A 54,802-nucleotide genomic window follows, 5' to 3' on the forward strand; every position below is an offset into this window, starting at 1 on the left:
CGCCATCTCCAGTACGTCGAGCTTGCCCACCGCCATCATGCCGCGGATCACCTGACCGCCGCCCTCGACCCAGACGCGCCGCGCGCCTTTGCCTTCGAGTTCGGCGGCAAGGGCCGCGAAGTCGGCCGGCCGCGCCTCGACGCCCTGCGGCGGATCGACGAGCGGCCGGCTGGTCACCACGAAGGTGGGTTTATCGGGATGCGGCCAGTCGCCGAAGCCGCGCACGGTCTCGTAGGTCGCACGCCCCATCACGACGGCGTCGACCTCCGCCAGGAACGCGTCGATGCCGAACTCCTGCGGAGGATAATCCATCAGCCAGTCAAAAGAACCGTCGGGCCGCGCGATCTTACCGTCGAGCGACACCGCGATGTGGCAATGCCAGGTCGTTCTCGTCATCAGAACCTCTCTGCTGGGAGCGCGGCCGGAATGTCCGCTTCGCGGTGACGTCAGGACGAGCGGCGGCGGCGTTGAATCAGCCATTCGACGCCGAGGCTGCCGGCGACGGCCAGCCCGGTGAGCCAGATGGCCGAGGGCTGCGTCGACCAGAGGCTGACCGCGAACGCCACGAGCACCACGGCCATCAGCGCCGCACCGACGACGATCGGGAGGCGCGATCCCCCCGCTTCGCCATGCAGCCGCCAGTGCGCCGCGAAGACGCCGAGATAGCAGATCAGGATCGTCGCACCCGCGACCTGGGCGATGGCGCCGAGATCGAGAAGGTTGACCATCACCAGAACGGCACCGGCCGACCACACCAGCCCGCGCGTGCCCTGCCCCCAGGCGACCCGCTCGAACACGGGGGGAAGCTGCCCTTTGCCGGCGAGGCCGCGCGAGACTTCGAGGGCACAGAAGAAGCTCGCATTGATCGAGGAGGCAGTCGCGAACAGCGCACCGATCGACACGACGACGAAGCCGACCTGACCGAGGACGGGCTTGGCGGCCTGCGCCACGGCCGTGGTCGTGAAGCGCGCCAGCTCGTCGGGCGAGATGTTGCCCATCACGACGACCGACAGGCCGATATAGAGGACGATCACGACACCGATCGCGAGGAAGATGGCGCGCGGAATGGTCTTTGCGGGATCGGCGACGTGGCCCGAGGCGTTGGTCATCATGCCGTAGCCGCCATAGGCGAAGAAGGTAAGGCCGACGCTCGCGAGCAATATGCCCGGACCGACGGTCGGCCCCTGCGCCAACATCGCGGGATCGAGGCTCGACCCACCGGCCACCAGCAGCGCCGTCAGGATGACCAGCTTGATCCCGACCAGCAGCTCCTCGACGCGCCCGACCATGCCGGATCCCGCCATGTTGACGATGAAGAGGACGATCACGATAGCCGACGCGAAGATGTTGGCCACATAGGCGGCCGAAACGTCGCCCAGCAGCAGGCGGTCGGCATAGGCGCCGAAAGTCTTGGCGACCATCGCGATATTGACGATCTGCGTCACCAGATAGAGGACCGACAGGCCACCCGCCACGGTCTTCGACGGAAAGGCCCGGTCGAAATAGTCCATGATGCCGCCCGAACTCGGGAAGCGGGCGGCGAGCCGGGCATAGGAGTAGCCCGACAGCAGCGCGATGACGCCGCCGACGGCGAAGGAGAGATAGACGTCGCTGCCTGTCATCAGCGCGGCCTGGCCCAGCAGCGCGAAGATGCCGGCGCCGACCATGGATCCGATGCCGAGCGACGAGACACTCCACATGCTCATCCGCCCATGCCCCTGCCTGGACGGATCGATCGTATCGGTCATGGACAGGCTCTCCCCCTCGAACACGCTACGGGCACGTCAGAACAGCACCGTGAGCCGCAGCGAGAAGACCGCCGCCATCTGCTGCGTCGGCGCCAGCGCCGGCTGGAAATAAAGCTGGACGTCGGGCGTGATCAACAGGTGTTTCACCGACCACGACCAGTACAGCTCGACCATCGTCTCGCTGGGCCGCACCGGCGCGCCTGCATAGAGCCTTTGGTTCGTGGCGTTCCAGGCGATGCCGAGGCCGATCTGGTCTTGCGGCGCACGGCCCAGCGGATTGTTGTAGACGGCGCCGCCCGAGATCGACGACTGGATGTACCAACTCGAGTTCCATGCGGTGTTGGCACGTACGAACAGGCCCCATTTCTCGTCGAGCGTCTGGGAGGCGTTGAACGACAGACCCGAACTCGCCTGCGGCTGCATCGGGACGCTCGGCAGATTGTAGTAGAGCAGCGAATAGGTGCCCTTGCCGAGCCTGCCGAGATTGGGCGACACGGCACCGTAGAGGAACCAGGAATACTGGCCCTGGAACGCCGTATTGAACTGGATGTAGTTGGAAACCGCGACGTTGTTGGCGTCCTGGAAGCCCGCGATCAAGGTCAGCTCCTTGGTCGGATTGACCTGGACATAGGCACCGAGGCTGCCCTGCGAATAGTTCTGGCTGCCGTTCTGCGCCAGCGAGTAGCCAAGGAAATTGACCTGCTCGTTGCCGGAGTAGGCATTGGTGTCGAAGTTCGAGAAAGGAAACTGACCCAGAGTGAGCGACACGAAGTGGCCGGGGAAGTCGTGCGTGTAGCTCACCTGCGCGAAGGTGAGCTGGTTGACCGGATAGTCGTTGACCGGACTGTTGAGGAATAGCCTGTTCTGCAGGCTCTGGCCGGTCTGGCCCGACCAGTACTGGGCCGCGAAATAGGCGAACTGGAAGGAGCCGGCGCCGATCCCGGGATCGTCGAACATCTTCCAGTTCAAGGCCGGCGAGAACTGGGCCTGCACCGCTCCATAGCCGCTGCCGGGCGCTCCCCACTGGCTGACGACCGACGACGTCATCGAATAGAAGATGCCGGTCGAGTCCTGGATCTCCTTCTTCGCCAGCGCATAGCGCCGGGCGGCATCGTCGAACTCCTGGTCGAGAAAGTACTGCTCACGCACTTCGGCCGAGCGCATCCGGTTGTGGACCTTGCCGACATGGCGCACGCCGTCGGCGTCAGCCGTTTGCTGCGCAGCCGCCTCCGCGAGGGGAAGGATCAGGGCCGCCAGCCCGCCTATCCACGCCGTCGAACGCATCGGTTCCTGCCGGCCCGCGTCACGGCTTCAGTGCCTTGTCGAGGAACGACTTCACGTCGACCACGAACTGCTTCCAGGCAGGCTCGTAGGCACCGTAATGCGCCCCGCAGCAACCGCCGGGCTTGCTGCGATTGCCAACCCCGCTGAGATAGCGCACCGGCAGGCCGAGCGCATCGAAACTGTGATGGGCACCTTCGTAAATCTTCGTTTCGACGAGATCACGGCCGCGCACGACACGGTCCATCACGGCACGGCATTGCGCGACCGGCGTCCAGTCGTCGAGTGCGCCCATGGCGAGCAGGATCGGTTGACTGACCGCGAGGCGCGGCCCCAGCGCATCCGCCAGCGCGCAATCGGGATAGAGCAGCACTACCGCCCGCGCCGCCGATGGCGCGGTGCTTTCCGGCGTGGCCGAAAGGGCACGCAGCATCGCGACGCCACCGCCGTAGGAATAACCCATGTAGGCGAGCCGCCGCGGATCGATGCCCGGCTGCTTCGCCAACCACGCAAGGGTTGCATCGATGTCCGCCGCCCGCACCTCGGCCGCGGCGGGCGTCGGCCAGTTGCGGCCGCACACGTCCTTGAGGCCGCGCGCCGAGAAACTGTCGACCACGAGCGCGGCGTAGCCCCACGATGCAAGGAGCCCCGCCATGCGCGCGGTGTTCTGGCCCGGCCCGCCGCAGCCGTGGAACAGCGCAACCGCGGGCACCGGCGCCGTGACGTTGGCAGGACGGAAGAATTGCGCCGCGAGCTGAAGCGTGCGACCGCCCTGCTCCACCGGAACGCGGACGTTCTGCTGGGCCGAAGCAGGCATTGCATACAAGACGGCGAGCAGAACGAGGATGGAGGTCGTCCATGCTGGCGCTGCGGCTCGGGCTTGCCCGCGTCTGTTCGGCCACCGAAGATGCATCGGCCGGAACGTAAACCATGCAAGAGCAGAGACAACAGGTGGATTGCCCGTGAACGAGACGATCTACACCATCTCAACCTGGGTCATCCCGGCGATCCTTGCCATCACGCTGCACGAAGCAGCGCACGGATTCGTGGCCCTGCGCTTCGGCGACCGCACCGCCTGGCAGCAGGGCCGCGTGACCCTCAATCCCTTCAAGCACATCGACCCGTTCGGCACGATCATCCTCCCGGGCCTGCTGATCTTCCTGCGCGCGCCCTTCCTGTTCGGCTACGCCAAGCCCGTGCCGGTGAATTTCCGGGCGCTGAACAATCCCAAGCGCGACATGGTCTGGGTCGCCGCCGCCGGGCCCGCCACGAACGTCCTGATGGCCGTGGCCGCGGGCCTGCTGGCGCACCTCGCCGTTCTCCTGCCGCAACCCGCGGCGACGTGGTCGATCCTCAACATTGAGAACGCGATCCTGATCAACGTCCTGCTCGCCGTCTTCAACATGGTGCCGCTGCCGCCGCTGGACGGCGGCAGGGTCGCGGTCGGCCTGCTGCCCAACAGCCTGGCTTTGCCGCTCGCCCGGCTGGAACCCTACGGCATGCCGATCCTGCTCGGCCTGATCTTCCTGCTGCCGCTGATCGGCCGGCAGTTCGGGGTCGACCTCAACGTCATCGGCTGGATCCTCGGCGAGCCGGTCAACTGGCTGGTCAACCTCGTGATCCGCGTCACCGGCAACGGCTGACCCCAAAAGAAAAGTGTCGCCGCCGGGAATAAACGGCCTCTCCCCGGCGTCTCTCCCCTGCAGACCAACTGCTGCATGGGAGTCACACAATGCTGAAGTCGATCCTTTCCGCCGCCGCCGCTCTGGCGGTCCTCGCCGCCGGCAGCGCGTTCGCCGCCGAGCCCGCCTCCGCCACCCCGCCCGCCATGAAGAACGGCATGCTGGTCAGCGCAAGCGGGATGACGCTCTACACGTTCGACAAGGACGCCACGCCGGGCAAGTCGGTGTGCAACGGCCCGTGCGCCACCAACTGGCCGCCGGCCCTCGTCGCCGACGGCGCCAAGGCGTCGGGCGACTGGAGCATCATCACGCGCGACGACGGGCTGAAGCAGTGGGCCTACAAGGGCAAGCCGCTCTACGCCTTCGCCAAGGACACCAAGGCCGGCGACACGACGGGCGACGGCTTCCTGAACGGCGCCTGGCACATCGCCAAGTAACGCGACGCGTACGGACCGAAGGATACGGTGCCGGCCAAGGTTCGGCCGGCACCGGCCTTCCTGTAGAGTAGCCCGATGGCCGATGCGGAAGCCCTGCTCGAACCGCTGATCCCCGCGTTGCGCCGCTATGCCTATGCGCTGCTGCGCGACCACGATGCGGCCGACGACCTGGTCCAGGACACGCTGGAGCGCGCGCTGTTGCGCTGGGCGCTGCGGCGGCGCGACGGCGACCTCCGCGCCTGGCTCTTCACCATCCAGCGCAACCTCTACGTCTCCGCGCTGCGCCAGGGCCAGCGGCGCGGCGCGTCTGTCGAGCTCGACGACGCGACGATGCCGGCGACCGGCGCGCAGCAGGAAAGCGGCCTCGAGGTACAGGACATCCTGTCGGCGCTCGACCGACTTCCGGAGGAGCAGAAGTCGATGCTGCTGCTGGTCGGGGTCGAGGATCTTTCATACGACGATGCAGCGAAGGTCATGGGCGTGCCGATCGGCACCGTGATGTCGCGGCTGGCGCGCGGCCGCCAGAAGCTGCGCGCACTGCTGGAGACGGGGCGGACGACGCTCCTGCGGAGAGTGAAATGACGGGCAGGGACACGCCACGAAGCAATTTCCCCATCGGCGAGAACGAGCTGCAGGCTTTCATCGACGAGCGGCTGGACGACGAGCGGCGCGCGGTCGTGGACGCGCACCTCGCCCACCATCCCGAGTTGGCCGAGCGCGTCGCGCAGGAGCGCCGCCAGCGCGCGATGCTGCGCAGCCGACTCGACGCCAAGTTCGCCGAACCCATTCCCGCCCGCCTCCGAATCGCCAACCTGCAGGCCGCACGCCGCACCTTTCGGCTGCGCAGTTGGGGCAGCGCCGCCGCGGCCATCGCCCTTTTCGTGACCGGCGCGACCGCGGGCTGGTTCGCCAACGAAATTGCGCCGATGCCTCGGCCGGTGGCACCGACGGCCAGCGTCGCGCAGGGTGCGAAGGCGGCCTATCGGACCTTCGTGGTCGAAGTCGCCCATCCCGTCGAGGTGGGCGCGCAACAGGAAGCGCACCTGCTGCAGTGGCTCTCCAAGCGGCTGGGCCGCAAGCTCGCGGCCCCCGACCTCTCCCGATTCGGCTACAGGCTGATGGGCGGGCGCCTGCTTCCGGGCGGCGACGGTGCGGCGGCGCAGCTCATGTACGACGATGCGAGCGGCAAGCGTCTCACCATCTATGTGCGTGCGACGGAGGGAACCGAGACGGCCTTTCGCTTCCAGAAGGAAGGCGAAGCCTCGACCTTCGCCTGGATCGACCAGGGCTTCGGCTTCGCGGTGACGGCACCGGCCAGCCGCGAGGAGCTGCTGCCGATCGCCGAAGCGGTCTATCGCGGCTTCGAGGGCAAGAGCTGACCGCTACTTCGTCGGGTCGGTCATGTCCTCGAATTCCTTGAGGTGACGCGGCGCCCATTTGTGGTCGCGCGCCTTCACGATCCACTTGTCGAGCGTGGGCCAGCGCCGCCGGGCGGAGGTCACCCATTTGCGGCCGGTCTCGAATTCCGTCGCCAGCAGATAGAGGGCGATCACGAAGAAGATCCAGCCCTGCAGGATCGGGATGAAACCGCCGACCACCGACATGGCCAGACAGGCCATGATCGCGAGCGCCATCAGCGGCTGGCGCATGGCGGTCCTAGAGGTGGATCGGCTTGTCCCACGCGGCGAGCGCGGCTTCCTTCAGCGCCTCGTTGACCGTGGGATGGGCGTGGCAGACGCGGCCGATATCCTCGGCCGAGGCGGAGAACTCCATCGCCATGGCGGCTTCGCCGATCATGGTACCGGCCTCGGCGCCGAAGATGTGGACACCCAGCACCTTGTCGCTCGCTTTGTCGGCCAGAACCTTCACGAAACCCTCCGTGGCGCCATTCGCGCGGCTGCGCGGGTCGGCGGTGAACGGATACTTGCCGACCTTGTACGCAACGCCGGCCGACTTCAGTTGTTCCTCGGTCTTGCCGACCCAGGCCACTTCGGGCTGGGTGTAGATGATCGAGGGTACGAGATCCCAGTTCACGTGACCCTTCTGGCCCGCGAGGGTCTCGACGCAGGCCACACCGTCCTCGCTCGCCTTGTGCGCGAGCATGGGACCGTCGATCACGTCGCCGATGGCATAGATGCCGGGCACCGAGGTCTGGAAGTGGCCGTCGACGGCGATGCGGCCGCGCTCGGTCATCTTCACGCCGAGCTTGTCCAGGCCGATGCCCTGCACGAACGGACGGCGGCCGATCGAAACCAGCACGACGTCCGCTTCCAGCGTCTCGGCCGCGCCGCCCTTGGCGGGCTCGACCGTCAGCGTCACGCCGGCGCCGGTCGTCTCAGCCTTGGTGACCTTGGCGCCGAGCTTGAACTTCAGCCCCTGCTTGGTGAGCGCGCGCTGGAAGAACTTGGTGACCTCGTCGTCCACGCCTGGCGTGATGCGGTCGAGGAACTCGACCACCATCACCTCGGCGCCGAGGCGGCGCCACACCGAACCCAGCTCGAGGCCGATGATGCCGGCACCGACCACGACGAGGCGCTTCGGCACTTCCGAAAGCTCGAGCGCCCCGGTCGAGGAGACGATCTTCTTCTCGTCGATTGTCACGCCCGGCAGCGGCATCACTTCCGAGCCTGTGGCGATCAGGATGTTCTTCGCGGCCAGCGTGTCCTTCACCGCACCATCGTCGCCCACGACCGCGACGGAGCCCGGCGCCTCGATGCGGCCCGCGCCGGTATAGGAGACGATCTTGTTCTTCTTGAACAGGAAGGCGATACCCTTGGTCGTGGCCTCGACGACCTCGCCCTTGCGCTTCATGAGTTGCGCGAAATCGAGCTTCGGCGCCGCCACGACGATACCGTGCACGCCAAGATCGTGGCCCGCTTCCTCGAACAGATGCGAGGACTGCAGCAGCGCCTTCGAGGGGATGCAGCCGACGTTGAGGCAGGTGCCCCCGAGCGTCGCACGCTTCTCGACGACGGCGACCTTGAGGCCGAGCTGCGAGGCGCGGATCGCGGCGACGTAACCACCGGGTCCGGCGCCGATCACGACGAGATCAAAGGATTCGTTTGCCATTGGCGCACCGTGCTCATTACGAAATCGGTGTCATCCCGAGCGCAGCGAGGGACCTTTAAACAGCGCCGCGAAAAAGGTCCCTCGCTGCGCTCGGGATGACACGGTTGTTGAAACTCAAACGCCGAGCAAGAGACGCTCGGGATCCTCGATGCAGTCCTTGACCTTGACCAGGAACAGCACCGCCTCGCGGCCGTCGATGATGCGATGGTCGTAGGACAGGGCGAGATACATCATCGGACGCGCCTTGATCTCGCCGCCGACCACCATGGGCCGCTGCTGGATCTTGTGCATGCCGAGGATGCCCGACTGGGGCGGGTTCAGGATCGGCGTCGACATCAGCGAGCCGTAAACGCCGCCGTTGGAGATGGTGAAGGTGCCGCCGGTAAGGTCGGCGATCGACAGCTTGCCGTCGCGCGCCTTGCGGCCGAGATCTCCGATGCCCTTCTCGACGCCCGCAAAGTCGAGCGCATCGGCGTCGCGCAGTACCGGCACGACCAGCCCCTGCGGCGTGCCCACGGCGACACCGATGTCGTAGTAGTTCTTGTAGACGAGCTCGTCGCCCTCGATCTCGGCATTGACCGCCGGCAGCTCCTTGAGCCCCGCGATGCAGGCCTTCACGAAGAAGGACATGAAGCCCAGTCGCGCGCCGTGCTTCTTCTCGAAATCGTCCTTCAGCCGGTCGCGCAGCGCCATCACGTTGGTCATGTCCACCTCGTTGAAGGTGGTGAGCATGGCCGCGGTGTTCTGCGCTTCCTTGAGGCGGTTGGCGATGGTGCGGCGCAGCCGCGTCATCTTCACCCGCTCCTCGCGGTCGGCCTTGAGGCGCGGACCGGTGGGCGCGGCGGGCCTGGCGGCCGGCGCCGCGGCGGCCGGGATCGACGAGATCGCCGCCAGCACGTCTTCCTTGGTCGCGCGGCCGTCCTTGCCCGTCGGCTGGATGGAAGCGGCGGAAACGCCCTTCTCCTCGGCGAGCTTGCGGGCGGCGGGACCTGAGGCGGCGAGATTGGCGCCGGCAGGCGCCGCAGCAGCAGGTGGCGGCGCGGGAGCAGCCTTGGGCACGGCCGGAGCGGCCACCGGCTTCGGCGCAGCGGCACCGGCAGCCCCCGCCTCGATGTGACAGAGCACGCCGCCCACCTGGACGGAGGCGCCCTCTTCCACGGCGAGTTCGGCGATGGTGCCGGCGACGCTGGCATTCACCTCGACGGTGACCTTGTCCGTCTCGAGTTCGCACAAGGGCTGGTCGACGGCGACCGCATCGCCCGCCTTCACCAGCCACTTCGCAACGGTCGCCTCGGTGACCGATTCGCCCAGAGCCGGAACCTTGATCTCGACGGCCATGACTACACTTCCTCTTCTCTACCCGCGCTCAACCGACAGTGAGGGCGCGGTCGACCAGATCGGCCTGTTCCTTGAGATGGTTGCGCGCCGACCCGGTGGCGGGCGACGCGGCTTCGGGACGGCCGACATAGAGCGGCCGCCTCGCCTTCGCCTCGATGTTGGCCAGCGCGCGCTCGATGCGGCGGTCCACGAAGTGCCAGGCGCCCATGTTCTCGGGCTCTTCCTGGCACCACACGATGTCGGCGTTCGGATACTGTGCAAGCCGCACCCCGAGCCGCGTGAACGGGAACGGGTAGAGCTGCTCGATACGCATGATGGCGATGTCGTCGATCTTGCGCTTGCGGCGCTCGGCGACGAGGTCGAAGTAGACCTTGCCCGAGCACAGGATGACACGGCGCACCTTGGCACCGTCGACGAGCTGGTCGGTCTCGACGAGGATGCGGCGGAACGAGCTGCCCGGACCGAAGTCGGCCAGGGTCGAGACGCAATCCTTGTGACGCAGCAGCGACTTCGGCGTCATCACCACCAGCGGCTTGCGGAAGGTGCGGCGCATCTGCCGGCGCAGCGCATGGAAGTAGTTGGCCGGCGTGGTCGGATTGATGACCTGCCAGTTGTCCTCAGCGGAGAGCTGCAGATAGCGCTCGAGGCGCGCGGAGCTGTGCTCCGGCCCCTGGCCTTCGTAGCCGTGCGGCAGCAGCATCACTAGGCCCGACATGCGCAGCCACTTGCTCTCGCCCGAGCAGATGAACTGGTCGATGATCACCTGCGCGCCGTTGGCGAAGTCGCCGAACTGGGCTTCCCAGAGGACCAGCGCGTTGGGCTCGGCCAGCGAGTAGCCGTACTCGAAGCCCAGCACGCCCGCCTCGTTCAGCGGGCTGTCGATCACCTCGTAGCGGGCCTGGCCTTCGGCCACGTGATTGAGGGGCACGTACTTGGCCTCGTTCGCCTGGTCGACCAGCACCGAATGGCGCTGTGAGAAGGTGCCGCGGCCGGAATCCTGGCCGCTGAGACGCACCGGCGTGCCTTCCGAGAGCAGCGTACCGAAGGCCAGTGCCTCGCCGGTCGCCCAGTCGATGTTCTCGCCCGTGTCGATCGTCTTGCGCTTCTCCTGGAGCTGTCGGACGATCTTGCGGTTGAGGTCGAAATCCTTCGGCGGCTCGGAGATCGCCCGCCCGACGGCCTTGAGCAGATCGAGGTCGACGGCGGTAACGCCCTTGCGATCCTCCTCGCCCGGCGCGACCGTGAAGCCCGCCCACTTGCCCTCGAGCCAGTCGGCCTTGTTGGGCTTGTAGTTGGTCGCGGCCTCCAGCGCCTTGTCGAGCTTTTCGCGCAGGCTCGCATCCATGGCGGCGACCTCGTCGGCCGTGACCACGCCCGCGGCTTCGAGTGAAGCGGCGTAGACTTCCTTCACCGAACGATGCGCGCCGATCTCCTTGTACATCAGCGGCTGGGTGAACATCGGCTCGTCACCCTCGTTGTGACCGTGCCGGCGGTAGCAGAACATGTCGATGACGATGTCGCGCTTGAAGTGCTGGCGGAATTCGGTCGCGATGCGCGCGACGTGGACCACGGCCTCGGGGTCGTCGCCGTTCACGTGCAGGATCGGCGCCTGCACGATCTTGGCGACTTCCGTGCAGTACGGGCCCGAGCGCGATTCGGTCGGCAGGGTCGTGAAGCCGATCTGGTTGTTCACGATGAAATGGATCGTGCCGCCGATGCGGTAGCCCGCGAGATCGGAGAGGTCGAGGCTCTCGGCGACCAGGCCCTGGCCCGCGAAGGCCGCGTCGCCGTGCATCAGGATGCACATGACCTGGCTGCGGTCGGTGTCGCCGCGCTGGTCTTCCTTGGCGCGCGCCTTGCCCAGGATGACCGGGTTGACCGCCTCGAGATGCGAGGGATTGGGCGACAGCGAAAGATGGATCACGTTGCCGTCGAACTCGCGGTCGGCCGAGGCGCCCAGGTGATACTTCACGTCGCCGGAGCCACGCATTTCCTCGGGCTGCGAGGAGCGGCCCTGGAACTCCGAGAACAGCGCCGTGTAGCTCTTGTGCATGACGTGCACGAGCGTGTTGAGGCGGCCGCGATGCGGCATGCCCAGCATCACTTCCTTCACGCCGAGCTGACCGCCGCGCTTCAGGATCTGCTCGATGCCCGGGATCAGCGATTCGCCGCCGTCGAGACCGAAGCGTTTGGTGCCGACGAACTTCACGTGCAGGTAGCGTTCGAGACCCTCGGCCTCGCCGACCCGCTCGAGGATCATCTTGCGGCCGGTGACGGTGAACTCGGTGTGGTTCTCGATGTGCTCGATGCGCTCCTGGATCCACGCCTTCTGGTCGGGATCGGAGATGTGCATGAACTCGACGCCGATCTTGCCGCAATAGGTCTTGCGCAGGCGCTCCATGATCTGGCGCAGCGTCGCGGATTCACCCAGCGCCAGCGAGCCGAATATCAGGATCGGGCGGTCCCAGTCGGCTTCGCCGAAGCCGTAGGTCGCGGGATCGAGTTCGCGATGCGGCGCCTGGCGCACGAGACCGAGCGGGTCGAGGTCGGCCTCGAGATGGCCGCGGATGCGGTAGGCGCGGATCAGCATCAGCGCCCGCGCCGTGTCCTGCGCCGCCGCGCGGATCTCTTCCTCGGTCTTTCCGGCAATCGCCGGCGCGGCAGCAGCGGCCCCCTTGCCGCCCTTGACGTTGCGGTTGGCTGCGGCCGGAACCGCGTCGGGATCGACCGCGCCGATCACCCGGGGGCCATTGGGCGCCCAGGACGCGCCACGCACCTCGGCGAGCACATCGCCCTTCTGCTCGGCCAAGGCGCCGAAGAAGGTCTGCCACTCGCCATCGACCGACGACGGGTCGGCGAGGAACTTCGCATAGAGTTCCTCGATGAAAGGCGCGTTTGCGCCGAACAGGAACGACGTCTGTTCTGCTCTCATGGCCCTTACTCCCTGGCCCGTATCCAGTTGCCGCCTGGCAGAGGCTTGGCGGCCCGTATCGCTTGTCAGCCCTTCATGGCCTTAAGCATTTCCTCGCCCAAAGCCGCGGGAGACTCCGCAACCCTGATGCCGGCCGCGCGCATGGCCGCGACCTTGAACTCGGCCGTATCGTTGCCGCCCGAGATGACCGCACCGGCATGCCCCATGCGGCGGCCCGGAGGCGCCGTGCGACCGGCGATGAAGCCGACCACCGGCTTCTTCGTGCCCGACGCCTTCAGGAACTCCGCGCCCTTCACCTCGGCGTCACCGCCGATCTCGCCGATCATCACGATGCCCTCGGTCTCGGGATCGCGGATGAACATGTCGAGGCACTCGATGAAGTTCGTGCCGTTCACCGGATCGCCGCCGATGCCGATGCAGGTCGTCTGGCCGAGACCGGCCGCCGTCGTCTGCGCCACCGCTTCGTAGGTGAGCGTGCCCGAGCGCGAGACGATTCCGATCTTGCCGCGCTTGTGGATGTGGCCCGGCATGATGCCGATCTTGCACTCGCCGGGCGTGATGACGCCGGGACAGTTCGGGCCGATCAGCCGCGACTTCGACGCGGTGAGCGCGCGCTTCACCTTGACCATGTCGATCACCGGGATGCCCTCGGTGATGCAGACGATCAGGGGGATCTCGGCGTCGATCGCCTCGAGGATCGAATCGGCCGCGAACGGCGGCGGGACGTAGATCACCGACGCGTTGCAGCCGGTCTTCTCGACCGCCTCGGCCACGGTGTCGAACACCGGCAGGTCGAGATGCTTGGTGCCGCCTTTGCCCGGCGTCACGCCGCCGACCATCCTGGTGCCGTAGGCGATCGCCTGCTCGGAATGGAAGGTGCCCTGCGAGCCGGTGATGCCCTGGCAGATGACCTTGGTGTTCTTGTCGACCAGGACGGCCATCAGTTGCTCTCCTTCACGGCCTTGACGATCTTCTCGGCGGCGTCCGCGAGGTTCTCCGCCGAGGTGATCTTGAGGCCCGATTCCTTGAGGATCTTCTTGCCGAGGTCGACGTTCGTGCCTTCCAGCCGGACGACCAGCGGGACGTGCAGGTTGACCTCGCGCGCCGCGGCGACGACGCCTTCGGCGATCACGTCGCAGCGCATGATGCCGCCGAAGATGTTGACCAGGATGCCCTCGACGTTGGGGTCCTTGAGGATGATCTTGAAGGCCGCCGTCACGCGCTCCTTGGTGGCGCCGCCGCCGACGTCGAGGAAGTTGGCGGGCTCCGAACCGTAGAGCTTGATGATGTCCATGGTGGCCATCGCGAGGCCCGCGCCGTTCACCATGCAGCCGATCTGGCCGTCAAGCTTCACGTAATTCAGCGCGTACTTGGCGGCCTCGGTCTCGGCCGGATCCTCCTCGTCGACGTCGCGCAGCTCTTCCACGTCCTTGTGACGGTAGAGGGCGTTGTCGTCGAAGTTCATCTTGGCATCGAGCGCGACGATGTCGCCCGCACCGGTGACGACCAGCGGGTTGATTTCGATCAGCGAGGCGTCGAGATCGACATAGGCCTTGTAGAGATTGCCCAGCAGCGTGGTGAAGGCGCCGACCTGCTTGCCGCTGAGGCCCAGCGCGAACGCGATCTTGCGGCCCTGGTAGGCCTGGTAGCCGGCGGCCGGATCGATCGCCTGGGTGACGATCTTCTCGGGCGTCTCGTGCGCCACGGTCTCGATGTCCATGCCGCCCTCGGTCGAGGCGACGACGGCGATGCGGCCGACGGCGCGGTCCACCAGCATCGACAGGTAGAGCTCGCGTTTGATGTCGCAGCCGTCCTCGATGTAGAGGCGCTTCACGGTGCGGCCCGCCGCGCCGGTCTGCTTGGTCACCAGATCCTGGCCCAGCATCGCCGCGGCCTGCGCGCCGACATCCTCAGGGGTCTTGGAGATGCGGACACCGCCCTTGCCCTGCGGATCGTTCTTGAAGTGGCCCTTGCCGCGTCCGCCGGCATGGATCTGCGCCTTCACGACCGTGACGGGACCGCCCAGCTTGCGGGCGACGTCCATCGCCTCGTCTTTGGTGTAGGCAACGCCGCCCTTCAGCAGGGGGATGGCGAATTTGGCCAGGAGCGCCTTGGCCTGATACTCGTGGATATTCATGGGGTCCTATCGTTGGGACGGCGTTTGAACCGCGGCCCCTCAGTTTTTAAACGCAACTGACCAAGGGATGCGGCACTTTATGAGCGCCACAGGCCCTTGGCAACGATGGATCGATGAACCTTACGGGTCGTTCGACGAAAGTCGAAAGACCATATTTTCTTAACGGCCAACGATCTTGTTGGTGGCGTCGATCAGCGACTGCACGGCGGCGACCGACTTGTCGAACATCGCCTTTTCGTCGGCGTTGAACTCGACCTCGACGATGCGCTCGACACCCTTGGAGCCGATCACGACCGGCACGCCGATGTAGAGACCCTTCACGCCGTACTCGCCGTTCAGCTTCGCGGCGCAGGGAATGACGCGCTTCTTGTCCTTGAGGAAGGACTCCGCCATCGCGATCGCCGAAGCGGCCGGGGCGTAGAAGGCCGAACCGGTCTTGAGGTGGGCCACGATCTCGGCGCCGCCGTCGCGGGTGCGCTGGACGATCGCCTCGAGGCGCTCCTTGGTGGTCCAGCCCATGTCGACGAGATCGTGCAGCGAAATGCCGCCGACCGTCGAGTAGCGCAGCAGCGGGACCATCGTGTCGCCGTGGCCGCCCAGCACGAAGGCCGTCACGTCCTCGACCGAGACGTTGAACTCCTCGGCCAGGAACAGGCGGAAGCGGGCGCTGTCGAGCACGCCGGCCATGCCGACGACCTTCTCGGGCGCGAAGCCGGTGACTTCCTGCATCAGGCCGACCATCGCGTCGAGCGGGTTGGTGATGACGATGACGAAGGCGTTCGGGGCATGCTGCTTGATGCCCTTGCCGACCGAATCGATGACCTTGGCGTTGATGCCGACCAGGTCGTCGCGGGTCATGCCGGGCTTGCGCGGCACGCCGGCGGTGACGATGACGACGTCGGCGCCCTCGATGTCCTTGTAATCCGAGGAGCCGCTGTACTTGGTGTCGAAGCCCTCGACCGGGCTGAGCTGGGCGATGTCGAGCGCCTTGCCCTTGGCAGTGCCTTCGGCGGCGGGAATGTCGAACAGGACGACGTCGCCCAGTTCCTTCTGGCCGGCGAGCAGCGCGAGCGTGCCGCCAATCTGTCCGGCGCCGATCAGCGCGATCTTCTTGCGAGCCATGCGAAAAACTCCCGTTCTTAAAGGCGCCGCGTGGTAGCGCGATTCGCCCCAGGCAGCAAGGCAGACGGGGTTCAGACCGGGTGTTTCGCCAGGTGCGCCAACAGGAGATCGGTCGCCTTGCCCGGCGCCTGGTCCATCACGAAATGGCCTACGCCCGGCAGCACTTCCATGGCGAAGGCCGGCTTCACGAAGTCCGCCGTGCCGTAGGCCGCGTCGGGTCCGACCGTCGCATCGGCGTCGCCCCATATATAGAGCGTCGGCACCGCGATGGTGCCGATATCGGCGGCCAGTCCCTTGTTGGAGCGATACCAGGCCAGCGCGGCTTCGAGCGCCTCGGGATTGCCCAGCACCGACAGATGCTCCTCCAGCGCCTGCGACGGCACGCCCTGCCCGAACAGCCCGTCGCGCAGGCGCTTGGCGTTGTCGGCCAGCAGCAGCTTGCCCGTTTCCGGCTCGAGGAAGGCGCGGTGGTGGCGCGATCGATGCTTCTGGTCGCCGTCTTCCTTCAGCAGCGCGGCGCGGAACGATTGCGGATGCGGCCGCGACAGGATGGTGAGCGAGGCCAGGCGGTCGGGATGGGCGCCGGCGACGCCCCATGAAACCTGGCCGCCCCAGTCGTGGCCGACCTGGTGGAAGCGCTTGCCCTCGTAGCCGGCCGCCGCCGCGATCTCGATGGCGTCGCCGATCAGCCGGTCGAAGGTGTAGTTCGAAAGGTCGGCCGGGTCGGGCCGCGCCCCGGGAGAGTAGCCGCGCTGGTCGGGCGCGACGGCACGATAGCCGTGCGCCGCGAGCGCCGGCAGAGCCGCGCGCCAGCTATGCCGCGATTCGGGAAACCCGTGCAGCATCAGCACGAGCGGCCCACCGACCGGACCTTCGACATAAGCGGTGAATGTCAGGCCCGATCGGGTCTTGATCTCGATGGTCTCGGTCATAAGACCGATCAGACACCGTTGGCTTTGAACCAGGCAAGCGCCTTCTTCCAGGCGTCCTCCGCCTGGTCCTTGCGATAGGACGGGCGATAGTCCGCGTTGAAGGCGTGCGGCGTGTCGGGATAGGTGTCGATCTGCGACTTCTGGGCGGCCGGGCTGCCGGCCTTCAGCGCCGCGCGCATCCTGTCCACGGTATCGTTCGGGATTCCGGTGTCGGCACCGCCGTAGAGGCCGAGCACCGGCGCCTTCAGATCCTTGGCGATGTCGACCGGGTGCTTCGGCGTCAGCGGCGTCGAGTCGCCGACGACGCGGCCGTACCAGGCCACGCCCGCCTTGAGGCCTGCGTTGTAGGCGGCATAGAGCCAGACGATCCGGCCGCCCCAGCAGAAGCCGGTGATGCCGAGCTTGGCGGTGTCGGCCTTGCCTTCACCCTTGGCAAACGCGACCGTTGCGTCGAGATCGCCCATGACCTGCTCGTCGGGCACCTTGGACACGATCTCGCGCAGCAGCGCCTGCACGTCGGTCAGGGACTTCGGATCGCCTTGGCGGAAATAGAGTTCCGGCGCGATGGCGTAGTAGCCGGCCTTGGCGAAACGGCGGCAGAGATCGGCGATGTGCGCGTGGACGCCGAAGATCTCCTGCACGACGACGATGGTGCCGAAGCCCTGGCCCGAGGCCGGCATGGCACGGTAGGCGTCCATGTCCTTGCCGTCCTTGGTCTTCACCTTGACCGTGCCCGCGGTGAGGCCGTCAGCCGGCGTGGTGATCATCGTCTGCGCCTGGACCGGCTGGACCGACAGAGCGAAGGTGGTGCCCAGCGCCGCGCCGGTCGCCGTCGCCTTCAGCGCCCCGCGCCGCGACAGGCCGCCCTCGGCCAGGGAAATCATGCGATCGCCGTCCATGTTTTGACTCCTGCTTCTGAAAAACGTCGCAGAGCCTATGCTGCAGGCCGACCGGCCCACAATCACAATTAGGCGATGTGCTCCAGGTTCAGATACTCCGGGCTCTGCATTTCCATGAGGCGCGACACGGTGCGCTGGAACTCGAAGGACCCGTCGCCCTCGGGATAGAGATTGCCCGGGTTTGCCGCTGCCGAGCAGATGAACTTCACCTTCTTCTCGTAGAAAGTATCGATCATCGTCACGAAGCGGACCGCCTTGTCGCGGCTGTCCGGTCCCATCTTCGGTACTTCGGCCACGATGACCGTATGGAAATTGTCGGCAATGCAAAGAAAGTCCGCCGCGCCCATCGGCCTGGCGCACCAGTCCATGAAATGCGCCATGGCGACGCCGGGCGCCGCGCGCGGCACGTCGACGTCGCGGCCCTGCGTCCGCAGCACGCGCGGCTCGCCGTCGGCGCCGTTGCTCAGGGCGCGGAAAGCCTCGTCGAGTTTCTTGGTCGCCCAGGCGCCGAGCGGCGTCAGATAGAGGTCGAGCTCGCGCAGCCGGCCCATCCGGTAATCCTGCGAGCCGCCCAGCTCCAGCACTTCGAGCCGCTGCTTCACCAGTTCGATGAAGGGCAGGAAGCGGTCGCGCTGCAGGCCGTTCCTGTAGAGATCGTCGGGCGCACGATTGGAGGTGGCGATCACGGTGATGCCCTCCTCGAACAGCGTCTCGAACAGCCGGCCGAGGATCATCGCATCGGCGATGTTGGTCACCTGGAACTCGTCGAAGCAGAGCAGCCGCGTCTCGGCCGCGATCTCCCTGGCGATGGGCACGATCGTGTCGGATTCCGGCGGCGCCCCCTTGGCGGCCAGCTCCTCGCGGCGGCGGTGCAGCCGGGCCTGCACCTCGAGCATGAATTCGTGGAAGTGGACGCGGCGCTTCCGGGCGACCGGCGCATCGGCGAAGAACAGGTCCATCAGCATGGACTTGCCGCGGCCCACCGAGCCCCAGATGTAGAGGCCGTGCGGCCCCTCCGGCGGCTTCGGCGCATGACCGAGCCCGAGCCGGGCGAGCAGGCCCTTCTTCGCAGGCTGCGCGGCGGCCATCGCGCCGAGCTGGTCGTGAATCGCCTGCAGCCGCAGGACGATCTTCTCCTGCACGGGATCGGCGTGGATTTCGCCGGCGGCACGGCGCGCGGCGAGATTGGCCATCGGGCCGTTGCCGGTCGAGGGGGAACTGGACTCCATTGCGGCGGCATACCTAGCTCACCGCCGCCCGGCTGCCTATAAGGTGCGGCGATGAAGATTGCGTTCCTCGGCACCTCCGCCTTCGCCGTTCCCGCGCTCCGCGCTCTGGTCGAGGCCGGCCACGACGTCGCCGCCGTCTATACAAGGGCGCCCAAGCCCGCGGGCCGCGGCCAGCAGGAACGCAAGACGCCGGTCCACGAACTCGCCGACCAGCTCGGCCTCCCCGTGCGCACGCCGCGGACCCTGAAGACCGACGAGGCTGCACAGGCCTTCAAGGCGCTCGACCTCGATGCCGCCGTCGTCGTCTCCTACGGGCACATCCTGCCGAAAAGCTTCCTCGACGCGCCGGTCATGGGCTGCCTCAATATCCATGGCTCGCTGCTGCCGCGCTGGCGCGGCGCGGCACCGATCCATCGCGCGATCCTGGCCGGCGATGCGGAGACGGGCGTCACCACCATGCGCATGGACGAGGGCCTCGACACCGGTCCCATGCTGCTGGCCGAAAGCACGCCGATCTCCGCCGCCGACACCGCACAGAGCGTCCATGACCGGCTGGCCGATCTCGGCGCACAGCTGATCGTCTCGACCCTCGACGGGCTGCTGCGCCGGAGCATCGAGGCCGTCGACCAGCCGGCGGAGGGCGCCACCTACGCCCACAAGCTCGGCAAGGAGGAAGGGGTGCTCGACTGGCGCCGGCCGGCCGCCGAACTCGAGCGCAAGGTGCGCGGCTTCCATCCCTGGCCCGGCACGTCCTTCGACGCTCCCAAAGACGGTGGAGCGGAGCGCATCAAGGTCCTTGCGGCCGCGCTGACCCTGGCCGGCGGTCCGCCGGGCAGCGTGACGATCGCGCGCGACGGCTTTCCCGTCGTGACCTGCGGCGTCGGCGGCCTGAAGCTGCTCAAGCTGCAGCGCCCCGGCAAGTCGGCACAGTCGGCGGATGCTTTCCTGCGTGGCTTCGCACTGGGCAGCGGAACAGTGCTGCCCTCACCCGCCGCCCTGTCGCTGCCGACCTGACGCCGTGCCGCGCTACAAGCTCACGATCGAGTACGACGGCGAACCCTTCGTGGGATGGCAGCGCCAGCCCAACGGTCCCTCCGTCCAGGCCGCACTCGAAGAAGCCGTGTTCGCCTTCACCGGCGAGCGTCCACCGGTGCAGGCCGCCGGCCGCACCGACACCGGCGTTCATGCGCGCGGTCAGATCGTCCATCTCGATCTGTCGAGCGAGCGGCCGGTCGAAACCATCCGTTCCGCCATCAACTTCCACCTGAAGCCGCAGCCGGTTTGTGTCCTCGTCGCGGAGCTGGCGCCCCCGGGTTTCCACGCGCGTTTCTCGGCGACGTGGCGGCGCTACCGCTACCGCATCATCAACCGCCGGGCCCCGCCCGCCCTCGATCGCGGCCAGCTCTGGCACGTGCCGGGATCGCTCGACGTCGACCTGATGGCGGACGCGGCGAGCGTGCTGGTGGGACATCATGACTTCAACAGCTTCCGATCGACGTCGTGCCAATCGCCCTCGGCACTGAAGACGCTCGACCTGCTGCAGGTGACGCGTCATGGCGAGGAGATCCATGTCGATGTCGGCTCGCGCTCCTTCCTGCACAACCAGGTGCGCATCATGGTGGGCACACTGCATCTCGTCGGGCGCGAACAGTGGACGCGCGGCGACGTCGAGACCGCGCTCGCCGCTCGCGACCGCGCACATGCCGGACCGACGGCGCCGCCGCACGGCCTCTGCCTGATGGAAGTGCGCTACGAGCTAGGCGCCGACCGCAAGAGTGACGCCGAGGAAACGGTCGACGATCAGTGACAGGAAGAGCGACGGCACCCAGTTGACGATCAGCAGGAGAAACGCGATCGGCCAGCTCGCGCCCACCATCGTCCGCGTCGTCACCAGGAACCAGTAGAAGAAAAGCCCCTGCAGGCCGAAGCGGATAAGTTCTCCCAGTACCGCGGGCAACAAGGTGGCCAGGACTATTCCGAACACGGCCACGATCATCGCCGGCAGGTTGACCCAGTTGAGCGCGGAAACGTAGCGGGGAAAGAAGCCGAGCCAGTTCCGACGCCGCGCGATCTCGTAGAACAGGACGGGGAACAGCAGCCAGTCGACGACGTATCGCAGCGCCTCGACCAGCACGATCTCGAACTCGTCAGCGGTCGACGAGACGCTGGTATAGCGGATCAGCATCAGGATGGTGTGCAGCGGCGCCACCAGGATCATCACCTGGAAAGAGCGCACGCAGGCTTCCCGCGTATTGTCGAAGTAGGCGGGTGCCGCGGGATCGCGCTTCAGGAGCCCGATCGCACCCTGCATGCCCCGGGCGATTTCAACGGCGTCGAGCACGCTCGGCCTCAGGCCACGAAGTAACGGTCGAGCACCGTTTCGTAGACGCGCGCGAGTTTCTTGAGATCCTCGACGGCGCTCTTCTCGTCGACCTTGTGCATGCTTTCGCCGACGAGCCCGAACTCGAGCACCGGGCAGTAGCTGCGGATGAAGCGCGCATCCGAGGTTCCGCCGGTCGTCGACAGTTCGGCCTCGACGCCCACGACGTCGCGGACCGCGCCTGCGACGAGGTCGCTGAGCGGACCCGGTGGCGTGTAGAACGACTCGCCCGACACTTGGACGCTGTATTCGACGGTGCCGTTGCCGCCCAGCGCCTCGTTGGCGCGCTCGATGCGCTCCTTCAGGTGCGCGAGCAGGGTCTTCGAGGTCCAGAGATCGTTGAAGCGGGTGTTGAAGCGCGCCCTGGCAGTGCCCGGCGCGATGTTGGTCGCGGGGTTGCCCACATCGACGGTCGTGAACTGCAGCGAGGTCGGCTGGAAGTGCGTGCTGCCCTTGTCGATCGGCTCGCGCACCAGCGCCTCGATCATCGCCGACAGTCGGTGCACAGCGTTGTCGAGCCGCTCCGGATAGGCGACGTGGCCCTGCACGCCGCGCACGATCATGTCGACGTTCATGCTGCCGCGGCGGCCGATCTTCATCATGTCGCCGAAGCGCCTGGAACTGGTCGGCTCGCCGACGACGCAGGCATCGATCGTCTCGCCGCGCCCGGCCAGCCGCTGCAGCATCTTCACGGTGCCGTTGATCGCGGGACCTTCCTCGTCGCCGGTGATCATCAGGCTGATCGAACCGCCGAAATCCCGGCCGCGCCTGGCGATGAAGCGGGCGGCCGCGTCGGTGAAGGCCGCGATCGCGCCCTTCATGTCGGCCGCACCGCGGCCGAACAGATAGCCGCCGGACAGTTCGGCGGCGAACGGCCCGATCGTCCACGAGGAGAGATCGCCCACCGGCACGACGTCGGAATGCCCTGCGAAGCAGAAGTGCTTCCCGCCGGTGCCGATGCGCGCATAGAGGTTGGCCACGTCGTCGGTGCCGGCTTCGGTGAAATCCATGCGCTCGCACGCAAAGCCGAGCGGTTCCAGGATGCCCTGGAGCAACTGCAGGGCGCCGGCTTCGCGCGGCGTGACGCTCTCGCAGCGGACGAGCGTGCGCGTCAGTTCGATTACATCGGTGACGTTGGAGCTGAGCGTATCGGGCATGGGCCGGACACTACAGCCCCGCCCCTGCCCTGAGAAGTGCGGCCCCGGGAAGTGCTGCAAAAGAAAAAGGGCGCCGGCTCAGGCCCGCCGACGCCCAGTCTTTTGAGAGAGAGGAAGATAGTCTTGCTTGTTTTAGGCTGAACTCTTTCGGCTGGCCCTCAGGCCACCATCCGGTCGGCCTCCTGCAGGTTGACCGAGACGAGCTGGGACACGCCCCGCTCGGCCATGGTCACGCCGTAGAGGCGATCCATGCGGGCCATGGTGACGCGATGGTGGGTGATGATCAGGAAGCGCGTGTCGGTGCGGCCGGCGATGTCGTTCACCAGGCCGCAGAAACGCTCCACGTTCAGATCGTCCAGCGGCGCGTCGACTTCGTCCAGCACGCAGATCGGCGCCGGGTTGGTCATGAACACCGCGAACAGCAGGGACAGGGCGGTCAGGGCCTGCTCGCCGCCCGAGAGCAGCGACATGACCTGGAGCTTCTTGCCCGGCGGGCTGGCATGGATTTCAAGGCCGGCCTCGAGTGGATCCTCCGACTCGGTGAGCCGCAGTTCGGCCTTGCCGCCGCCGAACAGCTTGGTGAAGAGCTGCTGGAAGTGGCCGCTCACCTGCTCGAAGGCGGCGAGGAAGCGTTCGCGGCCCTCGCGGTTGAGGCTCTGGATGCCCTGGCGCAGGCGGCCGATGGCGGCGACCAGGTCGTCGCGCTCGGTCGTCATGCCGGTGATCTGCTGCTCGAGTTCGTTGGCCTCTTCCTCGGCCCGCAGGTTCACGGCGCCCATCGTCTCGCGCTCGTGCACCAGGCGCTCGAGCTTGTGCTCGGCCTTGTCGAGTTCCGGCAGCTCCTCGAGCGACTGGACCTCGGCCAGCGCCACCACGCCGTCGGGCTCGCAGCGCAGCCGCTCGACGATGCGCTCGACGACGGCTTCGCGGTCCTTGGTCGCCTGCTCGACGAGGCCCTCGCGGCGCACGCGGCTCTCGCGGGCGTTGCCCATCTCGGTCTCGGCCTGACGCAGTGCCCGGTCGGCATCGGCGAGGCGCGTCTCGCCGATGACCAGCCGGTCGGCGGCTTCCTGGCGGTTGGTCTCGGCCTTCTCGATTTCCTCGCCGAGAACGAAACGCTTCTCCTCGATCTCGGCGGGCTTGGCAGCAAGCTCGGCGATCGCTTCCGCGGTCTGCTCGCGGCGCGCGTCGAGTTCGACGATCTGGCCGTCAGCCTCGGCCAGGCGCTTGCTCCAGCCTTCGTGGTCCTGCGCGATCTGGGCCAGACGCTCGACCCGCATCTTCGATTCGCGCGCGAGGCGGTCGCACTGGCCCTCGGCCTCGACCAGCGCGGCACGCAGCTCGGCGATACGCACGCGCAGCGACCCGGCGGCGGCGCGATCGGCCTGGGTATCGGAGATCGACGACAGGCGCGCCTCGCGGAAGGTACGGCGCATCTCGACTTCGGCGATGTCGCCCAGCACCTCGGTCACCACCGTCTCGATGCCGTTGAGGCGCGTGCGCAGCTGGTCGGTGCGACGGGCGATCTCGACATGACGGTCGCGCGCCTGCGTGGCCAGGCGCTCGGCGGTCCCGATGGCCGCCTGGGCGGCGCGCTCGGCGGCGCGGGTCGCCTCGCCGGCATCCTGTGCCTTGCGGCGCGCGGCGTCGGCCACGCTGCGCTCGTTGGCACGGGCCTGGTCGACGCAGGTCTTCTCGGCATCGCGGGCCGCAGCGAGCCAGGTCTTCTCGGCATCGACGCGGGCCTGCTCGATCGTCTGCTCGGCGACGACGCCGTCGATCTGATAGCGGAGCTCGGCCAGCCGGTTGCGCTGGCTCAGCCGCACGGCGGCGGTCGACGGCGCGCCGGCGCGCATCGTGTAACCGTCCCAGCGCCAGACGGCGCCTTCGCGGGTGACGAGCTGCTGGCCGGGCTTCAGGCTCGACTGCAGCGCCGCGCCGGTTTCGTCGTTGGCCACGATGCCGATGAAGGCGAGACGGCGGGCCAGTTCCGGCAGTGCCCCGACATGGGCGCCGAGCGGGGTCGCACCCTCGGGCAGGGCAGGCGTGTCGGCCATCGGATCGAGCGGTAACCAGTGCACCGGCGCGCCACGATCGGACGAGGCCTCTAGTTCGTCGCCGAACGCCGCGCCCAGCGCCTTTTCGTAGCCGGGCTCGACGCTCAGCGCGTCGAGCAGCGGCGGCCACAGCGAGTCGGCCGCCGACTTCAGCGCGGCGGCGACACCCGATTCTTCGGCGCGCAGCTTGGTCAGCCGCGCATTGGTCTTCTGCAGCGTCTCGACGGCAGCGGCGTGGCTCGCTTCGGCAGCCTCGCGCTCGGCGGCGCGGGCGCGCTCCATGTCGAGGCGCTCGGCTTCGGCCTTGGCGACGGCCAGGCGCGCGGCGTCCGATTCGTAGCGCTCGGCCTCGCGGGCGGCTTCGATGGCCTCCTGGCTGCTGAGGCGCGTCTCTTCCAGCGCGACCCGGGCGGCTTCGAGCTCGGCCTCGACCTCCGGCAGCGCCGGCAGATTCGAGAGCTCGGTTTCGAGCTGGTGCTGCTGCGCCAACACCTCGTCACGGCGCGACGACAGGCGGCGCAGCCGGTCCTGCAGTTCGGCGATCTCGCGCGACACGCTCTGGCGCAGCGCTTCGTCGTCGGCGATCTGGCGGGTCAGCTGGTCGTGCTCGGCCTCGGCAGCGTTCGTCTCGGTGCGCGCCTCGTCGCGCGCCTGCCCGGCGGCCTCGGCACGCTCCTCTTCGCCCACGCGCTCCTCTTCGAGGCGGCCCCGCTGGGTTTCGAGATCGCCAATGGCGGTTTCGGCGTCGTTCTTGCGGCCCTGCTCGCGCGTGAGATCCTGCACGGTCTGCTGCAGGCGGGTTTCCGCCTGGAACTGCGCCGCGGCGACGCGCTCGGCCTCGGCGGTCAGCGCATCGTGTGCCACACGCAGGCGCTGCAGGCCGGCCGCAGCGGCGGCCTCGTCGTTGCGCAGCGGCGGCAGCGCCGTCGCGGCCTCGGCCTGAGCGGTGGTGGCGAGGCCGACCAGCCGCGTCAGGTCGGCGACCTGCGCCTCGGCCTCCTTCAGGCGCTCCCCCGAATCCGCCAGATCGCGCTCGGCATTCGCCAGCTTCAGCGCCAGCACGGCGGCTTCCGCGCGCCGGATATGGTCGGACAGGTTGCGATAGCGGCTGGCCTGGCGGGCCTGGCGCTTCAGTCCCTTGTGCTGCTCTTCGAGCGCGACGAGCACGTCCTGCACGCGGGCGAGGTTCTGCTCGGCGGCGCGCAGGCGCAGCTCGGCCTCGTGACGGCGGGCGTAAAGACCGGTGATCCCGGCGGCCTCGTCGATCACCGAGCGGCGGTCGGCCGGCTTGGCGTTGATCAGCGTGCCGATTCGACCCTGGCTGACCAGCGCCGTGGAGCGCGAGCCCGTGGCGGCGTCGGCGAACAGCGTCTGCACGTCACGGGCGCGGATCTCGCGGCCGTTCACCGAGTAGGCCGAACCGTGGCCGCGTTCGATGCGGCGCACGACGTCGAGCTGGTCGGTGTCGTTCACCATCGCCGGCGCGGTGCGCGTCTTGTTGTCGAGCGACAGCATCACCTCGGCGATGTTGCGCGCCGGCCGCTGGCCGGAGCCGGCGAAGATGACGTCTTCCATCTCGCTGCCGCGCATCTGCTTGGCGGAGGTCTCGCCCATCACCCACTTCAGGGCCTCGACCAGATTCGACTTGCCGCAGCCGTTGGGCCCCACGATCCCCGTCATGCCAGGCTCGATCGTGAGCTCTGTCGGATCGACGAAGGACTTGAAGCCGGAGAGCCGGAGCTTGTCGAACTGGACCATTACACCACGCCTGTCTGGTTACTTGCCCGAATGCCTACTTGGCGAGCTTGGCGAACACGCCGTCGAGTTCGTCGACCGAGCGCGCGCCGCGATAGAGCTGGCCGTTGATGAACAGGGTCGGCGTCGAATTGACGCCCATCGTCTCGCCGCCCTTGTAGTCGTTGATGACCGCGTTGCTCATCGCCTCGTTGGCGAGGCAGGCCTTGATCTCGTTCTCACCGAGGCCGGCGATGCGCAGCGGCTTGGCCAGTTCGGCCAGCGGATCGGCAGAGGCGGCCCATTGCGGCTGGCTGCGGAAGACGAGGTCGAGCACGCCGAAATAGCGGTCGTTGCCGGCGCATTCCGCGATCTGGGCAGCCTTGGCGGCTACCTGATCCAGCGGGAAGTCGCGATAGACCAGCTTCACCTTGCCGGTATCGATCCACTTCTTCTTGATCTCGGGCAGAACCTGGGTGTGGAAATGCGCACAGTGCGAGCAGGTCAGTGAAGCGTACTCGATTACCGTGATCGGCGCTTTCGGATCGCCCAGCACGTGGTCGCCGGGCTGCACGCTTTCGAGGGCGGCCTTGTTGGGGGCCGACGCGGCCGCAACCGGCGCCGGGCCGGCCGCAGGCGGACGGGTGCCGAAATAGACGCCAGCCGCAATCGCAGCCACCGCCACGACCCCGCCGGCGACGATCAAGATATTCCGCATTTGCCCCTACCCTCTCCACTACATCTTGGGAATTACGCCTGTGGGGAGTCAAACGTTTACCGTCCCACCTGGCGTAAAATCGCTACGATCGCGTCGATGCCGCCGGGATTGCCGTACGGCTGCTCGTTGATGAACACGGTGGGGGTCGAATTGACCCCCAGCGCCTGCCCGGACTGCACGTCGCCGATGACTTTGTCCAAAAGCCGGTCATTGGCGAGACAGGCCTGGGCCTCGGCCTCGCCGACTCCCAGCCCGGCCAGCACCGTCATCAGCTCCGCCGCAGGGTCCGGCGCGGTCATCCACTGGACCTGCGTCCGGAAGATCGTGTCGACGGCGGCAAAGAACTTGTCCGGACCTGCGCACTCGGCCAGCAGGCTCGCCCGCGTGGCGATGGCATCCGAGGGAAAGTGGCGATGGACCAGCTTCAGCTTGCCGGTGTCGATCCAGTCGCGCTTCAGCGCCGGCATCACCGCGGCGTTGAAGGTCGCGCAGTGCGGACAGGTGAACGAGGCGTAGTCGATCAGCACGTTCGGCGCGTCGGGTTTGCCCAGCACGTGATCGCCGGGCAGCGGTTCGAGGAACTGCCGCTGCGCCTCTGCCCGGTCGCCGAGGCCCAGCGCGGCAAGGGCGCCCAGGCTGCCGAGCAGGAAGCCGCGCCGGTCCGTCGCGATGCGCGCGCCGAGCCGCGCCAGCGCCGCCCGCAGGTCGGGGTCCTTCACATTGGCGGCCCGCTGGGCCATGGCCTGCTCGACGGCGGGATCGGGCCGCGGCACCCGGGGGGCCGGCCGCGGCGCGGAGATCACCCCCTGCACCAGTCTCACGTCGTCGATCATCCTGTGCCCGAAATAGGCATTCACCCGTTCCACGATCTGACCGCTCCTGTGCTGGACTTCGAGGGCGGCGGCGCCCGAGACCTTCAACCGCAGCGCCTTGCCCGCGCGCGCGCCGCGTCCCGCGAGGATCGCGTCGGGTCGCGTCGTGCGGGCGAGTTCCGGCCCCACGACCGCCGGCCAATCGGCCTTCAGTCGCATCAGGGAAGCGCCACGGCCGGCCTTGCCGCCCTCGCGGGCGATGCCGGAGGTGAGCTTCTGGGCCAGACCGCCGATCGCACGGAAGCCGTTTTCGCGCATGGACCCTTTCAAACGCCGCTCCGTATGGTAGGCCACGCCCCCGAAGCTGACCATGACTCACGCCGACCGCCTGCTCGCCTGGTATGATCGACATCGTCGCACCCTCCTCTGGCGCGCAGCCCCGGGAGAGCGCACGGCGCCGTACCGTGTCTGGCTCTCGGAGATCATGCTGCAGCAGACCACCGTCGCCACGGTGGGCGAGTATTTCCACCGCTTCCTCGAACGCTGGCCGACCGTCGAGGCCCTGGCCGAGGCTCCGCTCGACGACGTGCTCTCGGCCTGGGCGGGCCTCGGCTACTACGCCCGCGCCCGCAACCTGCATGCCTGCGCCCAAGTCGTCGCCGGCACCCATGGCGGCCGCTTTCCCGAGGACGAGGCCGGCCTGCTCGCCCTTCCCGGCATCGGCCGGTACACGGCGGGCGCCATTCGGGCCATCGCCTTCGACCAGCCAGCCTCGGCGGTCGACGGCAACGTCGAGCGGGTGATCGCGCGGCTCTACGCCATCGAGACGCCGCTGCCCGACGCCAAGCCCGACATCCAGGTCCGCGCCGCCCGGCTGGTGCCGCAGCAGCGTGCCGGCGACTACGCGCAGGCCATGATGGATCTCGGCGCCACGGTCTGCATCCCGCGCACCCCGCGCTGCGTGATCTGTCCGCTGATGCAGAACTGCAAAGGCCGCAAGCTCGGCCTCGCCGAGGAGCTGCCGCGCCGCGCGCCCAAGGCCGAGAAGCCGACCCGCCGCGGCCTCGCCTTCGTGCTGCTGCGCAAGGACGGCGCCGTGCTGCTGCGCAAGCGGCCGACCAAGGGACTGCTGGGCGGCATGGACGAGGTTCCCTCGAGCCCGTGGCGCGAGGGCACGTTCGCGGCGGCCACGTCGCTGGCCGAGGCACCGGTACCGGCGCGCTGGACGGTGATGGACGGTCTCGTCCGCCACACCTTCACGCACTTCCATCTCGAACTCACCATAGCCCGCGCCATCGCGACGACGGGGCGGCTCGCCGGGCTGGCGCCCGGCACGAGCTGGTGCGAACTCGACAAACTCGACGAACGCGCCCTGCCCACCGTCATGCGCAAGGTGATCGAGCACGCCGTCAAGGCTTAGGATTACATCAAAAAGAGCCCGTCGCCTCGACCGGAGCCGAGCGTAGCGAGGCGAAGTGGAGAGGCCTTCTCTCCACAATCAGTCGGCTATTCGTGGAGAAAAGGTCCCTCCACTCCGCGCTGGAGCCTGCCCCGAGGGCATCCGAGGGGGCGCTTCGGTCGAGACGACGGATATTGCCTAAAGACCCGCGCGGACCTGCTGGCGGAGATGGTCGATCGGGCGGCGCGCGCCGGCGACGTCGATGTGCCAGAAAGTCCAGCCGTTGCACGCGGGCGCACCCTGCACCGCCGCGCCGACCTGGTGGATCGAGCCGCGATGGTCGCCCAGCGAATTCGAGGCCGACAGCGAACCGTCGGCGCGCACGCGGGCGTGCAATTGGCCGCTCGGGTCGGACAGGACCGCGCCGGGCTGCAGCAGGCCCGCCTCGATCAGCACGCCGAACGGGATGCGCGGCTCGGCGCGCTTGCTGGGCTTGGGCGTCACGTCCTCGGCTGCCAGCGGCTCGATCTCGGCGATGCGCTTGCGCGCGATGGCGGCGTAGTCGGGATCGCGTTCCAGGCCGATGAAGCGGCGGCCGAGGCGGCGCGCCACGGCGCCGGTCGTACCGGTGCCGAAGAACGGATCGAGGATCGTGTCGCCGGGATTGGACGCGGCCATGATGCAGCGGAACAGCAGCGATTCGGGCTTCTGCGTCGGGTGCGCCTTCTTGCCGTCGTCGCCCTTCAGGCGCTCGCCGCCGGTGCAGAGCGGCAGCAGCCAGTCGGAGCGCATCTGCACGCCCTCGTTCAGCTCCTTCATCGAATCGTAGTTGAAGGTGTAGCGCTTGGCCGCCTTGTCGCGCGCCGCCCAGATCAGCGTCTCGTGCGCGTTGGTGAAGCGCTTGCCGCGAAAGTTCGGCATCGGGTTCGACTTGCGCCACACGATGTCGTTCAGCAGCCAGAAGCCCTGGTCCTGCAGCGCCGTGCCGATGCGAAAGATGTTGTGGTAGCTGCCGATCACCCAGAGCGTGCCCTCGGGCTTCAGCGCGCGCCGCGCGGCCGCCAGCCACGCGCGGGTGAACTTGTCGTAGAGCGCGAAGCTTGCCCCGACGGACTCGGAGGGGTCTCCGAACTTGTCCCAGTCGTCGTCGACCGCATCGACCTTGCTGTTGTCGGGACGCAGCAGGTCGCCGCCGAGCTGGAGGTTATAGGGCGGGTCGGCGAAGACCATGTCGACGGAAGCCTCGGGCAGGGCCTGCATCAGTTCGATACAGTCGCCGACGAGCACGCGATCAATTTTATCCACAGGCATCGGTGGAAGATGAGTCCACAGCCTTGCCCGGTCAAGAATCTAATTGAATCAATTGCTTAGACACTAGATCGAGTCGAAAAACCTACAGCCGACCACTATAACTGGAGCGAGGCATGATGGGGCGGCATGAACGAGACACCCATTTTCACGGACGATGACCCCAGGGGCAGGCTGAAGCGCCGCGAAGCGATCGGCGCCGCGATGGCCGGCGGCCTGGCGCTTTCAGGTCTTTCAACTCCGGCCCATGCGGCCTCCGGGGTCCGCACCCTCGCGTCGCACGGCCAACTGCGCGCGGCCTACGACCATGTGATCGTCGGCGCGGGATCGGCGGGCTGCGTTCTGGCGCATCGGCTGGGACGAGCCGGGCGTCGGGTGCTCCTGATCGAGGCCGGCATGCGGTCCACCCTGCCGGCCGTGGCGATCCCGCCGGCCTGGCCCAGCCTCCAGGAGAGCACGCTGGACTGGCGATACGAGACGACGCCGCAGCCCGGACTGGACGGTCGCACCATCACCTGCCCACGTGGCAAGGCGGTCGGCGGGTCGAGCATCATCAATGCGCTGGCCTACCAGCGCGGACATGCGGCCGCCTACGACCGCTGGCCGGCGGGTTGGCGTCACGCCGATCTGCTCCCCTACTTCAGGCGCGCCGAAACCTTCTCTGGTGGCGCCAATGCATGGCGCGGCGGCAGCGGCCCCCTGCACGTCCTGTCGCTGGCCGACGTTGCGGACCGCACGCCGGTCGCCGAGGCCTTCATGGCCGCCGCGCAGCAATCGGGATTCCCGACGACACCCGACGTCGGCGGGGAACTCACCACCGGCGTCGGCTGGAACCAGCTCAGCATCGCGGGCCATGCGCGCGCCGATGCCGCGACGGCCTACCTGGACAGTCTCGCAAGCGGTCCCGCAGAGGTGCAGGTGGATCTGCTCGCCGGCGTGCAGGTGCTCGGCCTCGAGATCGAGCGGGGCCGGTGCCTCGGCGTGCGCCTGCCCGAGGGCGTCGTGCGGCCCGAGGGCGACGTCCTGCTCTGCGCCGGCGCGATCGATTCGCCGCGCCTGCTGATGCTGTCGGGCATCGGTCCGGCCGACGAATTGCGCGCACTGGGAATAGCGAGCGCCGTCAACCTGCCCGACGTGGGTCGCCATCTGGAGGATCATCTGCTGCTGGCCGGCGTGGCCTACCAGGCGCGCCGCGAGGTTCCAGCCTCGCGCTACAATCATGCGGACTCGCTTCTGTACGTGCCGCACGCGACTCCCGGAGAGAGCCCCGACATTCTCGTCATGTGCCTGTCGGTGCCGTTCGTGCGGCCGACCGTCGGTCCCCTGTCCGCGCCGGCCTACGTCCTCGTGCCCTGCCATCTGCGTCCCCGCAGCCGCGGCAGCGTCAGGCTGGCCTCCAGCGATCCGCGGGCCGCGGCGATCATCGATCCGCGCTACCTGTCCGAGCCCGACGATCTCGCGGTGCTGGCGAAGGGTGTCGAGATCGCGCGCGAGATCGGCGCGGCGAGGGCGTTCGACGATTGGCGGTCGAAGGAAGTCTATCCCGGGCCGGCCTGGACGACCGACGCCGGCCGCCACGACTTCATCCGCCGCGCGACGGATTCGTTCCACCATCCCGTCGGCACCTGCCGCATCGGCGCCGTCGTCGACGAGCGCCTGTGCGTGAAGGGAATCGCGGGATTGCGCGTCATCGATGCCTCGGTTTTGCCCGGCCTGCCCGCTTCGATGTGCAATGCCGCCGTGACGGCGGTCGCCGAGAAGGCGAGCGACCTGGTGATCGCGGGTTAGGCGCGGTTGCGTCGGAACAGCAACGCGACGATCACGCCTCCCAGCACCGAGGCGAGGACCATCAGCGCGAAGAAGCCCACGGCGGCCCATATCGCATAGGTCATCGCCTTGTGCCCGGCCTCATCGACCTTCTTGTCGACGAGCGCCCGCAGCTCACCGACCTGCGCCGTCATCTCGTCCCGCAGGGCCTTCAGTTCGGGCCCCATCGCGCGGGCCCGCTCCGCAGCGGCCTCCTTGCTCCTCTCGATCGCCTCTCTCGGAGACGGCGGCGGAACCTGCGCCTGCTGGGCAAAGGCCGACGCCGCACTGGCGATCGAGAGGCCCAGCACGAGCATCAGCGACGTGACGCGGCTGTACATGACGGGACCTCCTCCTCTCAGGCGGTTTCCTCGGCGATCGCCTTCTTCACGGCCAGTCGCTCGGACATGCGGTGGCGATGATCGACCACGCGCGGCACACGCGCGAGATCGACGCCGTCCTTCTCCATCCATTGCGCGAGCGTGAAGAGGTAGGGATCGCAGATCGTGTAGGTGTCGCCCATGACCCAGGGCCCCTCCAGCATGTCGCGCTCGATCATCTCGAACGCACCGCCGACCGTCTCCGGCACCTTGCGCCGCATGGCGGCGATCGAATGGGCGTCGTCGGCATCGACCCAGCGATGGCCGCGCATGCGATGGGCGTGCGCCACGTGCAGATGCGAGCAGAGATAGGAATTGAACGACTGCATCCGCGCGAAGGCAAACGCATCGGCCATCGGCGCCAGCCCGGCAGCCGGGAAACTCTGTGCGACATAGACCAGCATCGCCGGCGTCTCGGTCAGGATGCCCCTGTCGGTCACGAGCGCCGGCACGCGTCCCTTCGGATTTATCTTCAGGAATTCGGGCGACTTCTGCTGTTCCTTCGCGAACTCGATGCGCTGCGTCGAATAATCGGCGCCGACTTCCTCGAGCACGATGTGCGTGGCCAGCGCGCAGGAACTTGCGGCGTAGTAGAGCTTGAGCATGTTCTGTTTCTCCGGCCGTCAGACTTCGGCATAGATCTCGATGACGTTGCTCTCGGTATCGCGGAAGAAGATCGCGCGATGACCCCAGGCCGGGATGTCGCGCGGCGGGCCCATGAGATCGACTCCGGCGGCGGCCAGCTCGGCCTGGATCTCGTCGATCTCGGGCGGCGCGACCCTGAAGGCGAGCTGCACCGAGGCCGAGCCCGACGGGGCGCCCGGCCCGTCCTGGAAGACGCCCTCAAGCGTGCGCTGTCGCAGGCAGAGCAAGCCAGAACCAACATGGAAGCTCACCCAGCGCGGCGTCTCGCGCTCGATACGGAACTTCATCACGTCGAGATAGAACTGCTGTGCACGGGCGAGGTCCTCGCAGAGCAGCACCACGTAGTCGAGATTGCGGATCGAGGTGAGGCCCATCGCGTCAGACCAGACGCGTCACGGGCGCGAAGCTGCGCCGGTGGTGCGGCGTGGGCCCCAGCATCGACAGCGCCTCCAGATGCTGCTGGCTGCCGTAGCCACGGTTGGTCTCCCAGCCGTAGCCCGGATAGGTCAGCGCGAGCGCGTGCATGTAGCGGTCGCGCGTCACCTTGGCGAAGATCGAGGCGGCAGCGATCGAGTAGGAATGCGCGTCGCCGCCGACGATGGTCTCGGCGCGGCAACCCAGTTGCGGTGGCGCGCGATTGCCGTCGATCAGCACGACTTCCGGCTGCTCGGCCAGCGCCCGCACGGCGCGGCGCATCGCGAGATAGGTCGCCTGCAGGATGTTGATGCGGTCGATCTCCTCGACGCTCGCCTCGGCGACGGCAAACTGCACGACGCCCGATGCGATCATGGCCTCGTAGGCCTCCTCGCGCTGTTCGAGCGTCAGCTTCTTGGAATCGTCGATCATGCGCAGCAGCTTGCGCGCCGCCCGCGTGCGATCGATCACGGCGGCCGCCGCGACCACCGGACCGGCCAGCGGGCCGCGCCCGACTTCGTCGATGCCGGCAACACGCCCCTCGCACCGCAGTTCGAATCGAAAGCTCGGCATTATCCCCATCGAGGCCGGCTAGACTGGGCCATGTCCCAAAGTTCAGCGCTCGTCGCCCGCATCATCGCAGATGACGCCATCGCAATGGAACAGCTTCGTGCGGTGCGCTCCCTCGACCTGCCGGACTGGTGCATCGCCGCGGGATTCGTGCGCAATCGCGTCTGGGATCATCTGCACGGCATCGTACCGCCGCGCGAGCCTGTGGATATCGACGTCATCTATTTCGACGCGGGCGATGTCTCGCGGGAGAGCGAGGCGGCGTTCGAGCAGCGCCTCGGCAGGCTGTTGCCCAGCCTGCCCTGGCAGGTTCGCAACCAGGCGCGCATGCATGTCTGGAAGGAGCTGCCGCCGCATCGGGACACGGCGGACTCGATGGTCTACTGGCTGGAGTCGGTGACCGGAATCGGCGTGCGCCTAGAAGTCGACGACGCACTCACCGTCATCGCGCCGCTCGGCACCGACGATCTGCTGAACCTGCGCTGCCGCCCGACAGCGTTCGGGCGCAGCCGGCTGCACGAGTACCGGGCGCGGGTCGAGGCCAAGCGCTGGCGCAAATTGTGGCCCCGGGTGAATTTCATCGAATAGACTTCGCGAACGATGATCGCCGCCTTCCTGCCCCTCGCCGCCATTGCCTTTCTGGGCGCCCTGCTCCGCCATTTCATTCCCGGCATGGAGCAGACGCGCCAGTCGATGAACAAGCTGGTGCTTTACGTCTTCCTGCCCGCGCTCGTCTTCCGGACGGTGATGGACGGCACGATCAGCCGGCTCTTCCTCGAGATTCCCGCCCTGGCCGCGACCGGCACGCTGGCCTGCCTCGCGGTGGGCTTCCTCGTCTTTCACTTCCTGCCGATTCCCGGGCCGACCAAGGGCGCGATGATGCTGGGCGCCGCCTTCGGCAACGTGACCTATCTCGGCCTGCCGGTCCTGCTCGGCATCTTTCCCGGCCAGGCCGACCAGGTCTCCGAAGTCTCGGTCCTGTTCGAGGTCACCAAGTCGTCGCTCAACCTCACGCTCGGCGCCATGATCGCCATCGCCTATGGAAGCCAGGAGCCGATCACCTTCCGGCGCACGGCATACGAGGCGCTGAAGCTGCCGCCGCTCTGGGCGCTGCTGGTCGCGGTCCTCTGGAAATCGTCGGGCATCCCCTGCCCCGCCATGGTCATGGACACCGCCTCGATCCTCGCCGTGGCGGTGAGCGGCATCATGATGCTGTCGCTCGGCATGGCGCTGCGCTTCTCGGCCACTAAGCTGATGGCGCTGGCCATCCCCGTGTCGGCGATCAAGCTGGCCTTCGCGCCGTTCGTCGTCTTCCTCGCCGTCACGCCGTTCGGTGTCGCCGGCGTCTACAGCAATGCCGCCATCCTCGAAGCCGCGATGCCCAGCCAGCTCCTGTCCTTCATCATCGCCGGCAAGTTCAAGCTCGACGAGGAGACCCTGGCCTTCGTCATCATGGTCGACACGATCCTGGCCTTCGTGACCCTTCCGATCGTGCGGACGCTGCTGCTGGCGGCCTGATCCGCGCGCGGCCGTCAGCCCGGCTGCGCTGGCGCGGCCATGAGCTTCGCCGACTGTTCCTGCGCGCGCAGGGCTGCCGGTCGTCCGACATGGCGCTGGGCGTAGGCCTCGAACACCGGCCGCCTCTCGATGCCGCCGAACATCATGCCCCAGTGCAGGAATGACGCCATGTAGAGGTCGGCCGCGGTGAAATGGTCGGCGGCGATGGTTCGCCGGTCCGCGACCAGCTGGGCCACGGTCTCCATGGTGCGTTCGTAGGAGCCGTAGCCGAATTGCACCTGCAGCGTGGGCGTATCGGGAGTCCAGCCGGCGGCCTTGTTGCCCAGCGCCGGCTCACCGCAGCCGGCGACGAAGAACAGCCAGCGATAGTAGGCGCCGCGCTCGGCAGGCGGCGGCGCGAGCTTCGCCTCAGGGAATATGTCGGCGAGGTAGCAGAGGATGGCGGCGGTTTCCGTGACGACCGTGTCGCCGTGACGGATCGCCGGCACCTTGCCCATCGGATTGATGGCGAGATACTCAGCCGACTTCATGTCGGGCCCATACTGCTTCACCTCGAGCCGGTAGGGACAGCCAATCTCCTCCAGCATCCAGTGGACCATCGCTCCACGCGACTGCGGATTGGTAAACAGGATCAGTTCGTCGGCCATGACGTCACTCCTCTAGAACAATCTCATCTGCCTTGCGTCGCGCCTGGCATCGACCAGCGCGGTGCGGGCGGCGGCGGGGACGGCGAAGCGCATCGTGTCGAGGCGGTAGCGCACGCGGTTGAGGTCGAGGCGTTTCACGGACGCGGCGAATCGCTGGCTCAGCAGTTGCGCGATCGGCCCCTCGCCCTTCATGCGCGTGCCGAACTCAGCCTTGTAGAGTTCGCCGTCGCGCATCTGACGCACCAGCGAGAGCACGCGTTCGGCGCGGTCGGGCCGGTTGGCGCGCAGCCACTCCTCGAACAGGTCCTTGATCTCGAGCGGCAGTCGGAGCGCCGTGTAGCCCGCGCGCGTGGCGCCGGCCGCCGCCGCCGCGTCGAGGATCGCTTCCATCTCGTGATCGTTGAGGCCGGGGATCATCGGCGCCGTCATCACGCCGACGGGAATGCCGGCCGCCGAGAGTTCGCGGATCGCGGCAAGCCTTCGATGCGGCGCGGAAGCGCGTGGCTCCATCGTGCGTGCGAGGTCGCGGTCGAGCGTGGTGATCGACAGGAACACCTCGGCCAGATTGCGCCTGGCCATGTCGCCCAGGATGTCGATGTCGCGTGTGATGAGATGGTTCTTGGTGACGATACCGACCGGGTTGTTGAAGTCGCTCAGCACGCGAAGGATCTGGCGCGTGATCTTGAGGTCGCGCTCGACCGGCTGGTAGGGATCGGTGTTGGTGCCCATCGCCACCACGTCGCAGCGATATTTGGGCGAGGCGAGCTCGGCCGTGAGCAGCGCCGCCGCCTCCGGCTTGAAGAGGATCTTCGTCTCGAAATCGAGGCCCGGCGACAGGCCGAGATAGGCGTGGGTCGGCCGCGCGAAGCAGTAGATGCAGCCATGCTCGCAGCCGCGATAGGGATTGATCGACCGGTCGAAGGGAATATCGGGCGAAGTGTTGCGCGCGAGGATGGTGCGCGTGGCGTCCTTCGTCAGCGTCGTGCGCAGCGGCGGCAACTCGTCCTCGATGTCCCAGCCGTCGGTGGTGCGGATCCGCTTCTCGTCGTCGTAGCGGCTGGTCGCGTTGCTGAGCGCGCCCCGGCCGTTGTGCTGCGGCTCGGCGATCTGGTCGTCCGGGTAGAGCGGCTCGACAGGCTCTTTCATGCTCCGACTCTTAGAACAAAAGAGGAACGAGTCAAGCCACTGTCTCTAGGGGTTCATTGTCTCGCGATACGGCCATCCCTAGAGAGAAAGCCATGCAAGCCATCGAACTGCGCGCCGCCCGCCCCGAGGATCGCGACTTCCTGCACAGCCTGTCGCCGCGCCTGTCGGGCGTGCCCGGCCCGGCCTGGCACGACCTCAAGGCCATGGAAGGATTCCAGGACCGGTACATGGCCGCGACCTTCGCCAACGTCGATCCGTCGGCGCAGACGCTTGTCGCCTGGTCGGCCGACGGCAAACGCCTCGGCTACATCCACGTGCGCCCCTTCAAGGACGGCGTGACCGACGAGCCCTGCGGCTACGTCTCGCTGCTGGCGCTGACCGAAGACGCCGAGGGCAAGGGAATCGCGCATCGTATGATGGAAGCCGCCGAGACCTGGGCGCGCGCGCAAGGCTACCGCTTCCTCTGCCTCGACGTGTTCGCCGACAATCGCCACGCCGTGGAGTTCTACGAGCGCCGCGGCTTCCAGACCGAGACGCTGCGCATGGTGAAGCCGCTATAGCCACTCGCATATTTATACTTTGGGTTGTACTAATATTATTAAATACAAGCTAATATGACTGCTGACACCTATCTATTTGAGAGACAGCAGATGGTAGATATCCAGGTCAGGACTGCGAGTCACGATGACATCGATTTCATCGCCAAGCTCTCGCCGCCGGGCGATGAGGGACTCGCCTCGCAAGCCCGTATCACGATTGAAGAGGCCTCGACGGCCGAGCATTCGGCGGTCTTCATAGCGGTGAACGGCGATGGGCAGCGCCGGGGCTACGTCCATCTATACCCGGAGAGAGAGGACTCGGGCGAAGAGCCTCACCCCTATGTTCTTCGAATCGCCTCGGTATTTCAGGCGGAGAGCAACGTCTTCAGCAGCCTCTTCGGCGGGGCCGAGGCCTGGCTGCGAAAGCAGCGCGGTCGGCTGGTTTTCATCGAAATACTCGCCCAGGACGAAAGTGGCACCATGTTCGAGGCCGGAACCATTACCCCTCCGAGGCGCTCATAGCCACTCGGCGCGAAGGGCGCGGATGGAGCCGCGGTCGAAGCACTGGTCGATCCGGACCCGCAGATGGACCTTCATGGCAGGCTCCAGACCGGCGTCGCTCCATTGCGAGGGATCGGATGGATCCCGCGGCGCCTCCGTCTGAACTTTCCAGCGCGCCATGAACATAATCGTACGCAGCCAGGTGAGCCGTCGCATCGGCTGCAGCCACGGTTGCAGTTCAGCGGCGCGTGTCTTGCCGATCCTCGCAAGATAGGACTCGTAGAAGCCTTCGACCTCGGCTCGCGCGAGAATCTTGCCGACATCGGGATGCCAGACGGTCGAGGTCGGCAGGGTCGCGTGCGCCAGATCGATCGCCGACGAGCCGACATGAACCTTTTCGAGATCGACGAACCACGCGATGCCGGCGCGATCGACGATGAAGTTGCCGGGGTGCGTGTCGGCCAGCGCGATCGACAGAGGCTGCGAGCGCCCGCCCAGCGTGCCCGCCATGTCGCGCATCAACGCCAGTTCTTCGACGATCTCCGCACGGGCGCCATCGTCTCGCACTGCTTTGTCGAGAAAGCGTCGGGCGCCCTGCTCCACGACATCGAGCGTCGCGCGGAACGGCTTGTCCTGCCGCGGGATCGGCGAATCGGATGCAGGGAGCGGCAACGAATGAAGCCGCGCCAGCGTATCGGCCATCGCATCGAGTTCGTCCGGAAGACGCGGCGCACGGCCCTCGATGAAGTCGACGATCAAGGCACCGCCGGGAAGACCGGGCCTCGGCTCGATCACCTCGTGAAGTCGCGGCGTGCGGCCGGCCGGCGCGAGATGGCGGAACGCTTCAGCCTGCAGGTGCAGGCGCCCTGCCGCCGTCGGATCGTCTTCGTAGGCATAGGCGATCCGCGCCAGCCGGCCGTCCTTCAGTCGTACGTGACCATGCGCCGTGCCGGTCGCCGGCAAGGCCTCGCCCTCGCGCAGGGCAGCGAGGAAATCAGCCACTGCGTGGCATCTTGCCTTCGTTGAGGCGCGGCATCAGTTCCGCGAAGTTGCAGGGGCGGAAACGGATGTCGAGCTGCTGGCGCAGGATGTCGTCCCAGCCATCCTTGCAGGCCCCGGTCGAGCCAGGCAGTGCGAAGATGTAGGTCGCATTGGCGACGCCCGCGGTGGCGCGGCTCTGCATGGTCGAAGTGCCGATCTTCTGGAAGCTGATCCAGCGGAAGGTCTCGCCGAACCCCTCGATCTTCTTCTCGAACAGGGCCTCCAGCGCCTCGGGTGTCACGTCGCGGCCGGTGACGCCGGTCCCGCCGGTCGAGATCACCACCTCGATGCGCGGATCGTCGATCCACGTCTTCACCTGCGCCCGGATCAGCGCGATGTCGTCGGTGACGATGGCACGTTCGACCAGGACATGGCCGTCGCGCGCGATGCGCTCGACCAGCGTATCGCCCGACTTGTCGGTCTCGAGCGTGCGCGTGTCGGATACCGTGAGAACGGCGATGTTCACCGGCTTGAATGGCTTGGTCTCATCGATGCGATTCATGCGTTCACTATACCTCAGGAGTCGGCAACTTCGATGTTCGCCTGGAAAGCGCCGGCAGGGAACGCCACCGAAGGATTTTTCCTTTCACGACCGCAAAGGCATCAGGACTTTCCATTGACTCTCCACCATGGGGATTTAGTGATCTCCCCTCTGGAAAACAGCCGAACAATCCTTTCATTGCTTCCGAAGCACCGCCCCTGGGAAGCTGACATTCAAAAGCGCGGAGACATCATGACCGGCCCCACCGACTGGAAGCATGACGGCGTTCGGGTCATCCCCGCCGGATCGCTCGACACCAACACCGCGCAGACCCCGGGCATGAACCGGGCCGCTGCCATCAATTTCGCCCGCGTCGGCGCGCAGAAGCTGTGGGCCGGCACGGTGACCATCCACGCCCACGCCAAGACCGGCGCCCACCACCACGGGCACCTGGAAAGCGTGATCTACGTGGTCAAGGGCCGTGCGCGCATGCGCTGGGGCGACGAGCTCCAGTTCACCGCCGAAGCCGGCCCTGGCGACTTCATCTACGTCCCGCCCTACGTGCCGCATCAGGAGATTAACGCCTCGGAGACCGAGCCGCTGGAATGCGTGCTGGTCCGTTCCGACAACGAGGCGGTCGCAATCAACATCGACATCACCCCGGCCGAGAAGGTCGAGGAAGTGTACTGGGTCGATCCGACACATCCCCATCCGCACAAACACTGACGCTGCGCGTCAGAGTTTGTGCGGATGCGCGGGCGGCAGCGCTTGTAATCAAGCGCGAGTAAGGCGCTGTAAACAGCGCCGACCCGCTCCGTGCAGAACAGATAAGAAGTCGAAGGCGGCCCTACCCGGCCGCCTTCTTCTTTTTCGGCCACAGCCCCGCAATCAGCAATGCGACAGCGACGATCGCGAAGCCTGTCGACAGGTAGCTGTGGAAGAAGATCGTCGGATCGCCGTCGGAGATCGCCAGGGACTGGCGCACCGAGCGCTCGAAGATCGGCCCCAGCACGTAGGCGAGGATGACGATGCCGAGATCGAAACCGTGGCGTCGCAGGAAGTAGCCCACGAAACCGAAGATCACCGAGATCACCACGTCGGCCGGATTGCCGTTCGACGAATAGACGCCGATCAGGCAGACCGCGAGGATCATCGGCGTGAGATAGGCGCGCGGGATGTCGAGGATGCGCACGAACAGGCCGATCAGCGGCAGGTTCAGGATCAGCAGCATCACGTTGCCGATGTACATGCTGGCCACGACGCCCCAGAAGATCTCGGGCTGGCGTTCCAGGATGGTCGGCCCCGGTGTGACGCCGTGGATGATAAAGGCGCCGAGCAGCAGCGCCGTGACCGCGTTGGCGGGGATGCCCATGCAGAGCAGCGGCACGAAGGCGCCGGCCGTGCCCGCATTGTTGGCCGCCTCAGGTCCTGCCAGTCCCTCGACGGCGCCCTTGCCGAATTCCTCGGGATTCTTCGAGAGCTTGCGCTCCATGCCGTAGGACAGGAACGAGGCCAGCACCGCGCCGCCACCGGGCAGCAGGCCGACGAGGAAGCCCATGACCGTGCCGCGCGCGATGGGGCCGACCGACCGCCTCGCCTCCTCGCGGGAGGGCATGAAGCCCAGCAGGTGCGAGGGCGGCGGCAGGACCTTCATGTCGTCGGGCTTCTGGCGCGCCATGAACAGCACTTCGGACAGGCCGAACAGGCCGATCGCCAGCGGCACGAGATTGACGCCGTCGCCAAGCGCCAGGATGCCGAAGGTAAGACGCGGCGTCATGTTGAGCGGGTCGCTGCCGATCGTGCCCAGCAGCAGGCCGAAGGCCGCCATCAGCAGGGCGCGCGGCAGCGAGCCGCTCGACATGTAGGTGACCATGGTGAGGCCCGCGAGCATCAGCGTGGCGTATTCGGCGGGGCCGAACTTGATGACCAGTTCGGCAAGCGGCGGCGACAGGAAGGAAATGCCGAGGACGCCGACCGTGCCGGCAAAGAACGAGCCGATGCCGGCAATGCCGAGTGCTGCACCGGCGCGGCCCTTGCGCGCCATCTCGTAGCCGTCGAGGCAGGTCACCACCGAGGACGCCTCGCCCGGAATGCGCATCAGAACCGAGGTCACGGTGCCGCCATAGGCGACGCCGTAGTAGATGCCCGAGAGCATGATGATGGCCGACGTCACGTCCATCTTGAAGGTGATCGGCAACAGGATCGCGATGGTGGTGAGCGGACCGAGACCGGGCAGGATGCCGACGACGGTGCCGAGGAACACGCCGACGAAGCAGTAGAACAGGTTATCGGGGGTCAGCGTGGTGGCGAAGCCGCCGAGCAGCGCTTCCATGCGTCGGACCTCAGCGCACGTAGGTGTAGAAAGTGCGCTCGATCGGGCCTTCCGGCAGATCGACGCGGAGCAGCCAGCCGAAACAGACGAGGCCGACGGCGGCACAGGCAACGCCGTAGCCGATCGAGGCGAACCACGAGCGGCGTTCGGCGAAGCGCATGATGACGACCGTCACCGCCGTGACCGTGACGGCGAAGCCCAGATACGTCGCGCCCAGCGCGAACAGGGCGAAGGTGGCGATGTAGATCGCGAAGGTACGGTTCGATTCCTTCGTCGCCTCGACGTCGTCGGTGTCGCCGCCTTCGGTTTCGCCGGCCTGGCCCGGAAAGACCAGGACGACGAGGGCGAGCGCCACACAGATGCCGGCCATGAGTTGGGGGAAGAAGCCGGGGCCGGGGCCGTCGAAGCCCCAGCTGTCCAGTTCCATCGCCTTCCACAGGCCGACCAGCGCCGCGGCCAGCAGGCCGAGCGTCGCGATCCGCGTGCCACTCAACTTCATCATGCAGGCTTCTTGGCCATGCCGGTTTCCTTGAGGATGGGCACCAGCTCCACCTCGATCTTCTTGAGCAGCTCGCCGTATTCCTTGCCGTCACGGTAGATCGCCTGGATGCCGAGCTTGGTGATCTGGCTGGTGACCGATTCGTCCTTCATGACGTCGGCCAGCGCCTTGTCCATGCGCTCCTTGATCGCCGGATCCACCCCGGTCGGGAAGGCGTAACCGAAGGGTCCGTTGCTGACGGCGTTGTAGCCCAGCTCGCGCAGCGTCTTGACGTCCGGATAGTCGGGCCAGCGCGCCTCGGCGGCCGAGGCGAGGAAGCGCAGCTTGCCCGCCTCGATCTGCGGACGCATTTCGGTGACCGTCTGGATGACCGCATCGACATGGCCGCCGATCGCCGCCGTCACCGATTCGACGCCGCCCGGGAACACGACCCAGCGCAGCTTGGCGCCGCTCAGCTTGGCGAGCTGGAACATCGCCACGACGTTGGTGACGTTGTTGGAGCTGTAGGTGAGCTGCTTCTGCTTGCCCTGGTTGACGAGATCCTCGATCGACTTGATCGGACCGTCGGCCTTCGCGCCGATGCCGTATCGCAGCGCCGCCACCTGGCCGATGATGTCGAACGCCTTCCAGGGCTCATAGGCGACGTTCATCATGTTCGGCACGGCGATATGGCTCGAGATCGCGACGAGACCGATCGTGTGTCCGTCCGGCGCCGACTGGGCGAGCGTCGTCGGACCCAGCGCGCCGGCGCCGCCGACCACGTTCTTCACGATCACCGTCGCGTTCAGCCGCTTCTCGAGCGCCTGCGCGATGATGCGCGCGGTGAGATCGGTGGAGGCGCCCGGCGCGTTGGGGTTGATGAGGGAAATCTCGCGGGCCGGCCACTTGCTCGACTGAGCGATGGCCGGGGCGGCGACCGTCATGGCGGCGAGGGCGGTGCCGCCCTTGAGCACGGTTCTACGGTTCATCTGTCTTCCTTCCCTGTTTTTCGTATCGGAAGACAGTGCTTGTCGGGCGCTCGGCTGGTCAAGGGAGACGTGCCGTTACGCGAACCGCTACGAAGCGGCGCGCACCTCGGCCGAACGGTCCCAGATGTTGGGCTGCTCGCGATTGGTGTAGCCCGACACGAACAGGTTCGGCTGGCCGGTCTTCACATCGTAGGTGTGACGGCGCACCGCGCCGATGTTGCCTCCATAGACGTGGATGCTGATCGATCCGCGATCGTCGAGTGCGTTGGTGACCTGGTGGATGTCGCCCGCCGGATTGCGCGGCGCCGGCACCAGCACCTCGACGTCGCCGGGCTCGAGCCTGGTCAGCGTGCCCGGGACCAGCACGCCGGTCTCGGGATGACGCGTGAAGCCGAGCGAGGTCTCGGAGCCGCGCAGCATGCCGACCAGGCCCCACATCTCGTGATCGTGCACCGGCGTGTTGGCCTTCGGCGCCCACACGAAACTCACCACGCAGAAGCGCTCGAACGGATCGCACCACAGCAGGTTCTGCGCATAGCCGTGCGCCGGCACCTTCGCCGCCTGCTCCGGCAGCCAGTCGTCGTGCTTCACCAGTTCGCCCAGAAGCCTGGCGCCCACTTCGACGACCGCGTTCTCGTCCTTGTCCTGCCAGGCGCCGCCGGTCAGGGAGGTCATGTCGCCGATGAAGCGACGCAGACGATCGATACTCATTCCGCGGCCTTTCGCTCGAAGGTGTTTCCGAAAATCGCCTCGGTGTCGGCGCCAAGACCCGGCGGGTCACGCCGCTTGGAGATGTCGGTGGCGGAGATGCGGACCGGACTGCCGAAGGTCCTCGTCTTCACGCCCGAGGGAAGCTCCATCTCTTCGACCCAGCCCATGTGCGCGACCTGCGGGTCGGCCAGGATCTGGCTGTAGGTGTTGATGCGGCCCTGCGGCACGCCGGCCTTCTCGAAGGCGGCCAGCCAGTGATCGACGCCCTGCTTGGCGAACTCGACCTCAAGCAGGTCCTTCAGCGCGACCTGGTTGGCGGCGCGCGACTGCGTGGTGGCGAAACGCGGGTCGGCGAAAAGGTCGGGGCGACCGACCACCTGAGTCACCGCTTCCCAGAGCTTGTTGTTGCCGGCGGCGATGACGAAATGACCGTCGGCGCACTTGAAGGCCTGGTAAGGCGCATTGCGCGGATGGGCCGAGCCGAGCTTCTTGGGATCGTTGCCGGTGCCGAAGAACTCGCTGGTCTGGAGCGCGGCCATGCCGAGGCTGCAGCCCAGCATCGAGGCGTCGATATGCGCGCCAGCTCCACCGCCCGCGACGCGTCGCAGTACGGATACGATGGTGAAGGCGGCATAGAGGCCGGTGCCGGTGTCGGAAACCGGCACGCCGCATTTCACCGGCGCGCCGTCGGGCTCGCCGGTCACGCTCATGATGCCGCTCATCGCCTGCACGGTGACGTCGAAGCCACCTTCGCCCGAACGCGGGCCGCTCTGGCCGAAGGCCGAGATCGAGCAATAGACGAGGCCGGGCCTCTCGGCGCGGAAGGATTCGTAGCCGAGGCCGAGGCGATCCATCACGCCCGGCCGGTTGTTCTCCAGCACCACGTCGGCGGTGAGGATCAGCTTGCGCGCCGCGGCCTTCTGCGCCGGGTCCTTGAGATCGAGCACGACCGAGCGCTTGTTGCGGTTGATCGAGGCGAAGTTCTCGCTGTAGCCCTCGGTGATCGGCGGCCACTGGCGCATCATGTCGCCTTCCGGAGGCTCGACCTTGATCACCTCGGCGCCAAGATCGGCCAGCAACATTCCACAATAGGGACCTGCCAGGACCTGGCAGAACTCGACGACGCGTACACCAGCCAGCGGCAACATGTTCAGCGGGTTCCATCCTGCGCGATGTAACGGGGCCAGTCGTGCGAGGCGATCTGGTCGAGCGACGGCGTCGGCTGGCCGAGGCGAAGCTGGTAGATCCAGTAGTTGGTGAGCACGCGCTGCACGAAGTCGCGGGTCTCGTGGAGCGGGATCGACTGGATGTAGAGCAGCGGATCCTGCGAAGCGTTCAGCGAATTGTCCCAGCGCATCACGTTGCCCGGGCCGCCATTGTAGCCGGCGGTGGTGCGCACGAGATTGCCGTCGGTCTCGTTCAGCAGCATCGAGATGTAGGCCTGGCCGAGCGAAACGTTGACCGGCGGATCCCACGGATTGGCGCCCGCGGTCTCCGGCGCATAGCGCGCCGAGACGGCGCGCGCCGTCGCCGGCATGAGCTGCATCAGCCCCATCGCACCCACGACCGAGCGCGCCTTGGGATTGAATGCCGACTCCTGTCGCATGAACGCATAGACCAGCGAGCGATCGACACTCTGGCCGCTCGACGGCTGCCACGGCGGGATCGGATACATGCCGCCGTCATAGCCCTTGATGTTGTGCCGCTGGTCCCAGTTGGCATTGCCGACGCGCACCGAAAGCGCGGGCAGCTGCGCCTTCTGCGCCAGCGCCATCACCGCCTCGACATAGCGCGGATCGGCGTCGATCGACGCGGCAAACAGTTCGCGCTCCGCCGCCGTCGTGGCGCCGAGCTGCAACAGCGCCAGCGCACGCCGCGCCGCGCGGTCGCCGCGCAGCATGTCGGTCCGGCGGCGGTCGAGCGGCGGCACCTCGAAATCCGGCTGAATCTGCATGCCCAGCGCCTTCTGGGCGACAAGGCCGTAGAACGTCCGGCCATGCAGCGCCGCGCGCTTCAGATAAGGTGCGTACTTCTGCGGATTGCCGGCCAGCAGGTTGGCGCGGGCCGCCCAGAACGAACCGGCGGACAGGGTCCACGACGAAGCCCGGTCGGGCGAGGCATCGGCCACCAGCTCGAAGCGACGGGCCGCCTCAGCCATGTTGCCGCGTGTAAAGGCCGTCATGGCCGCGTTCCAGTTGGCGTCGGGCGGCATGCTGGCCTCGACCGGGATCTGCACGCCACGCTGCGGATCGGCCTCGAGTTGGCGGGTGCGCAGGCGACCGCGCCACAGCTCGACTTCCTGCGGCCCCAGAATCTCCGTCGACGACTTGCGGTCGAGCAGCACGAAGGCGGCGTTGAACCCGCCATCGTCGGCCATGGTCTGCAGGCGCGAGCGCAGTTCGGCGGCCTGGCCGGCATCGGCACCGTTCACAGTGCGGGCGGCCGCGAAGTTCGGCGAGCCCGGCGTGCTGCCCACGAACGTGGCAGGCGTCAGCTCAGGTCCGCCCGGCGTGCGGCGCGCCAGCGCCAGCTTGTAGATGGCGGGCGCATCGGGGTGGTCGTTGTATTCCTGCAGCCAGGCGGCGAGTTGGTCGTAGCGCGCCTGGTTGCTCGGGCTGAGCAGGCGCTGGGCGCCGACATAGCCCATCAGCGTCTTGTCCTGGAGCTGCCGGATGTCCTCGTCGGCCTGCGTCCAGTTGCCCGACTGCTGCGCCTGGAAGATGCGGCGGTACCGGTCGCGCGTCTCATTATCCAGAACGGTCGGCAGATCGGCGACGACCGCATTCTCATCGAGTTCGACGACGGGCGGCGGCGGCACATAGACCGCGGCGCGCGGGGCGGGACGGGCGGCAGGTCGTGCGGCCGGCCGGGTCACGGCGGCGTTGGTCGCGGCGGGCTTGGTCGCCTGGGTCTGGACCGGCTTCTTCGCTGTCTGCGCCGAAGCCTGGGCCGCCACGAGAGCAACCGCCCCGATCAGGACGGCGGATAGGGTTGTTCGCATGGCGCACCGTAGTTTGACTCATGCTGGGGCGACAAGGGCCGCTGTGCCTATACTGTGCCCAACGGAGGAAGCCATGAACCTGCATCAAGAGCGTGCCGCGGCCGTGCGGCGACTGATCGACGAAGCCCGCGCCATCGAGAGCTCGGGCGTGACCGCCGCCAGTCTCGACAAGATCGGCGGCCTCCTGTCGTCGCTGGCCAGCCGCGCCGACCTCTTCCCGCAGGACGAATTTCCGCTGGGCGCCGACGGCGGCATCTATCGCCTGAGCGAGGATCCAGACAATCGCTTCGCGCTCTATGCCTCGGCCGGGGGCCCCGGCAAGAAAGTGCCGCCGCACAATCACACGACCTGGGCGATCATCGCCGGCGTCCACGGCGCCGAGCGCAACGTCGTCTACGAACGCCTCGACAATGGCGCGCAGGAAAACGTCGTGCAGTTGCGCGAGGCGCCGGCGAAAGAAAAAACGCTGAAGCGCGGCGACGTGATCGCCTTCCTGCCGGACGACTTCCATCACATCGAGACGCCGGTCGGCTCGGGCAACGCGCTGCATCTCCATTTCTATGGCCTCAGCCTCGAGCATCTGCCCAATCGCCTGACCGTCGACATGAAGACCGGCGCGGCCAAGCGCTTCATGGCGAAGGCGAAAATCCTGACGCCGCTGCTCACGGTGCAGCAGGTGAAGGAGATGCTGAAGTCCGGCGAGGTCTTCGCATTCTTCGACGTGCGCGAGGAAGGCGAGTTCTCGACCCAGGGCCATCCGCTGTTCGCGACGCCCCTGCCCCTCTCGCGGCTGGAGCCGCGGGCCCTTGCCCTGCTGCCCGATCCGAACATCCGCATCGTGCTGATGGACAGCGGCGAGGAAGGCCAGATGGGCCGTGCCAACCGCGCCGCAGCGGCACTCAGCCGCCTGGGCTACACCAACCTCGCGGTCATGGCCGGCGGCCTGAAAGGCTGGCGCGACGCGGGTTATGAGGTCTTTACCGGCGTCAACGTACCCAGCAAGGCGTTCGGCGAGATCGTCGAGCATGGCAACGACACGCCGCGCATCGATGCCGCCGACGTGCAGAAGATGATCGACGCCAAAGCCGACATGGTGATCCTCGATTCGCGGCCGCTGCCGGAATTCACCAACATGTCGATCCCCGGCGGCGTCGACTGCCCCGGCGCCGAGCTGGTCTATCGCGTGAAGGACTTCGTGACGCGCCCCGAAACGCTGGTCGTCGTCAATTGCGCCGGCCGCACGCGCTCGATCATCGGCGCCCAGTCGCTGATCAACGCCGGCCTGCCCAACAAGGTGATGGCCCTGAAGAACGGCACGATGGGCTGGCACCTGGCCGGCCTCAAGGTGGCCCGCGGCGAGACGAAGAGCTTCGGCCCTCAAGGCGCCGAGGCGGCGAAGTTCGCGCAGGCCGCCGCAGCGAACATCGCGGGCAAGATGGGCATCCGGAAGATCGACAAAGCCGGCCTCGACGCCCTCGAGAAGAAGGGCGGCCCCCTCTATCGCCTCGACGTGCGCGATCCCGCCGAATACGCGCAGGGCCATCTCGCCGGCTTCCGCCATGCCGCCGGCGGCCAGCTCGTGCAGGCGACCGACCAGTATGTCGGCGCCCGCAACGCCACCATCGTGCTGCACGACAATGACGGCGTGCGCGCCACCATGACGGCGCACTGGCTGCTGCAGATGGGCTGGAACGAGACCTACGTCCTCAACCACAAGCCCGCCGCTTCCGAACTCACGACGACGGCCGAGCCGCGCTATCCGGCGGGCTTCACCGTGCCGAAGGTCGCGACGGTGACGGCGGGCGAACTTCAAAAGGCGCTGGCGACGACCCTGGTGGTCGACCTCGACACCAGCCTCAAGTATCGCGACGGGCACGTCCCAGGCGCCTGGTTCGCGGTTCGTGCAAATCTCGCACGCACCCTGCCGGAGATGCTGGCGAAGCAGGCGGGCGCCACGCGCGTGGTGCTGGTGGCACCGGATGCGGAAATCGGCGCGCTGGCGGCGGCCGAAATCGCCGAGAGTGCGGGCGGACTGCCCACTTTTGTTTTGACAGGCGGAATGAAAGCCTGGCGCGAGGCTGGCCTCGCGCTCGAAACCGGGCATGTCCGGATGGCCGATCCGCCGACCGACGTCTGGTACCGCCCGTACGACTTCAAGGAAGACGTCGAGGCGGCCATGCGCCAGTACCTGGACTGGGAGGTCGACCTCGTCCCGCAGGTCGAGCGTGACGGCGACGCCCGGTTCTCGGTCCTGAAGCGCTGGAATCTGTGAAACTGCTAGGGTTTCTGGCCTTGTCACATCGTCGCGTGTGCTTGACACACTTTGGCCCTGACAATAGGTTCCGGCGCGTTTTTCATCATGACCGCATCCACCGGATGGGGCCGTGGTGGGAAGCCCGGAGCGGAGCATCCGGTTATGGCTGAGGACGATCGGAAATCGACCCCTGACGAGCTGGATCGGCGCCTTAAAGGTGTCCGGCAGGCCTACCAGGCGGGAACGGGACGGTCGTCCGGACCTGCAACGCGCGGCGCCGGCGGCGAAAAGCTGGGCGTCGGCATGCGGATCGCAGTCGAACTGGTGGCGGGCGTCGTTGCGGGGGCCTTTCTCGGCCTGATGGCTGATCGGTGGCTGGGTACCAAGCCCTGGCTGCTGATTGTGGGGTTCGTACTGGGGTGCGGGGCGGCGTTCGTGAACGTCTACCGGGTTGCGCAGGCTGAAGAGCGGCGCAGCAAAGCAGCCCAGGATGAAAAGAAGAGCTGATTTGGGGATAGAGTAACGTGGCCAGCCCGCTCGAGCAGTTTGCTATCCAGGACCTAACCGCCCCGCTGTTCAGCATCGGTGGCCACCACATCGCCGTCACCAACTCCGCGATCTTCATGATGGGCGCCGTGGTCCTGTCGTCGGGCCTGCTGCTGGCCGGCGCCGGCAAGGGCGCGATGATCCCGGGCCGCCTCCAGGCGATGTCCGAACTCTTCTACGAGTTCATCGCCAACATGATCCGGGACAATGTCGGCAGCGGCGGCAAGAAGTTCTTCCCGTTCATCTTCTCGCTCTTCATCTTCACGCTGTTCGGCAACATCCTCGGGATGCTCCCCTACGGCTACACCTTCACGTCCCAGATCGCCGTCACCTTCTTCATGGCGATGGTGGTGTTCCTCGGCGTGACGCTGATCGGCCTGTTCAAGCACGGCCTGCACTTCTTCTCCCTGTTCTTCCCGCATGGCGCGCCGCTGTTCACCGCGCCGATCCTGATCCCGATCGAGTTGGTCTCCTACCTCAGCCGCCCGATCAGCCTGTCGGTCCGACTGTTCGCCAACATGACGGTCGGCCACGTGCTGCTGAAGGTGCTGGCGGGTTTCGTCGTGGCTCTTGGCATCTTCGGCGTCGTACCCCTCGTGGTGCTGGTGGCAATCACCGCGCTCGAGCTGCTGGTCGCGCTGCTGCAGGCCTACATCTTCACGATCCTCTGCTGCATTTACCTGAACGACGCGCTGCATCTGCACTAGTCGCCGCGCCCGTACCCATCGATCCACCACGTCAAAGCCAAGAGAAAACAGGAGATAGAAATGGACGCTTCAGCCGCCAAGTTCATCGGTGCAGGCCTCGCCGCCATCGGCATGATCGGCGCCGGCATCGGCGTGGGCAACGTCTGGGCGAGCTACATCACGGCCCTGTCGCGCAACCCGGCCTCGAAGGCCGAAATCGGCGCCAACATCTGGATCGGCTTCGCCGTCACCGAGGCCATCGCGCTGTTCGCGCTGATCGTCGCGCTGATCGCCCTCTTCGCCTGAGTTCGATCGTGCCCGTTCAGGCACTCCGGACTTCGGTCGCCGCGGCAGCCCTGATCGGGCTGCCGTTTGCCGCGCAGGCGGCCGGCATGCCGCAGTTCGACCTCACGAAGTTCCCCACCCAGATCTTCTGGTTGGTGGTGTGCTTTGCCGTTCTGTACTTCCTCATGGCCAAGGCCGTCCTGCCGAAGATTGGCAAGACGATCGAGAGCCGCGAGCACAAGATCCAGGCAGATCTCGATGCGGCCCAGAAGGCCAACGATGCGGCGCGGGCATCGGGCGTCGAGCAGGACAAGGCGCTCGCCGAAGCGCGCGGCCAGGCTTCCGGCCTGATCCGCGAGGCCTCGGAGGCCGCTGCGGCCGCGACCTCGGCCAAGCTGCACGAAGTCAGCGACCGGCTGGGTGCCGACATCGTCGCCGCTGAAAAGCGGATCGGCGAGCAGCGCACGCAGGCGCTCGCGGGTCTCAGCAGCATGTCGACAGACATCGCCACGGCCGTGATGGGCAAGCTGGTGGGATCTGCCGATCCCGCACAGGTCGCCCGTGCCGTCGATGAAGCAGCAAAGGCAGGCAAGCCATGATCGGTACCGCATGGGCTGCCGACGCCCATGGTGGCGGCGGCGGATTGTTCTCCGACCCCACCTTCTGGGTGGCCGTCTCCTTCGTGATTTTCCTGGCGATTGCCGGCAAACAGATCGTCAAGGGACTGACGAAGCTCCTCGACGACCGCACCGCGCTGATCGCGCGCACGCTCGGCGAAGCCGAGAAGCTGCGCAACGAGGCGCAGAAGGCGCGTGACGATGCCCAGAAGAGCCTGACCGACTCGGCCAAGCTCGCGCAGGAGATCGTTGCCCAGGCCAGGCAGGAGGCCATGCGCCTTACCCAGCATGCGGCCGAAGAGCGTGAAACGATGATCGGCCGTCGTGAGCAGCAGGCCAAGGACCGAATCGCCCAGGCCGAGGCCCAGGCCTCGCGGGAAGTGCGCAACATGGCCGTCGACGTGGCGCTCGCCGCCACCCGCACGCTCCTCAAGGAGCAGGTCGGCGGCGGCCGCACACAGGCGATGATCGACGAGGCCATCGCCGAACTGCCGCGCCGTCTGCACTGATCTTTCAGAAAATAGGGATCGCCCGCAAAATAAGAGAGCGGGCAACCTGGTGCCCCCGCCGCAAGGCGGGGGCTTTTTCTTTGGGTCGTTCTCGTGCAGCCAACCTTGGGAAGCTCGACGAGCTTCTGTCTTTGCAGACCCTAGGCGTAGGCCAGCCAGCCGCGCCATGTGAAGGCCGCATAGAAGAGGCTGACCTGCGAGAAGCCGGCCTCGCGAAGGATCGCCTCGTCCTGCTGGGGCGAGAACAGGTTCAGATGCGTGTCGACGGCCGTGCGCGCCTTGCGCGCCAAGTCGGGGTCCGCGCCTGAGGCTACCGCGAACGCTGCGTAGCGTGACAGCCATGCCGGCCGCTCGTCCTTGTCCTGCGGGAAGCTGGAATGAGCGGCCACGAAGGGCGCGCCCGGCTTCAGCCGGCGGCGGATTTGCCTGACCGTCCGCAGGCGCTCGTCCGCCGGCAGAAAATGCAAAGTCAGCAGGCAGGTCGCCGCGTCGAACGGACCTTCCGGGGCATCTTCGATGTAGCCCTTATGCAGGCGCACGCGCGGAAGGAATTCGCCGACGGTATGCTCCGCCAGTTTCAGCATCTCCGCCGACGGATCGACCCCATCGAACGACCAGCCCGGCTGTGCGCGGGCAAACGCCTGCAGTTCCAGTCCGCCGCCAGCGCCAAGTACGAGCACCCTTGCATCCGAGGGCGCACGCTCGGCCAGGAGGATCGCCGCCATGCGCTGGAGATCGGTGAAGCCCGGCACGAAGCGCGGCGGCCCCTCGGCATAGCGGGCGACGGCCTGTGGATCGGAAAACGGTGCGAGCAGCGCACTCTGTGCACTCTCAACCATGGACCACCTCAAGGTGCTGCCGGCCACCGCGTGTCGCGAGCCGTGCATGGAAGTCGGCGCTCAGCGTGGCCAGCGTCACCTCGCCGAGGCGTTCGAGCAGCAGGGCTTCGGCGGCCTCGAAGGCCTCGCCCAGCGCCGCATTCACCGCCTGCTCGACCAGGCAGCCCGGCGCCTCGGTCCTGTTGCCCATGGCCAGAAGGCCGGGCGAGCCAAGCGCCGCATAGACGTCGCGCAGCGTTACCTTCGACAGGTCGCAGGCCAGCGACCATCCCCCTCCGTGGCCCTTCTCCGAGCGGACGTAACCCCGCTCCCTGAGTCCAGCCATGATCCGCCGGATCACCACGGGGTTGGTGTCCATCGCCTTGGCGAGCATTTCGGAGGTGAGCGGCATATCCCGCTCGGCCATGTGCAAAAGGACGTGCAGGATGCCCGACAATCGGCTATCACGTTTCATGTAACTATACATGTTACGTGATGGCTCTGTCGTCAAGGGGCGGCAAGCGCCGCCCCTGTCGTTTGTCGATCTACTCCGCCGCCTGCTTCAGCGGATCGGTGCCCGGCGGATTGTTCGACGGCTTCCAGCGCAGGATCGGCTTGCGGGCGGCCAGTGTCTCGTCGAGGCGGCGACGCGGCGCGTAGAGCGGTGCGGCCTTGAAGTCATCGGCCGCGGTGCCGGTCTTGGCTTTCGCGGTGAGCGAACGCAGCGCGCCGATGAACTGGTCGAGGTCTTCCTTGGCCACGGTCTCGGTCGGCTCGATCAGCATCGCGCCATGCACCACCAGCGGGAAGTACATGGTCATCGGGTGATAGCCCTCGTCGATCATCGCCTTGGCGAAGTCGAGCGTGCTGACGCCGGTGTCCTTGAGGAAGCTGTCGTCGAACAGCGCTTCGTGCATGCACGGCCCCTCGAAGGCCGGGCTCATCACGTCCTTGAGTGCGGCCATCACATAGTTGGCGTTCAGCACCGCATCCTCGGCGACCTGTTTCAGACCGTCGGCGCCGTGGCTCATGATGTAGGCCAGAGCGCGACTGAACATGCCCATCTGGCCGTGGAAGGCCTTGAGGCGACCGAGCGGCGCGCCGTCGACCGTGGCGCCGTCCTCGGCGATACGCCAGGTGTCGCCGTCCTTCACGATCCACGGATAGGGCGCGTACGGAGCGAGCGCAGCCGACAGCACCACGGGCCCCGCACCCGGTCCGCCGCCGCCATGCGGCGTCGAGAAGGTCTTGTGCAGGTTGATGTGCATGCAGTCGATGCCGAGGTCGCCCGGCCGCACGCGGCCGACGATCGCGTTGAAGTTGGCGCCGTCGCAGTAGAAGTAGGCGCCCGCCTCGTGCACGGCCTTGGAGATCTCGACGATCTCGCTCTCGAACAGGCCGCAGGTGTTGGGATTGGTCAGCATGATCGCCGCCACGTCGGGACCCAGCGCCGCCTTGAGCGCGGCCAGGTCGACGCGACCGCGGTCGTTGGCCGGGATCGGCTTCACGACGAAGCC

At 67.2% G+C, this 54,802-nt stretch carries 56 protein-coding genes (2 of these 56 cut by a window edge); 19 read left to right on the forward strand and 37 right to left on the reverse strand.

The window, feature by feature from the left end; genetic code table 11:
- The 4 genes in view from KQ910_RS01370 to KQ910_RS01385 are tightly spaced (at most 50 nt apart) and all read right to left on the reverse strand, a layout consistent with a single transcriptional unit that may run on beyond the window.
- On the reverse strand, nucleotides 1–396 hold the 5' portion of the coding sequence (locus KQ910_RS01370) for a dihydrofolate reductase family protein (protein WP_216956333.1). It extends 129 nt beyond the left edge of the window; only the first 396 of its 525 coding nucleotides appear in the window; it begins with the start codon at nucleotides 394–396; its stop codon lies off the left edge, out of view.
- A gap of 50 nt (nucleotides 397–446) precedes the next feature.
- Nucleotides 447–1,748, reverse strand: coding sequence for an APC family permease (locus tag KQ910_RS01375; protein WP_216956336.1), 1,302 nt, complete (start codon nucleotides 1,746–1,748; stop codon nucleotides 447–449).
- A gap of 36 nt (nucleotides 1,749–1,784) precedes the next feature.
- Complete coding sequence (locus KQ910_RS01380; protein WP_216956338.1) at nucleotides 1,785–3,032, reverse strand: carbohydrate porin; 1,248 nt, start codon at nucleotides 3,030–3,032, stop codon at nucleotides 1,785–1,787.
- A gap of 19 nt (nucleotides 3,033–3,051) precedes the next feature.
- Complete coding sequence (locus KQ910_RS01385) at nucleotides 3,052–3,846, reverse strand: dienelactone hydrolase family protein (RefSeq protein ID WP_216956341.1); 795 nt, start codon at nucleotides 3,844–3,846, stop codon at nucleotides 3,052–3,054.
- A gap of 145 nt (nucleotides 3,847–3,991) precedes the next feature.
- Here KQ910_RS01385 and KQ910_RS01390 point away from each other — a divergent pair, with 145 nt between their 5' ends.
- The 4 genes from KQ910_RS01390 to KQ910_RS01405 all read left to right on the forward strand — a co-directional run bounded on the left by KQ910_RS01390 (nucleotide 3,992) and on the right by KQ910_RS01405 (nucleotide 6,527).
- Nucleotides 3,992–4,672, forward strand: a complete 681-nt coding sequence (locus tag KQ910_RS01390; protein WP_216956344.1) for a site-2 protease family protein — start codon at nucleotides 3,992–3,994, stop codon at nucleotides 4,670–4,672.
- 89 nt (nucleotides 4,673–4,761) lie between these two features.
- Nucleotides 4,762–5,148 carry a COG4315 family predicted lipoprotein gene (locus KQ910_RS01395; protein ID WP_216956346.1) on the forward strand — a complete coding sequence of 129 codons (387 nt, stop codon included), beginning with the start codon at nucleotides 4,762–4,764 and terminating at the stop codon, nucleotides 5,146–5,148.
- A 75-nt stretch (nucleotides 5,149–5,223) separates the two neighbouring features.
- Entirely contained in the window at nucleotides 5,224–5,730 is a 507-nt protein-coding gene (locus tag KQ910_RS01400) for a sigma-70 family RNA polymerase sigma factor (protein ID WP_216956348.1), read from the forward strand.
- Nucleotides 5,727–6,527, forward strand: coding sequence for an anti-sigma factor family protein (locus tag KQ910_RS01405; RefSeq protein WP_216956351.1), 801 nt, complete (start codon nucleotides 5,727–5,729; stop codon nucleotides 6,525–6,527). Before KQ910_RS01400 ends, KQ910_RS01405 begins: the two co-directional genes overlap by 4 nt.
- Before the next feature lie 3 nt (nucleotides 6,528–6,530).
- Here KQ910_RS01405 and KQ910_RS01410 read toward each other — a convergent pair whose 3' ends face one another.
- From KQ910_RS01410 to zapE, 10 genes are all read right to left on the reverse strand, one after another.
- Nucleotides 6,531–6,797, reverse strand: a complete 267-nt coding sequence (locus KQ910_RS01410; RefSeq protein ID WP_216956354.1) for a hypothetical protein — start codon at nucleotides 6,795–6,797, stop codon at nucleotides 6,531–6,533.
- A 7-nt stretch (nucleotides 6,798–6,804) separates the two neighbouring features.
- On the reverse strand, nucleotides 6,805–8,217 hold the full coding sequence (gene lpdA, locus KQ910_RS01415; RefSeq protein ID WP_216956357.1) for a dihydrolipoyl dehydrogenase: 1,413 nt from the start codon (nucleotides 8,215–8,217) through the stop codon (nucleotides 6,805–6,807).
- A gap of 114 nt (nucleotides 8,218–8,331) precedes the next feature.
- A complete protein-coding gene (gene odhB, locus KQ910_RS01420) occupies nucleotides 8,332–9,555 on the reverse strand; it encodes a 2-oxoglutarate dehydrogenase complex dihydrolipoyllysine-residue succinyltransferase (protein ID WP_216956361.1) in 1,224 nt (407 codons plus the stop codon).
- A gap of 28 nt (nucleotides 9,556–9,583) precedes the next feature.
- Entirely contained in the window at nucleotides 9,584–12,487 is a 2,904-nt protein-coding gene (locus KQ910_RS01425) for a 2-oxoglutarate dehydrogenase E1 component (protein ID WP_216956363.1), read from the reverse strand.
- Nucleotides 12,488–12,552: 65 nt separating this feature from the next.
- Nucleotides 12,553–13,428, reverse strand: a complete 876-nt coding sequence (gene sucD / locus KQ910_RS01430) for a succinate--CoA ligase subunit alpha (protein ID WP_216956366.1) — start codon at nucleotides 13,426–13,428, stop codon at nucleotides 12,553–12,555.
- Complete coding sequence (sucC, locus tag KQ910_RS01435; RefSeq protein ID WP_216956368.1) at nucleotides 13,428–14,624, reverse strand: ADP-forming succinate--CoA ligase subunit beta; 1,197 nt, start codon at nucleotides 14,622–14,624, stop codon at nucleotides 13,428–13,430. The genes sucD and sucC overlap by 1 nt, the downstream gene beginning before the upstream one ends.
- Before the next feature lie 159 nt (nucleotides 14,625–14,783).
- Complete coding sequence (gene mdh / locus KQ910_RS01440; protein ID WP_216956371.1) at nucleotides 14,784–15,746, reverse strand: malate dehydrogenase; 963 nt, start codon at nucleotides 15,744–15,746, stop codon at nucleotides 14,784–14,786.
- Nucleotides 15,747–15,817: 71 nt separating this feature from the next.
- A complete protein-coding gene (locus KQ910_RS01445) occupies nucleotides 15,818–16,678 on the reverse strand; it encodes an alpha/beta fold hydrolase (protein ID WP_216956374.1) in 861 nt (286 codons plus the stop codon).
- Nucleotides 16,679–16,686: 8 nt separating this feature from the next.
- Nucleotides 16,687–17,577, reverse strand: a complete 891-nt coding sequence (locus tag KQ910_RS01450) for a dienelactone hydrolase family protein (RefSeq protein ID WP_229600292.1) — start codon at nucleotides 17,575–17,577, stop codon at nucleotides 16,687–16,689.
- Nucleotides 17,578–17,645: 68 nt separating this feature from the next.
- Nucleotides 17,646–18,806, reverse strand: a complete 1,161-nt coding sequence (gene zapE / locus KQ910_RS01455; protein WP_229600293.1) for a cell division protein ZapE — start codon at nucleotides 18,804–18,806, stop codon at nucleotides 17,646–17,648.
- Nucleotides 18,807–18,857: 51 nt separating this feature from the next.
- On the opposite strand from zapE, the gene fmt reads away from it, so the two are divergent.
- Nucleotides 18,858–19,820, forward strand: a complete 963-nt coding sequence (fmt, locus tag KQ910_RS01460; RefSeq protein ID WP_216956375.1) for a methionyl-tRNA formyltransferase — start codon at nucleotides 18,858–18,860, stop codon at nucleotides 19,818–19,820.
- 4 nt (nucleotides 19,821–19,824) lie between these two features.
- Entirely contained in the window at nucleotides 19,825–20,613 is a 789-nt protein-coding gene (gene truA, locus KQ910_RS01465) for a tRNA pseudouridine(38-40) synthase TruA (RefSeq protein ID WP_216956379.1), read from the forward strand.
- On the opposite strand, the gene KQ910_RS01470 is transcribed toward truA, so the two are convergent.
- From KQ910_RS01470 to KQ910_RS01490, 5 genes are all read right to left on the reverse strand, one after another.
- Nucleotides 20,563–21,147: a hypothetical protein gene (locus KQ910_RS01470; protein ID WP_216956382.1), complete on the reverse strand. Its 585-nt coding sequence runs from the start codon at nucleotides 21,145–21,147 to the stop codon at nucleotides 20,563–20,565. The two genes, truA and KQ910_RS01470, sit on opposite strands and share 51 nt — an antisense overlap.
- A gap of 8 nt (nucleotides 21,148–21,155) precedes the next feature.
- On the reverse strand, nucleotides 21,156–22,343 hold the full coding sequence (dapE, locus tag KQ910_RS01475) for a succinyl-diaminopimelate desuccinylase (protein ID WP_216956385.1): 1,188 nt from the start codon (nucleotides 22,341–22,343) through the stop codon (nucleotides 21,156–21,158).
- Between the two features lie 158 nt (nucleotides 22,344–22,501).
- Nucleotides 22,502–26,158 (reverse strand): chromosome segregation SMC family protein, encoded by a 3,657-nt coding sequence (locus KQ910_RS01480; RefSeq protein WP_216956388.1) that lies wholly within the window; start codon nucleotides 26,156–26,158, stop codon nucleotides 22,502–22,504.
- A 34-nt stretch (nucleotides 26,159–26,192) separates the two neighbouring features.
- The gene (locus KQ910_RS01485) at nucleotides 26,193–26,852 is read right to left on the reverse strand and encodes a DsbA family protein (protein ID WP_216956390.1); all 660 of its coding nucleotides are present in this window, start codon (nucleotides 26,850–26,852) and stop codon (nucleotides 26,193–26,195) included.
- Between the two features lie 56 nt (nucleotides 26,853–26,908).
- Nucleotides 26,909–27,982 (reverse strand): DciA family protein, encoded by a 1,074-nt coding sequence (locus KQ910_RS01490; RefSeq protein WP_216956393.1) that lies wholly within the window; start codon nucleotides 27,980–27,982, stop codon nucleotides 26,909–26,911.
- A gap of 52 nt (nucleotides 27,983–28,034) precedes the next feature.
- Between KQ910_RS01490 and mutY the strand changes: the two genes are divergently transcribed.
- Nucleotides 28,035–29,084: an A/G-specific adenine glycosylase gene (gene mutY, locus KQ910_RS01495; protein WP_216956396.1), complete on the forward strand. Its 1,050-nt coding sequence runs from the start codon at nucleotides 28,035–28,037 to the stop codon at nucleotides 29,082–29,084.
- 177 nt (nucleotides 29,085–29,261) lie between these two features.
- On the opposite strand, the gene KQ910_RS01500 is transcribed toward mutY, so the two are convergent.
- Complete coding sequence (locus KQ910_RS01500) at nucleotides 29,262–30,374, reverse strand: site-specific DNA-methyltransferase (protein ID WP_216956399.1); 1,113 nt, start codon at nucleotides 30,372–30,374, stop codon at nucleotides 29,262–29,264.
- 126 nt (nucleotides 30,375–30,500) lie between these two features.
- On the opposite strand from KQ910_RS01500, the gene KQ910_RS01505 reads away from it, so the two are divergent.
- The gene (locus tag KQ910_RS01505) at nucleotides 30,501–32,159 is read left to right on the forward strand and encodes a GMC family oxidoreductase (protein ID WP_216956402.1); all 1,659 of its coding nucleotides are present in this window, start codon (nucleotides 30,501–30,503) and stop codon (nucleotides 32,157–32,159) included.
- Here the strand turns inward: KQ910_RS01505 and KQ910_RS01510 are convergent.
- The 4 genes from KQ910_RS01510 to rnhB are packed head-to-tail and all read right to left on the reverse strand — an operon-like array spanning nucleotide 32,156 to nucleotide 34,189.
- The gene (locus tag KQ910_RS01510; protein ID WP_216956405.1) at nucleotides 32,156–32,518 is read right to left on the reverse strand and encodes a hypothetical protein; all 363 of its coding nucleotides are present in this window, start codon (nucleotides 32,516–32,518) and stop codon (nucleotides 32,156–32,158) included. The two genes, KQ910_RS01505 and KQ910_RS01510, sit on opposite strands and share 4 nt — an antisense overlap.
- A 17-nt stretch (nucleotides 32,519–32,535) precedes the next feature.
- On the reverse strand, nucleotides 32,536–33,162 hold the full coding sequence (locus KQ910_RS01515; protein ID WP_216956408.1) for a glutathione S-transferase family protein: 627 nt from the start codon (nucleotides 33,160–33,162) through the stop codon (nucleotides 32,536–32,538).
- Nucleotides 33,163–33,180: 18 nt separating this feature from the next.
- Entirely contained in the window at nucleotides 33,181–33,576 is a 396-nt protein-coding gene (locus KQ910_RS01520) for a VOC family protein (RefSeq protein ID WP_216956411.1), read from the reverse strand.
- Nucleotides 33,577–33,580: 4 nt separating this feature from the next.
- Nucleotides 33,581–34,189: a ribonuclease HII gene (rnhB, locus tag KQ910_RS01525; RefSeq protein ID WP_229600294.1), complete on the reverse strand. Its 609-nt coding sequence runs from the start codon at nucleotides 34,187–34,189 to the stop codon at nucleotides 33,581–33,583.
- Nucleotides 34,190–34,219: 30 nt separating this feature from the next.
- Between rnhB and KQ910_RS01530 the strand changes: the two genes are divergently transcribed.
- Nucleotides 34,220–34,774: a nucleotidyltransferase family protein gene (locus KQ910_RS01530; RefSeq protein ID WP_216956418.1), complete on the forward strand. Its 555-nt coding sequence runs from the start codon at nucleotides 34,220–34,222 to the stop codon at nucleotides 34,772–34,774.
- A 12-nt stretch (nucleotides 34,775–34,786) separates the two neighbouring features.
- Entirely contained in the window at nucleotides 34,787–35,704 is a 918-nt protein-coding gene (locus tag KQ910_RS01535) for an AEC family transporter (protein WP_216956420.1), read from the forward strand.
- Nucleotides 35,705–35,718: 14 nt separating this feature from the next.
- Here KQ910_RS01535 and KQ910_RS01540 read toward each other — a convergent pair whose 3' ends face one another.
- Nucleotides 35,719–36,351, reverse strand: a complete 633-nt coding sequence (locus KQ910_RS01540) for a glutathione S-transferase family protein (RefSeq protein WP_216956423.1) — start codon at nucleotides 36,349–36,351, stop codon at nucleotides 35,719–35,721.
- Between the two features lie 12 nt (nucleotides 36,352–36,363).
- Nucleotides 36,364–37,497 (reverse strand): PA0069 family radical SAM protein, encoded by a 1,134-nt coding sequence (locus tag KQ910_RS01545; RefSeq protein WP_216956425.1) that lies wholly within the window; start codon nucleotides 37,495–37,497, stop codon nucleotides 36,364–36,366.
- Between the two features lie 92 nt (nucleotides 37,498–37,589).
- Between KQ910_RS01545 and KQ910_RS01550 the strand changes: the two genes are divergently transcribed.
- Entirely contained in the window at nucleotides 37,590–38,057 is a 468-nt protein-coding gene (locus KQ910_RS01550; protein ID WP_216956428.1) for a GNAT family N-acetyltransferase, read from the forward strand.
- Between the two features lie 54 nt (nucleotides 38,058–38,111).
- Complete coding sequence (locus tag KQ910_RS01555) at nucleotides 38,112–38,558, forward strand: hypothetical protein (RefSeq protein ID WP_216956430.1); 447 nt, start codon at nucleotides 38,112–38,114, stop codon at nucleotides 38,556–38,558.
- On the opposite strand, the gene KQ910_RS01560 is transcribed toward KQ910_RS01555, so the two are convergent.
- On the reverse strand, nucleotides 38,553–39,539 hold the full coding sequence (locus KQ910_RS01560) for an aminoglycoside phosphotransferase family protein (protein WP_216956433.1): 987 nt from the start codon (nucleotides 39,537–39,539) through the stop codon (nucleotides 38,553–38,555). The two genes, KQ910_RS01555 and KQ910_RS01560, sit on opposite strands and share 6 nt — an antisense overlap.
- Entirely contained in the window at nucleotides 39,532–40,080 is a 549-nt protein-coding gene (moaB, locus tag KQ910_RS01565; protein WP_216956436.1) for a molybdenum cofactor biosynthesis protein B, read from the reverse strand. The genes KQ910_RS01560 and moaB overlap by 8 nt, the downstream gene beginning before the upstream one ends.
- Before the next feature lie 231 nt (nucleotides 40,081–40,311).
- Between moaB and KQ910_RS01570 the strand changes: the two genes are divergently transcribed.
- On the forward strand, nucleotides 40,312–40,785 hold the full coding sequence (locus KQ910_RS01570; protein WP_216956439.1) for a cupin domain-containing protein: 474 nt from the start codon (nucleotides 40,312–40,314) through the stop codon (nucleotides 40,783–40,785).
- Nucleotides 40,786–40,906: 121 nt separating this feature from the next.
- On the opposite strand, the gene KQ910_RS01575 is transcribed toward KQ910_RS01570, so the two are convergent.
- The 6 genes from KQ910_RS01575 to KQ910_RS27120 form a co-directional block, all read right to left on the reverse strand.
- Nucleotides 40,907–42,391 carry a tripartite tricarboxylate transporter permease gene (locus tag KQ910_RS01575; RefSeq protein WP_216956442.1) on the reverse strand — a complete coding sequence of 495 codons (1,485 nt, stop codon included), beginning with the start codon at nucleotides 42,389–42,391 and terminating at the stop codon, nucleotides 40,907–40,909.
- Nucleotides 42,392–42,401: 10 nt separating this feature from the next.
- A complete protein-coding gene (locus KQ910_RS01580) occupies nucleotides 42,402–42,893 on the reverse strand; it encodes a tripartite tricarboxylate transporter TctB family protein (protein ID WP_216956444.1) in 492 nt (163 codons plus the stop codon).
- On the reverse strand, nucleotides 42,890–43,858 hold the full coding sequence (locus KQ910_RS01585; RefSeq protein WP_216963482.1) for a Bug family tripartite tricarboxylate transporter substrate binding protein: 969 nt from the start codon (nucleotides 43,856–43,858) through the stop codon (nucleotides 42,890–42,892). Before KQ910_RS01585 ends, KQ910_RS01580 begins: the two co-directional genes overlap by 4 nt.
- 87 nt (nucleotides 43,859–43,945) lie before the next feature.
- The gene (locus KQ910_RS01590) at nucleotides 43,946–44,569 is read right to left on the reverse strand and encodes a cysteine dioxygenase family protein (protein ID WP_216956447.1); all 624 of its coding nucleotides are present in this window, start codon (nucleotides 44,567–44,569) and stop codon (nucleotides 43,946–43,948) included.
- Nucleotides 44,566–45,717, reverse strand: a complete 1,152-nt coding sequence (locus KQ910_RS01595; protein WP_216956450.1) for a CaiB/BaiF CoA transferase family protein — start codon at nucleotides 45,715–45,717, stop codon at nucleotides 44,566–44,568. The genes KQ910_RS01590 and KQ910_RS01595 overlap by 4 nt, the downstream gene beginning before the upstream one ends.
- Nucleotides 45,718–45,719: 2 nt before the next feature.
- Nucleotides 45,720–47,525, reverse strand: a complete 1,806-nt coding sequence (locus KQ910_RS27120) for a transglycosylase SLT domain-containing protein (RefSeq protein ID WP_216956453.1) — start codon at nucleotides 47,523–47,525, stop codon at nucleotides 45,720–45,722.
- A 118-nt stretch (nucleotides 47,526–47,643) separates the two neighbouring features.
- Here KQ910_RS27120 and KQ910_RS01605 point away from each other — a divergent pair, with 118 nt between their 5' ends.
- The 6 genes from KQ910_RS01605 to KQ910_RS01630 all read left to right on the forward strand — a co-directional run bounded on the left by KQ910_RS01605 (nucleotide 47,644) and on the right by KQ910_RS01630 (nucleotide 52,467).
- Nucleotides 47,644–49,842 (forward strand): rhodanese-like domain-containing protein, encoded by a 2,199-nt coding sequence (locus KQ910_RS01605; RefSeq protein WP_216956456.1) that lies wholly within the window; start codon nucleotides 47,644–47,646, stop codon nucleotides 49,840–49,842.
- A 144-nt stretch (nucleotides 49,843–49,986) separates the two neighbouring features.
- Nucleotides 49,987–50,331, forward strand: coding sequence for an AtpZ/AtpI family protein (locus KQ910_RS01610; protein ID WP_216956459.1), 345 nt, complete (start codon nucleotides 49,987–49,989; stop codon nucleotides 50,329–50,331).
- Between the two features lie 17 nt (nucleotides 50,332–50,348).
- On the forward strand, nucleotides 50,349–51,077 hold the full coding sequence (locus KQ910_RS01615; protein ID WP_216956462.1) for a F0F1 ATP synthase subunit A: 729 nt from the start codon (nucleotides 50,349–50,351) through the stop codon (nucleotides 51,075–51,077).
- A gap of 60 nt (nucleotides 51,078–51,137) precedes the next feature.
- Complete coding sequence (locus KQ910_RS01620; RefSeq protein ID WP_020698011.1) at nucleotides 51,138–51,362, forward strand: F0F1 ATP synthase subunit C; 225 nt, start codon at nucleotides 51,138–51,140, stop codon at nucleotides 51,360–51,362.
- An 8-nt stretch (nucleotides 51,363–51,370) separates the two neighbouring features.
- Nucleotides 51,371–51,940, forward strand: a complete 570-nt coding sequence (locus KQ910_RS01625) for a F0F1 ATP synthase subunit B family protein (RefSeq protein WP_216956465.1) — start codon at nucleotides 51,371–51,373, stop codon at nucleotides 51,938–51,940.
- Nucleotides 51,937–52,467 carry a F0F1 ATP synthase subunit B family protein gene (locus tag KQ910_RS01630; RefSeq protein WP_216956468.1) on the forward strand — a complete coding sequence of 177 codons (531 nt, stop codon included), beginning with the start codon at nucleotides 51,937–51,939 and terminating at the stop codon, nucleotides 52,465–52,467. Before KQ910_RS01625 ends, KQ910_RS01630 begins: the two co-directional genes overlap by 4 nt.
- Nucleotides 52,468–52,607: 140 nt before the next feature.
- Here KQ910_RS01630 and KQ910_RS01635 read toward each other — a convergent pair whose 3' ends face one another.
- The 3 genes from KQ910_RS01635 to gcvPB all read right to left on the reverse strand — a co-directional run.
- Entirely contained in the window at nucleotides 52,608–53,306 is a 699-nt protein-coding gene (locus KQ910_RS01635; protein ID WP_216956471.1) for a class I SAM-dependent methyltransferase, read from the reverse strand.
- On the reverse strand, nucleotides 53,299–53,760 hold the full coding sequence (locus tag KQ910_RS01640) for an Rrf2 family transcriptional regulator (RefSeq protein ID WP_216956475.1): 462 nt from the start codon (nucleotides 53,758–53,760) through the stop codon (nucleotides 53,299–53,301). Before KQ910_RS01640 ends, KQ910_RS01635 begins: the two co-directional genes overlap by 8 nt.
- Nucleotides 53,761–53,830: 70 nt before the next feature.
- Nucleotides 53,831–54,802, reverse strand: the 3' portion of a protein-coding gene (gcvPB, locus tag KQ910_RS01645; protein WP_216956478.1) for an aminomethyl-transferring glycine dehydrogenase subunit GcvPB. 627 nt of this gene lie beyond the right edge of the window; only the last 972 of its 1,599 coding nucleotides appear in the window; its start codon lies beyond the right edge, outside the window; its stop codon occupies nucleotides 53,831–53,833.

It is taken from the genome of Reyranella humidisoli (assembly GCF_019039055.1).
Classification (GTDB): Bacteria; Pseudomonadota; Alphaproteobacteria; order Reyranellales; family Reyranellaceae; genus Reyranella; species Reyranella humidisoli.

Excerpts from the sequence above, each read along its gene's own strand:
- KQ910_RS01635 (WP_216956471.1), bottom strand. The coding sequence starts at position 53,306 with ATGGTTGAGAGTGCACAGAGTGCGCTGCTCGCACCGTTTTCCGATCCA.
- KQ910_RS01545 (WP_216956425.1), bottom strand. The coding sequence starts at position 37,497 with ATGAAAGAGCCTGTCGAGCCGCTCTACCCGGACGACCAGATCGCCGAG.
- KQ910_RS01445 (WP_216956374.1), bottom strand. The coding sequence starts at position 16,678 with ATGACCGAGACCATCGAGATCAAGACCCGATCGGGCCTGACATTCACC.
- KQ910_RS01500 (WP_216956399.1), bottom strand. The coding sequence starts at position 30,374 with ATGCCTGTGGATAAAATTGATCGCGTGCTCGTCGGCGACTGTATCGAA.
- KQ910_RS01620 (WP_020698011.1), top strand. The coding sequence starts at position 51,138 with ATGGACGCTTCAGCCGCCAAGTTCATCGGTGCAGGCCTCGCCGCCATC.
- KQ910_RS01520 (WP_216956411.1), bottom strand. The coding sequence starts at position 33,576 with ATGGGCCTCACCTCGATCCGCAATCTCGACTACGTGGTGCTGCTCTGC.
- KQ910_RS01480 (WP_216956388.1), bottom strand. The coding sequence starts at position 26,158 with ATGGTCCAGTTCGACAAGCTCCGGCTCTCCGGCTTCAAGTCCTTCGTC.
- KQ910_RS01570 (WP_216956439.1), top strand. The coding sequence starts at position 40,312 with ATGACCGGCCCCACCGACTGGAAGCATGACGGCGTTCGGGTCATCCCC.
- KQ910_RS01485 (WP_216956390.1), bottom strand. The coding sequence starts at position 26,852 with ATGCGGAATATCTTGATCGTCGCCGGCGGGGTCGTGGCGGTGGCTGCG.
- KQ910_RS01380 (WP_216956338.1), bottom strand. The coding sequence starts at position 3,032 with ATGCGTTCGACGGCGTGGATAGGCGGGCTGGCGGCCCTGATCCTTCCC.
- KQ910_RS01395 (WP_216956346.1), top strand. The coding sequence starts at position 4,762 with ATGCTGAAGTCGATCCTTTCCGCCGCCGCCGCTCTGGCGGTCCTCGCC.
- KQ910_RS01385 (WP_216956341.1), bottom strand. The coding sequence starts at position 3,846 with ATGCCTGCTTCGGCCCAGCAGAACGTCCGCGTTCCGGTGGAGCAGGGC.
- dapE (WP_216956385.1), bottom strand. The coding sequence starts at position 22,343 with ATGCCCGATACGCTCAGCTCCAACGTCACCGATGTAATCGAACTGACG.
- KQ910_RS01640 (WP_216956475.1), bottom strand. The coding sequence starts at position 53,760 with ATGAAACGTGATAGCCGATTGTCGGGCATCCTGCACGTCCTTTTGCAC.
- sucD (WP_216956366.1), bottom strand. The coding sequence starts at position 13,428 with ATGGCCGTCCTGGTCGACAAGAACACCAAGGTCATCTGCCAGGGCATC.
- KQ910_RS01375 (WP_216956336.1), bottom strand. The coding sequence starts at position 1,748 with ATGACCGATACGATCGATCCGTCCAGGCAGGGGCATGGGCGGATGAGC.
- zapE (WP_229600293.1), bottom strand. The coding sequence starts at position 18,806 with ATGGAGTCCAGTTCCCCCTCGACCGGCAACGGCCCGATGGCCAATCTC.
- mdh (WP_216956371.1), bottom strand. The coding sequence starts at position 15,746 with ATGGCTCGCAAGAAGATCGCGCTGATCGGCGCCGGACAGATTGGCGGC.
- lpdA (WP_216956357.1), bottom strand. The coding sequence starts at position 8,217 with ATGGCAAACGAATCCTTTGATCTCGTCGTGATCGGCGCCGGACCCGGT.
- KQ910_RS01405 (WP_216956351.1), top strand. The coding sequence starts at position 5,727 with ATGACGGGCAGGGACACGCCACGAAGCAATTTCCCCATCGGCGAGAAC.
- KQ910_RS01555 (WP_216956430.1), top strand. The coding sequence starts at position 38,112 with ATGACTGCTGACACCTATCTATTTGAGAGACAGCAGATGGTAGATATC.
- KQ910_RS01515 (WP_216956408.1), bottom strand. The coding sequence starts at position 33,162 with ATGCTCAAGCTCTACTACGCCGCAAGTTCCTGCGCGCTGGCCACGCAC.
- mutY (WP_216956396.1), top strand. The coding sequence starts at position 28,035 with ATGACTCACGCCGACCGCCTGCTCGCCTGGTATGATCGACATCGTCGC.
- KQ910_RS01585 (WP_216963482.1), bottom strand. The coding sequence starts at position 43,858 with ATGAACCGTAGAACCGTGCTCAAGGGCGGCACCGCCCTCGCCGCCATG.
- KQ910_RS01575 (WP_216956442.1), bottom strand. The coding sequence starts at position 42,391 with ATGGAAGCGCTGCTCGGCGGCTTCGCCACCACGCTGACCCCCGATAAC.
- KQ910_RS01540 (WP_216956423.1), bottom strand. The coding sequence starts at position 36,351 with ATGGCCGACGAACTGATCCTGTTTACCAATCCGCAGTCGCGTGGAGCG.
- odhB (WP_216956361.1), bottom strand. The coding sequence starts at position 9,555 with ATGGCCGTCGAGATCAAGGTTCCGGCTCTGGGCGAATCGGTCACCGAG.
- KQ910_RS01510 (WP_216956405.1), bottom strand. The coding sequence starts at position 32,518 with ATGTACAGCCGCGTCACGTCGCTGATGCTCGTGCTGGGCCTCTCGATC.
- KQ910_RS01400 (WP_216956348.1), top strand. The coding sequence starts at position 5,224 with ATGGCCGATGCGGAAGCCCTGCTCGAACCGCTGATCCCCGCGTTGCGC.
- KQ910_RS01580 (WP_216956444.1), bottom strand. The coding sequence starts at position 42,893 with ATGATGAAGTTGAGTGGCACGCGGATCGCGACGCTCGGCCTGCTGGCC.
- KQ910_RS01550 (WP_216956428.1), top strand. The coding sequence starts at position 37,590 with ATGCAAGCCATCGAACTGCGCGCCGCCCGCCCCGAGGATCGCGACTTC.
- KQ910_RS01490 (WP_216956393.1), bottom strand. The coding sequence starts at position 27,982 with ATGCGCGAAAACGGCTTCCGTGCGATCGGCGGTCTGGCCCAGAAGCTC.
- KQ910_RS01630 (WP_216956468.1), top strand. The coding sequence starts at position 51,937 with ATGATCGGTACCGCATGGGCTGCCGACGCCCATGGTGGCGGCGGCGGA.
- KQ910_RS01610 (WP_216956459.1), top strand. The coding sequence starts at position 49,987 with ATGGCTGAGGACGATCGGAAATCGACCCCTGACGAGCTGGATCGGCGC.
- KQ910_RS01595 (WP_216956450.1), bottom strand. The coding sequence starts at position 45,717 with ATGTTGCCGCTGGCTGGTGTACGCGTCGTCGAGTTCTGCCAGGTCCTG.
- rnhB (WP_229600294.1), bottom strand. The coding sequence starts at position 34,189 with ATGCCGAGCTTTCGATTCGAACTGCGGTGCGAGGGGCGTGTTGCCGGC.
- fmt (WP_216956375.1), top strand. The coding sequence starts at position 18,858 with ATGAAGATTGCGTTCCTCGGCACCTCCGCCTTCGCCGTTCCCGCGCTC.
- sucC (WP_216956368.1), bottom strand. The coding sequence starts at position 14,624 with ATGAATATCCACGAGTATCAGGCCAAGGCGCTCCTGGCCAAATTCGCC.
- KQ910_RS01590 (WP_216956447.1), bottom strand. The coding sequence starts at position 44,569 with ATGAGTATCGATCGTCTGCGTCGCTTCATCGGCGACATGACCTCCCTG.
- KQ910_RS01450 (WP_229600292.1), bottom strand. The coding sequence starts at position 17,577 with ATGGACGGCGATCGCATGATTTCCCTGGCCGAGGGCGGCCTGTCGCGG.
- KQ910_RS01530 (WP_216956418.1), top strand. The coding sequence starts at position 34,220 with ATGTCCCAAAGTTCAGCGCTCGTCGCCCGCATCATCGCAGATGACGCC.
- KQ910_RS01505 (WP_216956402.1), top strand. The coding sequence starts at position 30,501 with ATGAACGAGACACCCATTTTCACGGACGATGACCCCAGGGGCAGGCTG.
- KQ910_RS01425 (WP_216956363.1), bottom strand. The coding sequence starts at position 12,487 with ATGAGAGCAGAACAGACGTCGTTCCTGTTCGGCGCAAACGCGCCTTTC.
- KQ910_RS01535 (WP_216956420.1), top strand. The coding sequence starts at position 34,787 with ATGATCGCCGCCTTCCTGCCCCTCGCCGCCATTGCCTTTCTGGGCGCC.
- moaB (WP_216956436.1), bottom strand. The coding sequence starts at position 40,080 with ATGAATCGCATCGATGAGACCAAGCCATTCAAGCCGGTGAACATCGCC.
- KQ910_RS01605 (WP_216956456.1), top strand. The coding sequence starts at position 47,644 with ATGAACCTGCATCAAGAGCGTGCCGCGGCCGTGCGGCGACTGATCGAC.
- KQ910_RS01410 (WP_216956354.1), bottom strand. The coding sequence starts at position 6,797 with ATGCGCCAGCCGCTGATGGCGCTCGCGATCATGGCCTGTCTGGCCATG.